Origin of the sequence: Shewanella sp. NKUCC06_TVS, from assembly GCF_019345515.1 — a bacterium.
Lineage (GTDB): Bacteria > Pseudomonadota > Gammaproteobacteria > Enterobacterales > Shewanellaceae > Shewanella > Shewanella oncorhynchi.
In genome coordinates, this window is record NZ_JAHKQX010000005.1 from 56,854 (window position 1) to 114,524 (window position 57,671).

Consider the following 57,671-nt stretch of genomic DNA (forward strand, 5'->3'; position numbering starts at 1 on the left):
TCCATGTGGTGTAATCCAATATTTGCTGTAACTCTTGGGTATTCACATCATTAGTGCGGATCATGGGAAGTGATTTGGCGAAAATTCCCCCCGCGATTTCGGAGTATTGCTGTTCGCCTAGTAAGGTTCTATATCCCTTGAGGGAGGCGATCCGCGCATTAATCGAAGAGGAGTTGAGATCGCTATGACTAGCCTGACTCTCATTACCAAGTGGCTTATAATTGGCACTGTCTATGGTCGATAATGGTGAGAAGTTGACAATAAATAGATTTACATAAGCTTCTATTTTCGCCAAATTATCCACAGTATAAAAGGGCGATCTTATCTGCTTGAGTTCATAGGCTGGCAATACCATATTAAGGTAATACTCATCCTCTGCTTTCGCCGCCGCTGAGGTGGCTTTTTCACCATTTAGCGCAAGTTTGAGCTTTTGAATAAAATAGATAAATTCATCTATTTTAGCTTGGCTATTAATGTCCTTAAGATCCAAATTGAGCGTTACGCCATCTGCCATGGTTCTGCGCTGGCTAGTACCAACACTTATCACTGGCTTGAGCCTATCTATCGCATCCCCTATGATGGGCGTTTTCACCGCGGCTAATATGTTATCGATCAAGGCTTGATTAAATACTGGAGCGATATAGGCAGTATTGCTTGGGTCCTGATGGGATGAAACCACCAAATCCACCTTTACCCTATAGTTATGGGCGTTAATGGCAAATTGTGAAAAAGGTTTTTCACCACGCCAGTTACCGGGCAAACTAATTTGCTGCCCGACAACACTTGCGGAGAAATACCCCATACGAGTCAAATTGTTGTAGTTAATGACTACGTCGGGATCTTGCTGCCAATAGGGATAAAAACCATATTGTGAAGGTGTATTTTTACCTTCAATGGCGCTGTTTTCAGTGCAGCCGCAACCGGGACTTGCCTGCCACAACAAAGGCTTAAGATCTTGCCTGCCTGGTTTACCCATTTTATAGGCGAGTTTGTACACACTGTTAAGTGTGCTGGGCTGCAATAACGTCTCCCCCAAATCCTTAACTGCCACGCCAAATAAGTAACGATCAAAAAATGGCACATCGCTTAACGTCGATAGCGCACTCAGCTGCGGCTTATTTAACGCGATAACGGCTAATTCTGCCAAAAAAGTATCGGCACTGGCTCGGGTAACTGTATAGTTTTGGCTCTGAGTCAGTACCTGAGTCGTTTGCGGCGCTGGAGTTTGTGGCGCACACGCCTCGTGTTCATCTGCGGGATCTCCCGCAGAATTTGCTTTACCAGTCACTGAAGTGCTATCTGCGGCACTGTCTACAGTAACATCCGCAGCACTATCCACAGTAGCATTAGCTGCTGAGGGATTATCCACAGCTGCATCTTTAACACTCGTACTACTCTTTGCGCTAGCATGACTCTCAGCGCTCGCCTCGGTACTCATGGGGGCTGATAATAATTTATACTTGGCGGGCGTCACTGTCACTAATTTGTCTAAAACAGCGGTCAGTTTTTCCCTGTCACTTGTGCCCACGAGTGCTGTGACTACGGGCGTGAGCGCTGTGCCTATTTCAGTATACGTTGCAAAAGGCTTACCTACTAGTTCATTGAATTTAGATAAGTTCTCGCTCCATATAGTTAATTGGCTAATATCGGCAGCACTTAATTGATAATAACTTTGTGGGCGTTTTTCTGGCGTAATAATCGGGTGGTAATAATCAGGCTCATTAAATTGAGGCTCACCCGCCTGAGACGTTTGGGCAAATCTATCAAACAGGCCACGTAATTGCGTCGGCGTACCATAGCAATAGGGAATATCGAGGCAACTTGGTTGGCTCACCAGCCCCAACTTAACCCGCTCTGCAACCCAATGTTGAAATGGTTCACTGATTAAGATTTGCCGCCATGTCGGATAGGTTTGCGCTAACTCTGCCGCAGTCGTCAAGAAACTGAATAATTGAGCCACGAAGCTATTACTGCTCGTGGCAGAGGTAAGCGGATTAAATTCCTGACAAAAATAACTCAGCCATTTATTGGTGACTCGGCCCACTTTACCATCTGACAGCGGATGACTTGGACTAGCAGCATCGGCCAGATAATCTGCATTATCTCCATACACTATGGCCAGATGTTGCTGCGCAATCTCGCCAAAAGAGCGGCTTTGGATCAAAGCGTCTGCACTCATCTTGGCTAACTGTGCATCACAATAAGTCACTCTCACATTTGCGGCAGAGAATGCAGAATAACCCCAGAATAGGCTCGCAAATAAGCCGACGAAAAGGCTTCTCGATAAGATGAATGTCATCCAATGACGTCGCCCTTTCATAGGGTCTTTCCTTCTTTGCGTAGCTCTTTTGCTATACCGCTAATAAGATCTGCAAACGCGATTGTGGTATTGCCTGCTTGCACCGCACAAATCGCTCCATAGCGCACCACGTTGGCAATAGCGCCACCGGATAACTCGTATTTCTCAGCTATGGTTTGCAATTGATTAGGCTTCTCATCTTGATAACGACCATTGAGCATATTGAGCCACAGCTGATGTCGCTGCAGGGGATCTGGCATGGGAAAATAAATCAGCGATTGGAAACGGCGAGAAAAGGCATCGTCGATATTAGCCCTTAAGTTCGTCGCGAGAATCACTATACCGGGGAAATCCTCAATACGTTGTAACAAGTAGGCAATTTCTTGATTTGAATGGCGCTCATTGGCACCACCGCCACCTTGGGAGCGGGTGCCAAATAACGCATCGGCCTCATCGAAAAAGAGGATCCAGCGCTTACTCTGAGCCTGATCGAACAGGTTAGCTAAATTTTTTTCTGTTTCTCCTATGTATTTAGACACCATAGCCGAAAGATCAATACGATAAACATCCAGCCCAAGCTCAGCGCCAATTAAGGTCACCGTCAAGGTCTTGCCAGTTCCTGGTGGACCATAAAACAGACTACGATAACCGGGCTTTAGCGATTTAGCTAAGCCCCAATCCGCTAATAAATGGTCAGCATGTATTATCCATGCTCTGATCTTATCAATCTCATCCATGACCTCGGCAGATAAAACCAGATCTGGCCAAGACAGCGGGCTAGTGATCAATTTGGCGGGGAAATGGCTGCTGTAGTCAGGTTTTTGAGTCACACCTGTAGTGAACATATTCAAGTACTCAGCCTCTAAACAGAAAGTACTGCTAAAGAAGGGTTCATCGACATGAGGCGGTGTCAGCTTAATCACATTCTGCTTAATAAAGGGATGCTGCGCCTCAAAATAGCTTGCTACCCGGAACCTATCCACCAGAGACTCGCTCGCAAGAACGAATGCCACAGTCTCGCCAGTGGGTAAAAAACCCTGATGGGTTGTGCCGTGTTTACCGCCAAATTCGGTATAAGGCCGCTCGAAATGGCTGTTGCGAATAAAGAAGGTATCAAAAACCTGCGGCCGAATATGGGGGATCAGTGCCATCACCAGCAGCAACCTTTCTTCATCCTGATGAAGATACTCCTTGACCCAAAGGGCATAGGCAGACTTATCATCTTCCAAATCTGGCGCGGGGATCTGGGTGATAGACTCAAGCTCAGCGCCTTGTTTAAAATAGAGTTTAATACGTAAATCCAATACCTTAGTAAACCATGCAATTTCTAGTTCTAAGCTTACGGCATTGGCTTTACTGAGCTTCATCAATGCCGTAGTTGGGGCTAAATGAGCCCATTCATCCAGTTCCCTTATTTTGCTTTGAGCCACGAAAGTATCTTCTGCACCTGCGAATATACCGTCCTCATTCAATAGAGGGCTTGTTGGCATGTCATGACTTACCACTTGTAATTTACTCATCCTTGGCGACCTTATATCAAAAAGTAAATTCTTCTCTTCCGCTCGCGTGCCGTAATGAGCGCCGTTCGACATATCAATTAGTGCCACTCAACATACAATACGCGCTCCATCCAAGGCAGTTTAATCACGCCAAAACTCCACGGCAGACTGGAGAGCAAAACATCAAATGCCTTAGGCTGAATACGCAATTTCCATGCTTCTTTTTCTAAGGTGATTATGCCATCTCTTTGCAAGAACGTTTGCCTTAAGCCATCGGCACTGGTATTGCCTAAAGCACGCCAATGCTGAATAACACCAGCCAATAACCCTTCTGCCATGTCTTTGTCCTCCTGTGTGAGAGTAAACTGGTAATTCAGGTGCTTACTGGTGTTCATGCCACAGAGGATCTTATTTAAACTTAATTGGAATTCCGGCGTGTCCTGCTGGCCATTCACAAGATATTGCAACACATGCAACGCCTTCTCTTGGGCATCATCATGGATAAACGCCCCTTGCTGTGTCAGTGACAACATAGTAAATAACCGCGCAATATAAGGGGTTAGTAACACTAGCCCAGCATTGGCAACGTAGATTTTATCTATCACCTCCGCGACTTGATCAATGCTAGGTTGGCTGATTTCACGCCTGCTTATTTCATAGTGCAATGGCTCATTATCAGCGCGGCCGTTATGAGCGCTTTTTGCTGTAGCAGACGGATGATTTATGCCATTGAGCATGGACGCTGTGGTTAACTTTTGCAGCGATCGATTGAGTAATTTAAGCTGCGAGGTGGCAAGCTCCGCCTGAATGCCGCCAAGGCTAATATTGCCTTTCATCTCCACACTGAGTTGAGTTAAAAAATGCTGCCAAGAGGAAAATACGCGCTTAAAATGCCTTTGGTTGAGGTATATGTCCTGTAAAAAATCCATGACTGCCTGCTCTGGCTTCTTACCCTGCACTAATGTCTTAGCGATAAATAACCAAACACGGTTATTCACATCACTCAATAAATGGCTCAGTGTTGGGCAAGATTGCAATAAGCTTCTCAGCCAAGTGTGCTGCTGAATAAAAACTTGGCCATAGAGAAACGTCATAAGCTTAGTAAGCTCATTGTTACTCCTTATCGAAATAAGGCTCTGCATCACCTGCCCCTGCCCTATGTGCTCCAATAGACAAGCTTTTAGCCCAGCGGCATCATGCTTGAACAAATAGGTTAAATAAAAATTGAGCTTATGGTTTTGCTTAACTTTATCCGACGTAACATCCCGCATATCAGCAAGATAAGGCTCGGCCCCTAAATCAGCTTTAACTAAGCCTGTAAATACCGCTTGCAACGCTGCTAACATCTCAGCACTACTGCCCTTATCTTCCTGCGCTAGCCTGTCCCATTGCTCTATTTTCCCAGTTGTTTGGGCATTTATCTCTTTTGCTATTCCCGCTAACTTGGCGTGCTCCCGCGCTTTCTCGGCCATGTTACCCAAATGAGCTTTATTAGCGTGAGCCGAGCCAGTTAAAGCGGGTTTATCGGCAGGGCTTAAATCCCATGTTTTAAGCATGCGTTGCCACTGAGGCACAAGATAAAATAACCTGCGATTAAGTGTTAAATTGAACCCGCTGCTTGCGTCAAACAGCCAAGGGATTAACGCCGTGCTGTTCGAAGATACTAAGGTTAACGAACTAAGCGCAGCAGTTTGATGACGGGAGAAGGTGAGCATAGGTGACAGATCTATCACAGCGACAATGAGCGGCTTCAAAGCTTGGCGCTGTTGCCATGAGCTATTCGCATAAATAAACCGCCAATCAAGGGACTGCATCAAAGCTTGCTGCATTAAAGCTAAGCAACGCACAACATCTTTTTTAGATAACCCAATCAGCACATTCACAAAATCAGTAAGTTGTTTTTGTGGGTAGCCAAACTGAAATGTTCTCCCTAAGTGCGCGGCCATCTGCAACAATCTTTCGGCAACTTTTTGCAACAGCATTAAGTGACCCAAATCAAACATATCCATAGTTTGTGATGCTGCCAATAGCACGGTTGGGTTTTGGTTTGAGCTTTGGTTTTGGCTTGGATTTGGGCTTTGGCTGGCAGAACGCGCGTCCAATAAAGAGGCAGAAACTGTGCCAGAGAGATCCGCCAAGCATTGCCTGAGTATATCCACCAGCCAAGTAGGTGCACTCTTATGCCCTTTCACGTTGCTTGCAGCAGACGTGTGATTGCTACACTGTAACGCCTCCTTAAACATAGCTTGCAGCAAGGTTTCGTAGGATAGGTGTCGATAAGCCGCCATTTGCGCTATCAAATATTGGGTAAGTGCGGTAATCGAGATCCCAGCCTTACCCAGTGCCCCCTCTTGGGATTGAGGCGCCTCGCGGCAGAGAAAACGCCATAGCCACAAGCTGAGCTGTTTTTCTAACAAAGCATTAGCTACCAGCGCCTTGGACAATGTATAGCCTGATATTTTGTGAGCAACAGCAGCCAGCCAGACCTCGTCTGCTTGTCCCAGCTCCTGCCCTAAAAACTGTGCTACAAATGACCTATGTTCATTTGATGTCGCGCCTACAAACAACAAAGATGTTTGAGCCATCAACACTGGCCAAGCCACGAGTAAGCGAGGCGCAAATAACACCATTAATCTCTGTTGAGTCGACTTAGGCAATGCTAATAAATAGCGCCTAATGTGTGTATCACTACGGCCATAGTGCAACACCACCAGCGCAAACTTAGCTAACACAGCCCTATTGGCTGTAGCTATTAACGTATCGAGATTGGCTCCATCACTCAGCTCAAGCGCCAACACTAAGCTGCGCAATAATTGGAACTCATTCTGCTCTAGCTCATATTGAGCAAGCCCATGTTGTTCATGCTCATGCAGCTCAGGGTCATATTGTTTCGGTAAAATCTTCGCGGTATGCTCGGGAGCGATAACGTTATCGCTCACTTGTGCGGCTAAATTAGCGTGTTCTAAAGGCAAAAAGCGCTGCTCTAAATCTATGGGGGTTAGCAGTAATGAAACCAGCAATTCCATCAATTCGCCCTGCATGATGGATGATGTTCCGGCTTGCTGCCCGAGCGAGCTAAACCCTGAAATAAGCCCATGAATAAGTTGCTGATGGTCGACATTATGGTGGGCGGCCATCTGCTCGACCACTGAGCCAAGGTAACTTAATTTATTGAATACTGAGCCACGTTCAGTCACCAGATAACATAAGCTAAATTGCCACAAATACTGCTGTACCTTTGTGGCTTCAAGTGTCGAGTCAATTTCTGCCGTTACGATTCGCGTCGCCAACTGAGCCATCATTGCCACAATAAAACGCTTCTCCGCAGGGGCGAGCACGAGCAACAACGCCTGTAATCTTGATTCACTAAGGCGGGTGACTAACATCTCGATGACAGACTGGCGCCCAAAGAGATACAGCGCTTGGCGTAGTAACTGTTTATGTTCGCCGATATAGCCAGACCAGTGCTGAGTAAGAAGTTCGATACGTCCCTGCTGTAATGCTATGGCAAGATTGACCATCAAGATTTCGGTCTCAGTCAATCCCTTTGTCTTGGCCATTGCGGGCGCAGTATTAGCCTTACTTATGGCAGGCACAGGTTTCACATCAAAGGGAAGTTCACCGAGGACTTGGAGCATATTTCTCGCAAGAAGAGAATCAGCCTGCAAGCTAGATAGTGACAGGCACAGGAATTGGTGCAGCTGTATTTGACTCACATTTTGATGGCTAGCAGCCTGTTTTAGCATGCTGTGTAGATAAGTCTTACGGTTAAACGCACCGCCCCTGTCCACCAAAAGATAACTTAGGGTGAACTCCCAAAATAATCTGTGGCTATTGGCTATCGGAGGCAGAATACTCGTTGGTACGGCTACAGCCGCGGGAGCACGCTTTTGTGCTGCTATCTCTTGTAAGTCAGATGTTGAGGCAACAAATAGTGAAGGAAGCGCTAAGCTTTTAAAACTTAACATAAAAGCATGCTCATTTGGCTCGAGCAATATCAGTAAGTCGATAAGCATAGGTTCTGATAATTCTGTGGCTAAAATATGCCTAACCCCGTATTGCCGACCAAGCAAACGCAGCAAGAGTACAAACTCCTTAGCATACTTATGAATCGCTAAAGGCCAGATAGACAAGAGTCCCGAGCGCTGTCCTTGCAGCAACGTCCAAGTCAATAACGCCATAATGCTTTGACGCGCATATTTATTGCTAGGCATCTGGCGCCACTGCGCTGACGTTATTGCAATCATGTCTGCATGGGATCCGACCATCCCATGGGAAGAGAACATAGCGCTAAATTCAGCCTTCATTCTTTGGGGGGCATGTGGCTGACACAGACTAAACCATTGCGCCAAACCCCCTAAGCCAAATTCAAGCAAAGCGCCAGCCGGCTGCTTGAGTACAAACAAAAACAACACGCGTAAAAAATTCTGTTTCTCAGTTCTGCTGCGGCCACTGAGCCAACCGCCCTCAGTAAAAAACTGTGTCTCGGTCTGGCTAAAACCTTGGCCATCACGGTGGTCGAACATGATCTTAAGCAATAACGCCACTGGCAGTGACTCGCCAGTCAGCGCAAGCAGGCAAATTATCGCCTTGTCTGTGCTGAGATTTTGCAGCAGACGACTAATGAGCGCATCTTTTCTCCCTGTCGTCTTCAGCAAATCCGCCAGTGATGTTAGGTGAGCCAATATTGTGCTTTCAAACCAAACCGCCCAATTTTCAGCCTTGGTATAAAAGCCATTGGCATCAGCATTCCAAGACAAAACACCGTACTCAAGAAAATACTTAAGCTGTAACCAATTGGCCTGCGTCTTAGGCAGTTTATGGTAATCACACTGGCGAATATCTTGGTGAGCTTTAATGGTTTGAAATGCTTCACTGTCAAGCGGCTGACTGATGCTCAAATTCAGCTGAGAGGAAGCTGGACTGGATGGGTTCGACAGCAGTTTAAGTTGCTCAGACAATGCATCTTTAACTTTAACTATCAACTGACTATGATAATCACGGGCAGATATGTTACCTATGTCTATGATCAGTGTATCGATACTCAGCACACAGTCTTTTTTATTGAACTCCTCAAAGACATCTTCTAAGACGGGCAGTAAATCATGCAACATAAAAGCCTGCGCCCGTGATTGAAACTCATCGGCTAAGCTTTGATTTGAAAAGGTAATATCGAACTCAGCAAGATCGATTAAATGTTTATCCTTGTTCAAATCTTGTTGCACGCTAGCCCTTATCATACCGCCCCCACTAGGCTTGCTGGCTGTGCTTGAGCTTGAATTTGCTGAGTTTGTTGATAGCCCTTAAGCAAGTTCACTAGCTGCGAGGCGCTTTGCTGGCATTCATCACTGGGAGTAAAGCCGCTGCGCCTTAATTCCAGCCATTGCATGTAGGACTGTTCAAACTCACACAACTGGGCAAAACCCAACCAATAACACTGAGGATAAATATGCGCTGGACATTGCTCCCTGACAATTTCCTCCGCTCTTTTTCGATAACCCATATCAGCGCATCTGGCAGTAAAACCGGGGAAAATGATCGACACTCTGAAAGAATAAAAATCGTCTGCCAAGGTTTGAGCTTGTGGCGCGGCCAAGCCATTGTTTAATTTATCGTTTGGCCTTAATAACCCATGTTCGACCACGTATATGCCTTCACAACTGCGATTCAGCAACACTAAGTGCTCGCGGATAATATTGGCCAAACGGCTCGCTTTTTGTGTATCGACACTCGAGCCGAGGTAATAACTCGTGCTCTGCGTCAATTTAGCTTCTTTGGCGCTAAGATCTCGCCCTTGTTGCAAAGTAAAGAAGAGATCGTATTGAGAGGCTCTGTCGCGCTTCACCAATTTAAAATGATTAATATCAACGCCTTTTCGGAAAAATGTCTCCCCGATGACATGGTTTTTGAGGGGCTGCAAAGATAAAAGCATTTTTGCGACATCTTTATCGTCTTGCTTAAGCTTGGAGTCAATTAAGGGAATGGGGATGAACTCTTTGGCCATAGCATCATTTAAGATCACTTGGTTATGGTGGCTCGTATTCATCTGCTCGAATTCAGCGTCTGTCACTATATCTAGTGGTTGGCGTTTAATCAGCGTCATATAAGGCCATAGCTTAACTTGTAGGCCGAGTTGACTACTCAGCCTATGCTGGAAACCGCCAATATTGTGGATAAATTCACGGTAACTACGATAGTCAAAACCACCCCCCCGATCGCGCCCTAAACTCACCACTGAGGTTAAATACTGATACTTATTATCCAGTAAGTGCGCCTCGAGGGCGCGCTGACCATAGTAGACATTAAACTGCCTTAAGATTTTTTGATCTAAGGTTTCGCCATACAGGGCGAGTAAATAATCCAGCACTCTGTCTTTTCTGTCGTAGAAATGATCAAAGCTCGCCAAGATTTCATCAAAGGTTTTTTGCGGCGATTTAGGGTAAATCGCCTCCACACCCGGCAGGCTCTTGGAGTCAAAAGTGTAAAATTGGTAGGTTTGAGTATTGTGTTTATCTATTGAAAAGAGATTTTTTAATGTATTGATATTAGATGAAAAATTCGCCATCAACTGGTCAAATATCAGCATATAACCTTTAAGTTGATTGGCTCTGGCCTTATCGGCAGGATCGATTGATGCCTGTATGCCCATCAAGCTCAAGTTATAGTGCACGGGGAAATGTTGCTGCACCGAATGATAATGCTTTATCTGCCGATAATTGCCCTCAACCACTTGATACAAAGTACTTAATTCTTGGCGGGTATGGCGCATAGAATATTGCTTGAACTGCCTGTGTTCTACATGGGATTTAAAGGTTTCAAAATCCACGACCAATGTCTGCCTATGGCGTTGTAGGCTGATCTTGATGTCCTCCGCGAAGGTAGGAATGAGTAGCCAAGCTTTATCTCTGATGGCTTGTGTCTGCTGATTTTTTTGTTCTATGGCATTCAAACCGCTAGTGCTCAAAGCGCTGGGCGACTCATTGCCATCAATCACGGCATAAGCATCAATCAAAGCCAGATGATTGATGTCCTCAACGCCTTCGATGGTGCACAGTGTTGAATACAAGGAAGAAAGCGTACGCCCCGTTTGGTTCGCCTTAATTTGATAACAACCGTGCAGGGTTTTAGGGCCGGTGAGGATCTTGTCTAAGCTCTTGCCCTGCTTTATTTGATCTTCATAGCTTTCAATGACTAACTCACCAATCAGCCATTGCTGACACAGATGATAAAGGTTTGCCAGCACGGCCTCGGCACTGACATTGTCACTAAGCTCAATATCAGCAACCAATTGATAGCCTTTATCTGTGACTATGGTAATTTCGCCAATATCTTCCCCAAGGTTGCGGTGCTTGCCATACACGAGGGAAACTTTATCGATGATTTTATCTTTTCGCGACGGCTGAGTTTGGCAGCGTGAACGCTCGGCTGGCGTAAGCTGTAGCTCGATTTTATACAATCCGCGCTGCGCCGAAGCCAAAACCGATATCCATATTCTGTCGATTTCCTCGACGCCATCGAGTAGCAAATTGCAGTAATCGGCAACAGTGCTCGCGCGGCAAGGCAACACCTCTTCAGGAGGTGCTAACGCCAAAGTGGCAAGATTTAAATAGCCATCAGGTTCTGCAAGGTAATCCTCTACATTAAACTCAGTGCGATAATTTAACTCCGTCAGGCCATAACACAGCTGCTCTAATATAGTCACACCGGGATCGTGGGTATTAAAATCTGTCCAGATCTCGCCAGAGAATGCTTGCGCATAGCCGATAGCTGCTTTTCTGAGGCTATAAAAACTTAAGGGATCGCTTTTAATATCATGCCGAGCTAAGGTGGCGCTAGTTTTCATCTTTGGCCTCCTCTTCAGTCATAATACAATCTTGCATATAATCATCGAACCAGAGCTGAGTAATGTGATAGCGAATATAAATGCCTTCGCCATAATCTGTGTTGCTGCGGATCTGTAAATAATAGGGACGATAGGCTTCGTTGGTTTTGCCTTTTATCCAGCGCAGGCACAGCTTGTCGGCGGCAGAAGTGTAATAAGCATGCTGGCTCTTAATGCTGGTTTTGATATTGAACCAATTAAACACATCGAACCACCAAGAGTCGGGGGCGCAGGTATTCATCGCCACCGCGCGCAATAATCCATAACGCCCCATACGCTTGATCCCAACGCCTGCGACGATTTCTAATGCTTGGCAGCCTTCTAACGTCGGCGAGATGGTATGCCAATTACCATCGGCTTTGATGGGTTTTATCGCGGGATTCAACTGCTCAAAAGCACCGCCTTTCCTGCCATTACTCTTAAGTGTGCCATTCACTTCGAGCGTATGGCTGGGGCGATCGCAATTAATCCCGACGCAGGCATTGGGCGACAACGCCAGTAGGCTCTGAGCGGCCAATGGCTCAGTGTTTTTTTTAGGCTCTCCCACATCATTAGTACTGCTTTGTCTACTCGCGGCTTCTTTGCTGACAGACTGAGCATTGGGAGAATTAAACAGTAATGCATCGATTTCTTTATCAAACTGAATCGACCAGAGTTGCTGTTCAGGGGCATTTTTACGGTAAAAACTCATTAAATTGGCATTGTCTTCCAAAGAAGAAACCTTAAAGCCCTCATTAACCGATTTATCAAATCCTTCTTCCAAGGTATTTAGGCAAGAGTCGATAAGATCTGAGAAATGCTCAGCAGAAGGCAGCGCCCCCTTCCTAAAATAATTTTTCAGTGTGCTCCTGTTACGTTTAGGCATTTTGCTGACTTCCCTTGCTTTTTATTCGCTCGTCACTTTCAGGACTGATATCGCCTTCAGGGGTTATATCGCCGACAATAAAATTACCACCCACTTCCAATTCATCCACCCCAGTCACCTTAGCGCTGCGGTCATATTCATCCTCAACCAACTCGATAACGTGGTGACTAAATGGCATCAACAGACACCAAGGACTGCTCGCCTGGATCACAACCTCGGGATCAACACCACTCGCCTGCGCATTGACACTATCGAGCAGTTGATAATTCGGTAATCCCGTTTGAGTATCGGCGACGATATGCAAGGCTGACACCTCAGTGACAAACTTGACATAGGCGCGATGGCGGATAAATGACTCGATATCTTTCACCTTCAAGCACCAACCAAAACCGACATTTCCCCGCCCTGACCAAGAACACAAAAAATCACAAATATCCTGATTAAGCAGGCTAATGGCTGAGCCAGCATGCACGCCAAAATTGAACTTCACCGCACAACGCACCTGCAAACTCTCATAAACGGGATTACGCACATCGACACTGACAAATGCGCTACACAAACTGGCGATATAGTGCTTAATGTTATTTAACACCTTACTGCTAGCATGCAAGTTATCGCAGGGAGCATGGGTACAGGCCCGTGCCCTCAGCCTGATAATGACTAAAATATGCCCAGGAAATATCCCCGGCACTTGATAGATAAGATTGGCGAAACATTTCACCCTATCGACCTCAGGAAATGCCTCTAAAATCAACCTTTCATAATCCCAAGCTGACACAGCTCGTCCTTTGTGGCGTAAACGCTCACTGACTCGTTGCTTAAATCCCCGCTGATTTTCTGCGGGCTTACCTGCAAAACTGGGCGTCAATTGAGTTATTTTCGCCAGCCCCACTTGAGGCTGCATCGCTTTCCACTGCGCAAGTCCTGTCAAACAGGCACTATTTTCATCGCCGTCAAGTCGCCGAGTCGCCTTAGCACCATGGGCAGAAATAGACAGGCAGCGGCCATAGCTCTGCAAATCTCTATCTGAGGATGCGCGCAGCCAAAACAAACCCGCGGGCATAGCACTGTTATTGGCGATCATATTCGCTGTGATAGTGGCAGGAATGTTAAACGTCACTATGCCAGACGTGATAAAACCCGCAGTGGAATCAGCCAAAATTTGCCTATCACTGAACGCCTGCCAATGGTTATCCACCAAATAAAACCAATGAATATCACTGGCAGCGTCACTCCGATTGATAGAGGCTCTCTCATCCAACTCAAAAAACAGACTGATTTCATCGGCCACACCGTGCGTCTCAATACCGATAAAAAGATTGCCATCATAGGAATAGCGAGGAAATAGCGATTTTAATTCAGGCTGTAATCGCGCAGGATTAGCAGGATAAATCTGTTCAAAACCAAAGGGATGAATATGCGTCACGCTATGGTATGGCAATACAGCCTTCTGATTTTGAGGGTGAAGATAGATCACGCTATGGGCATGGTAATTTAAAGACAACTTGTTGATTTTTGGCGTATAAGGGGCATTAGGTAAAGGTTTGGGTCGTTTTGATTTGGCATTTTCAACTAAGGTTTTGGTCAGCAGACTCGGGTAATCATAATGGCCAAAAGCTTTATCGGGCGCGACTAAGGTGAGCTTAATAAACCCATTACGGCTCTTAAGGTTATAGTTAAATTCTTGCCCGCTTTGCGCACTACCTTGTGCTGTACTTTGCACAGTGATGACAGGTTTAAATTCATTGGCCATGGCACAAGAAAGGCGCTTATGCCTCAAAATCTGTTGCCTGCCGCCCTGAGTATCAAACAGAGTAAATGCCCGCCCTTGTGCTGCAGGAACCCAATTGCCATCCCTCAATACCTGAATATTGACCTTGAAACTTTGATTATCATAATCATGGGGATAGCCGGCATAGTGCGCCTTAAATCCATCGGAATCCATCGGCAACTCGGCCCAGTCAATATTGATATCTATCGCCTGAATATATTTTTTCGACATCTCCTCACTGCCCAAAATAAAATCACTCTGCAGGCTCGGCAAGGCACCGAACGACACAAAGGTTTTAGAAGGGTCTAAACGCCCATAGCTGTTATAGGCCACCAATTCGGTGAGCCCTTCCACTGTGACATCTATCTCCACCGCACTTAAGATAAGGCTTCTAAATATCGAATAAGGGAAGAAAGTAGCCAACGCTTTAATGGCAAACTGGATACTGGGTTCACCATTGACCCACATTGCGCCGTGGATCTTAGGATCGCAGGGGACTATTGGCGGGAGATCTGCTGTGAGGCTAATGTCGAATTGAAAACCATATATACCAAAATCATCACCTTGGACTTTTGCCTTCAGTGGATTGATTTGGTAATTAGCAATTTCCAGCCAACCATCTGCCGTAGAAATACGAATATCAAACATGCCAGCATACAATTCGTAGAAAGTACGCCGCTGATCTTGCCGTAACAAACCGAGTAGTCGCGTCACGCCAGAGCTTGCACTAAATTGCTGGGCTTTTTGTTCAATAAGCGCAATATCACGTTGGCTCAAAATAGCGCTGTGTCCATTTTCAGCCGTAATCTGCTCATCCTGCGCTACATAACTCAAAGTATGACTACTAAAAACACGGCCTAAAGTGCGGTAAAAATACACGTCTTGATCCGCCGACGTTAATAGCGCCAACAGATAATGTTTATAGATAAAGGGTCTTATCTTACTGACTGAACTGGTAAATATTTCCTCCAATTGCCAAGGCAATAGTTGGCTTAACATCTCCTGCGTCAGTGGGTGCAATGTCTCTGTGGCTGTGGCTGGCTCTCGGGACGTTTCCTGTGGCCGCGCCTGAGAAAACCGTGATTCAAATTCTGAACTGAGTAATCCACTGATAATCGAAGCTAAATACTGCTGCTTTTGGCTAGCATCGGCGCTTGTAGTCAACAGATAAAGCAAATGTGTATTTATCTGTTGATATTCGCTTAACGCAATAGTCAGGGAGATATTTCGATGGCCTTCTTTGAGGTTCAGTATTGGCGCCGAAATCCCAAAGCCTAACTGAGCCTGTGTTTGATGTTTCCCCGCCAAGAGCGAGTTAGCCCCAAATGTAGGAAAAACATTATCAGCAGCAGTCTTATCCGTGCTGTCTAATATATTGGCCACCACCTGAGTCACATAGTGCAATTCGCTCTCAGGTGAAATCAGCGGATCTCGGTGCAGAAATAAACTGACCACTGAGCTGACTTTGGCATTGAATAAATAAAAATCATCATCGAGTGTAAAAATAATGTCTTTTAATTGTTCATCTTTACCGCATGTGAACTCACTTCCCTTTAGCAATATGCTGGGCTGACTGAGTCCTTTAACAGGCGTAAACACTAAATAAACCGATTCTGGGGCTGAAGCCTGAGGCTGAAACTTAAGCAGCGTTTGATAATAAAAATCCAAGTGTTTCATGGTGAAGCGATTTAACTGTGATTGACTCAGGCGATAAATATTTAAAAATGCCATCAGCAAACCCATAGCCGGATCGTGATTAGCCTGCCCTTTAAGTTCATCAAGATAAAGGTGTAAATCTGTTTGCAGAAAACGAATCGCATTCATTAAGGTGGTAAAACAATGCTGCAATAGCGTAATACGCTGCTGCTCACTCACAGCTTGCACTTGCGCTGTATTTGCATCTTCCTCAAATGCTGGCGTCAGCTCAGATGCTTGACCAGACGTTTGATCGAATGTTAGCTTTGACGCTGCGTCTATGTCCCACAACTCATCTAAGCTGAGCATAAATTGCCGCATCTGCTGCTGGCTTTGCGCATCGGCGCCATCGACTAGTGACTTAAATGCGTGTAATTGATTGAGGAGCTTTTTATCTACCGCAGCAGAAATCCTCAAACACAACTCAAGAGATGCCTTGCTGTTAGAAGCTTTTAGCTTACTGTAGGCCAGATTAATATCGCTAAAAAGCTGGATGATGATGGGAATAGTCTGCGAGGGTTCACCCTTAAGTCGCTCTTCAAACTCCATAGTGATCCTGCGACTATTTATTGTTTGCAGCATAGCGATAACCACAAGATCATTACCTAAAAACAACGGCTCCCAATTTCCCTCCCTATTATTGTCCAAATTATAAAAATGCAGCTGCCCAGCGATATCCTTGGCGAGCACCAACAAGGTTTCAAAGGACATCTCATCCACATCAAAATGGCCAGGAAGCAGGGCAGCCGCCAAGCGTTCTGACTGTGCTGTCCCCAAGGTGATTAAGCGGGCATCATGGCTTGTCATAGCGGCACTGCTAAGCGAGAAAAATTAACTATGGATATCACAGCATTAGAGTTCAACCAGAGTACCCTCCATAATATAGAAGGGGTAAACCATATTGCGCCGAGCATTCGTCGTGATCACTCGATAATCTAAGCTGATATCCAACCGGCCCTCCATCGCATAATCGGTCACAATTTCAATCAATTCTAAGTCGATACGCGGCTCAAAAAATAGAATCGCTCGCTCGATAACATGGGTGAGCTTAGTAATAGTCGCGAGGTTAATTTCTTCAAATACCATAGCTTTAATACCGCAGCCATAATCTGGCTCCATCACTCTCTCACCTGGATTGGTCGACAGTAAAATAGCGATACTCTCTGTGATATCAGTCTCTTCGCTAACCATAGCGGCTTGCCTTCCAGATCCTGCGAATTCGGGTGGAAAACGCCAACCTGTGCCTAAAAACGACTTATTCACGCCCATGACTCCCTCCATGAAATCTAAGTTCTTCTCTTATACCCTTCTCGCTTGAAGCGGCGGCTTTAAATGGCCATCTTGCTGCAACTTCAATGACTTGGGGTATGTATTTATTAATTCATTAACGCCAATAACACTTCACATCAACTAGCCAGCAATTACTTTACCTAGCCACCTATGATGACGGCCAATGCGCCTAAAACTATGTTGCCGCCATGAACTGTTGTGTCACCTAATCTTGCTGCGGGTTTGCCACCAATCATCACGCTAGACGAGCCTTTAGCGATAGTGTCTGGTGGCCCAACACAAACACAGCTATCACCAATCACACTCGCGGGCAGTTTTTCAATTAATACCGTCGGCACGCCTGGACCAACCACGGGTCCACCGACATGGGGAATGGGCGGCAAACCCGGTGTTACCATAGGACATACATGCATGTCAGTGATCCTTGCTGCGGGTGGCATAAGTCAATCCTTAGTTAATCATCACCATGGCGCCTTTGACTGTGGTCTGCCCCGATGCCGACAGTTCAGCGGTTGCACTGCCCTTGGCGGTAAACCCTATCTGAGCCGTTTGCTCAATATTCATGCCTGCGGCTTTAAAATCGGCTTTAGAACTGATACTGACTTCACCGACAGCATCTAGCGTGAGACTTCCCTTAGCACTGATCGTAATATCTTTAGGGCTATCTAAACTGATGCCACTACTGCTGAGTTCCACCTTATTATTATTTTGATCCTGCAAAATGATGGACTTGTCTTTATCACTAATCACTATCTGATTGTTTTCTGGTGTAATAATCGTAATCACTTTGTCTTGTTCATTAAACTCAATCTTCAACTTGCTCTTAGTCACAATCGCCTTAGTGTCGTTATCCGCGGTGAGCGTATAAGGCGGCGGATTTTGACTGCTATAGAGACTGCCTAAAATCACTGGCTCACTGGGATTGTTATTGAAATAACCCAACACCACCTCATCACCCACCTCAGGAATAAAGAAACTGCCGATGCCCTTAGAAGCATAAAAGTTGGCGAGTCTAGCCCATATACCTGGCGTTGAAGCTTGCATCACAGGAACTTGAACTTGGATTCTGTTCTGCCCGATAGGATCGCCATCGAGCTGCATCACTATGCCAATTTGCAATCCTTCCACCGCAGGCAAAACGCCACTGGCAGGCGGTGCTGTGATGTCCCTGTGCTCGCTCGACCACTGGGACGACATACCAAATTCAATCTCCGTCATCCATTGACCATCGGCGATTTCATGGCGTACCCGACTCACGAATACCGCGCCATTAAAACGACTTCCGACCCCTAGCACTTCTATTTGAGTATTGATTTTAGCCGCCGCACTGCCTTGAAAACTCATTCTGCCCCGTATGCGGGCTAAAGCAGATTTTATCTGCTGGCCTTTAGCCCACGCCTTAAGCGATGCGCTGTCCATGGTATTAGTACTTTGCAGCCGAAACTCACAAAGGGATAAGGTACTGGCAAGATCGGTCGCAGATAGATCGCCTTGTTTATTCAGTGTTTGAGCCATCACCTCTTGCTCTAGGCTATTTTGCCCACTGACATCCCAACCGACACTTTTTACCGAAGACAACTGATATCGCGCGTCGATGTCAGCCTGAAAGTCGATAAGATCTTCCCCGTAGGTGACAGTTAATACGCATTCACCGCTCACATTCGGCTCACCCACAGTCACTTTAGCAGCGTCAACACAGACCAAATAACCATTTACCTCCGCCCTCGCCAGCATAAAATCCCAGTCGGTACAGTTAAATTGCACTAACTCAGCGTATTCAGAATCTGTGGCCGTCACTTGATTACTCAGCCCTGAATACTGGCCTATGATGGTTGCTAAAATCTGACTGTCTTTCTGCTTGATGTAGTTAGCACTCTTTCTGGCTATCGTCATCGCCACACAGATATCTTTGCATTCAATCACTAAACTCGAGTGGTTATTACCTCCTATGGTGATCCCAAGGCCAATAATGATGCCACTGAAAATGGAGCTGACATCGCTACCGTAACCCGCTTTAATCTCAATCTTGGTGCCTGGTTTAAAGCAAGACTCAGCGCTTAAAGGAAAATCCTTATCTGGCATATCGCCATCGCTGACCACAAAGCTGGCTCTGGGGACTTGGTTCACCCCAAAGCTAATATCAATCATGAGTACGTTGATATTCTCGTTCAACGCGTTACCATCTGCGGTAATGTTGTAATTGACCACACCATCGCTATTGGCTAATGGGGATGCCGCCATATCAATTTCAGCCCTATAAAGTGCGCAATATTCCCTAAATGAGGGGAGGAAAAATTAACTGAGTACCAGGTTTAATGTCCCTGAAACTGGCAAGATGATTAGCCTTCGCTACTTGCATATAGTAAGACCCATCTTGGTACACCTTTTGGCACAGCAGCGGTAACGTATCGCCAGCTTTAAATTCAATAACATGGGTTAAGTCAGGCGATGAACGTTTCGACGCCAGCGCTTCTTCTTTATTGGTCATATAGCCTGAAAAAGCGAGGCTCAACTTCGCCCGTAGGGGCGTGCCATCGGGCTTAAAGAGAACATATTCGGCCTTAAAACTGGTTAAACGACAGATAAAATAGAGCGTCCCCCAGATAATGTGCACGATATTGGGCTCATGCTTATTACCCACATAGCTATAAATCACTTTTTTAAAATCACTAATTTGCTTATTTACATCGATTGGTTTGGTGGTTTTCACCACGCCAGTGCCATCCAATATGGTCGTAAAATCAATTGTTTCGGATTCATAACCGGCGAATTTAAGCTCGGCAGAAGCCCTGCCCAATGGTTTTTTTCTCTTATCATCATAATTGATGTTGTAGCCATGATTAAAACTGCTCGGGTTTAGCATCAGCTCAAATGTGCTCGAGCCATCTGCCGCCTCTATGCTCATTTTTTTCGCCATTCCCCCCCCCTTAACGCTCGCGTGTTTCAGTCCGTTTTTGCTGAATAAGCTGCAGGCAAGATTTTAATAATTGTTCCTTCTGCTCAGCCAATTCAGTTTCTGTCACTAAGGATAAATTAGCACTATCCGTGCCTTCGACAACATTCGACTTAATGACTAATTGCTTAATCTCTATAGACATTGATTAAATCACCCTATTTGAATATTGGTAACTCAATTCCACCTCTTCAATTGCCACTTCATTCTTGGTTGAGTTAAAACTATCGACCTTCCAATTAACGGGATAAGCTTGAAAAAAATTCCAACTGCGAATTACAGTGCCTTTCTCCCCGAGTAAGTGCACCGATAAATCTTTAGGTTCGAGGGCAACATTAAAATCGCCGTCGAAAAAACTTTTACACCACTGTACTAGGAATGAATCAAGCTTAGTGATGCCGCGCTTTAGGGTTAAATTGCTGTGACTTATTGACTTAGGCAATTGATAAACAAAACGATTTTCCCCACCTTCTACATAATCTTCAGTCTCTATTTTAGACCCTATACCAGAAATATCTTGAAATGAAGTGTCGGATTTATTCTTAGCGCCATGAAAAGCGACTTTGAAGTAAAACGCAGGAACCGGCCAGATCCCTGCATCTTGGGTTGAACCATCGGGCATAAACGTTATCCTTAATTAACCAAAGGATGGGCCTGCTACCTTAACCAGTATTCAAGCGCTAAATGCTGAACAGATGAAAACCAGGCACACGATTGAAATTACTTATTGACTATAGCTAAACCTTCATGGGCTAACTCTATCGTTTCTACTGCGACTTCATTGCCATCAGACTTTAAATCTGTTCCCGTCACTTTTGTTGGCCAAGCATTGGCTAACGTCCACACCATAGTAGGAGAGCCAGTCTCATCAAGAAGACTAATAGTCACAGCTGTACGGGCAACAGTGTTCAACTTAATTTTGCTGTACCAGTCGAAAAACTTATTATCCTTAGCAAAAATCCCTTTCTTCAATGTGACATTACTGGTCTTCACTATGCCCGGCATTTTTATGGTAGAGAAAATCTTATTATCTCCAGCTCGATATTCGATGATCTGAGCCTCCACATCTAATCCTGATACCTCTTGAAAAGATGACACCATTCCTTCACCGGCCCCGCCAGCCCATTTAACTTCAAAATAAAATTTAGCCATAGGCCACACATTCGCGGATTGTTTTGAACCATCATCTGACATATCGTTCTCCTTAACTTTTTCTAGAATAAATGCATAACGCGGCTAGCTCATTAAGACTTTTGCATCTGTTGCTGGAAGGTGATCTCAATAAATTCAGCCGGACGGGTCACAGCAACAAGGACGGTAATACGCAATATTCCCTCTAATATATCTTCGCTGGTCATCGTATTACCTAGGCCCACGCTGACACTAAAAGCATCGGCGGGGACAGAACCGGCAAGCCCGCCGCGCTTCCAAATACCCGTTAAGAAATTACTGATCATGCTGTTAAGGGTAGCCCAGGTGTTGGCTGTATTTGGCTCAAATACATACGCTTTAGCGGCCAAACGGATGGACTCCTCCAACATGATTAAGGTCCTGCGCACGCTGATATAGCGCCAATCGAGGCTATTACCATCTAAAGTTCTTGCCCCCCACACTAAAGTTCCTTCACCAATGAAAGATCGAATCGCATTGATGGACTTCCCTTGAGTCGTGACATTAAGATCTTCCTGCTCATCATGGGAGATATTTACCGCTGGGGAAACTACGCCATTAAGGCTCACATTCGCTGGCGCTTTCCACACACCACGGGCGTTATCGACCATAGTATAAATACCCGCCATACAAGCAGCTGGCGGCAGGAGGTTCAGTTTTCCCTTAAGATCCAACAAAATACTAGAATAGAGTGGACTCATAGAAGTCAATGTCTTATGCAGCAATAACACCTCAGCATCACCCATCACACTCGCCAGTGTAGTAATTTCGGTTAACATCTGATCCCGTTTTGCCACACGCAGTTTATTCCCAGGGCTGGCAAGCTGCTCGTCATTGAGTCCTTCAAGATCGACAAAATTACTCGCCACCTCGGTATTCAATAACGTAGTAAGCACGTCGATATTGGCAATATTTTGGAAACTAACATCACTGTCTTGCACTATGGTCGTGTGCAGCCAAGGATAATAAGCAGCTGAAAAATCTAAATAATTAATGCCTAGTTTAGAGCGAAAGCTTTCAATGCAATCACCTGTTGGATCTTGCCTGTCTAGAAAGCCATTCCACACATCGAGAATTGCCACTCGGTTACGCATGGTACCGCCACAGTGTGCCAAAGAGGCTTGCTGTACACTGATACAATCATCCTCCGCCAACAGCACCGCCTCAGGGATCACCACCATAGTGGGTTCCTGCTCCTTCAGCAGCGGAGTAATGCCCGCCTGCAACTTAGCCGCTTCCACAGCGCTGCTATAATTCCCCACGGAGACGATATAACAAGGACCACCACCATTTTGGAAAAACAGCATCATGCTGAAGTAGAGTAAATATTTGTTATTAGATTGCGACACTAGATAGAACTTTTCCCCCTGCACAAATGCAGCATCCTCAGTTGCATCGGCAGGCCTTTCAGCTATCTCAAATAAAGGCTCTGGAGCCTCACCATAATAGCGACGAAACTCCGCCATTGAGGTAATTCGCCAAGGTTTATTAACTAAAGATTTATTACCATTCACCGCCTTCTGGGTATAACCAATAAAAGCTGGCACCGCTGTTGCCACTTCAACCACTGAATTGGGAAATGCATTTTTTTCAACTATGTACACACCAGGTGTTTTCATTACGCCCATTATTTATTCCTTTAAAGTTAGCAATTAATAAAAATTTCAGAAACCCTTATTAATTTATTATCAACGACCTCTTGATAGCCTTTCCCAGCTTGAGCCATAGGTAAACGACGGATAACCACTTTATTTCCATTGGCCCGTTTTTCAATAAGTTGAAAATAGTTCTCAGAGTACTCTTTCAACTCAACTTCAGAATCACTCCTAAATACTGCAGTAAATTTTCCATCAACGGCATCTTCAATATGCTTTAAAACAAAAAACACTGACTCTTCCTTGTCCACAATCATAAAATTATCATTTATATTTAGGGTATTTACTCGATACTCCCAAATACTCTTATTATTTTCTATGACGGTAGTAAAATTCACAGTCCGACTTCTTGAACTGTCCCTATCGAAAATAACCGCCAAATCTTGACTCGACAACTGAACTCGAAGAAAAAAAGCAGGACCAGAACCCAATCGAACCGCTTCATTCTGAGAATAAGACACCAATGACTCCTTAGTGCAAAAATCCATAGGCGAAATCACAAGATCAATCGCCAATGGATAATTTGAATCGCCATCAAGTCTTGCCTCTAATGCTGTCGTTAAAGGTTTCTCTAAAATAATGATGTCATCTCTTCTAATGAGCGGAAATAAAGAAATATCGCTTAAGACTGCATCTCTCGATATACCGTAAAACTCTAGTAACAGCCCTTCAGCATCATCTTGGACATACAGCTGCATAACTAGCTTTTTTTCTCTATCAAACAAAACGTTAATACCTGCAACCGTCGGCTTAAAAATAATACCTGTATTGCGGCTTTGCAGCAAAGTAGCGGCAGTGGGATGAAAAGATACTATTTCACACAGCGAAGAGGCAAAATACTGATGACCTAAACTGATTGAGAAAAGTGGTGCATAACCCATCACCATCAACCACCTTCTTGTTTAGTAATTGTATCTATTTCGGATATTTCATTGATTCGAGAGATTTCAGCTTTGGCATCTATAGTGATCATACGAACTTTATAAAGAATTGAAGGTACATACTTTGCTCCTAGCATTCCCCATATACTACTCAAATCTTGGATCGGAACATTTTCTATATCCAAAACGATTTTATCTATCCCTTTGTTCATATCTGGATGATTTTGATGATTAAACACTGAATTTACTTGAAAAAATGCTATTACGCTTGAAATAAACTTAAGGGATTCACCATAATTACTTCCAGTAAAATTCGCAGAAACCATAATATACAGATTGATAAAAATAGGTTTGGCCATAAGATATTTCGAATGTGAAATTTCTCTGCTTGCTTGAACCATCGACGTTTCTTTTTCTATACTAGTGATAAATAACACTATTTTATTATTTACATTCGAACATACACTTCCGTCTTGATTAGCTAGACTAGAAATGACAACTATGTCTTCAGATAATTGAAATCGAATTTTTAGATGTTGATTAAGGCTATATGCTATAGTTTCCATACATGAATCTAGCAAGATTTTTCCCTCTACTAGGTTTAAAAAACAATAATCCCTTAAGCTACTGCTGACTAGCAGTGATACCCAGTTTAATCACTTTTTTTAGCCTTTACTTCAACCAACGCTTTGCCAAATTAACCATTATAATTGCGCAAACTGAGCATTGGGTTATCCAACGGTTTATATCAGCCTATAGCTGTCTAAAGCAAAGCACGCTGCTGATAAGTCGTTATCCATTTATCATAGCTTTACAGTGATTCAACGACAGTACATCTGCATTTACCCTCATACTAGTCGCAATCCTTAGTGTCAAAAGCTCCATCTGCCAATACCTAATTGATCTTAAATCGTAAGAGGTTAAGCAAAATTATAAGCACTTCATTAGCACTTACCGAAACAAGATTAACTTCGGCGACAATTACTTTTATGCGAAACAGTAAACATAAGCGACGTTTTGAGTTTTTCACAGCCAAGCTATTGACCATAGACTCTCCCGCGTATCGACATCAATAGATACTATCAATCAACCCAGGAGGCCCAAAATGACCAAACCACGACTGATTAAAACTTGATTGTATTGCTTCCATTGATGATTTTAGCTTGAAAGTTGGTATCTTAAGATGAGTAAGAACATCAAGATCGCAAAAATACCAATTAATTCATGGATTTGTTAAAAAGTAACCTCAACATATCCTTGGCAGCGGCTAAATACTTCACATTCCCCAAACGCAGCATATAAAATATAACAATAACACTATATTACAGCATCATAATTTTATCCACTAAGTAACGTAAAAGATGCAAAATTTCATCAAAGCAAACGCACAATCCAACACAACATATTGAATTAAAACACTTTATAAAGATTAGAATACATCATGGGTCATCGTCCATTTTGCTCTATACCTTGATCTGAATCTGATTTTTAGAGGAGATGGTACACAGACCAAGAAAACCATGAGCGTAGTTACAATGATGTGGGCATCACAGAGTTAATGTCTACAGCAGGATTTACTTATGGGGGATTTTATCAGCATGTTCATTCTAAAGCGGACTTGATGGCAGAAACGGCGCCCTACAGTTTTACACTATCAAACGCACAACTATCTGATTTTAATATCGTCTCTTTTGTGCAAAAATACCTATCCCGCGAGTATCGTGATACCCAGTTCACGGCTGCACCATGGCTGCTCTTTGTGCTGATGCTGGACATCATTCTGACCCTTAAAAAAACATTTTAAGCAGAATTGAAAACCGCCTAGCCACGCAAGGACCAAATGATACTAACTTGAGTGACTGCGAATATCGCGAATCCAGAACACGTAAAATAGGAGCAATTGCGCAAGCTGTAGGGGCAATAGTGTTGTCTAGAGCTTGCCCAGATGGCTTTGCACTGGCGGATGAAATTTTACAGGTATGTAGTGCACAAACATTGAGGCAATATGATTGAGTCACTCGTGGACACAATCACATTTCATTCTTAATTACCCAGTAAATATAAGGATTTGAAAATACTGAAGAATTCAAGCCATCCAAACTCTGTCGAGTAATAAACAGTTAGCATTCTGTGCTTTCTGAGAGTTGTAGCGCATCTTCCTGTTCTACACCCAAATACATAATTGTGTTATCAACTTTGGAATGACCGAGTAACAGCTGTACCGCTCGAATATTTTTGGTTTTCGCATATACAAACGTTGCTTTGGTTCTCCGCATTGAGTGTGTCCCGTAAAAGTCGGGGCCAAGCCTAATTCCTCAGCCCAAGTTCTTACAATATGCCTATAAATAGGCATAACTGATGGGTTGTGCGCTACGTCAGTGGCTAGGGAAAAAGTCATCATTGGATGATAACGATTCCGCAGAAACCCACTTCATCAGGCTTTGCTGTGTTCTGAGCGTTATCTCAAATTGAACTTCTATACTCGTTTTCTTCTGAACATGCCTTACTCATTTGTCAATACTGTCTTTTGATGAAACATCACAGGCTTTAAGTGGCTGCAAATCACTTGCTCTTAACTTACTATCGATAGCAAGTATCGATAGTAAGGTTAAGTTGTGTCAGTTCCATCAGGTTATGTTGGAGCTTTAAGCGGGTTCTAATACGCCAAATCTCCTCAAGCCTAAAAGGCTTTTTCACACCGATCCGGTTGTGTTTAATTGACTTTCTCATAACGACCTCCTATTTCAAACGGGGCCACTTTTAAGCTTAGTATTAAAGAGGGAATTTAGATTACAGGGGCATGAATAAAACTTGGTCAACAGGCTAATTGTCACGAATGGATAACTAGCCTCGATAATACGTCTTGGGGCATAACTTTGCCAGCATTCTCACTCAGTATGAATAGCCAGATTTAAATTCGACAGATTCCGGTTCCAAGAATATACGACTAAAGCTTGTTATGAGAAACGCGGCTTCGGCTCCACTCGTAGACAGATGAATTCAAATAGCCCTGTTCTCTTCCGCGCATAGCGTATTGACCGCAGGTAGCGCGTAAGAGAGCCACTTAATGTGGCTTTTATCGTTTATAGAAACGCGATATTCGAGGGTGAATGAGCGTGATAGATTCGCCCTTTCAGTACCCACCATAAGAAAATTTGGAACTGTTTCATCTTAAGGAAGATCATCAGTATCTTACTGACTCTATGATTGGGGCTAAAGCGCATTAAGATTGTGAGCAACTACCACGAAGAAATCTAAGATTAACGCAACGCATACTCCAACGAGGGTCTGCCAGACATTTTCATAAAGTTGTATGTTCCGTTAAATCTCATCTGTCTTCACGTGACAACGCAGCTGATGATTTTCATCCTAAAAAATATTCTGTCGCTTTACCTATTTTTTCACGCCTGAGTATTCCAGCAGTAACCATGTCATCAAGTCTTTGCTTAACCGTGTTATAACTAAGCCCCAGTAGTTTTTCGGCCTCCCTGGCTGTAATCGTCGGTTTTTTTAAATAACGAGGCTCACTAGCAACAAAACCAATAATTTTTTTCTCAATATCATCTAAATCAGAATACTGCTCGGCCAATTCAGTCATTCGATATGCGGCACGCTCGTATGCAGAAACGAATTCAGTAATGGCACGATTGATAATACTCAACTGATATCGAATAAAATAGGTTAAATCTAAGTTGTCCTGCTCACAATCCAGATAGCTCTGACCGTATTTGATGGGCGATTTTTGCAACAGTGCTGAAATCGCAATATAGCGGAAACCCGTATAGCCACACTTAAACAGATACCAATAAAACAAAGCTCTTGCTATCCGTCCATTACCATCACGGAACGGATGAACATAGCCAATGACAAAATGAAGAGTAATGGCCTGTATAACCGGATGAATGTGATCGTCAGTCGAGTTTAGCCAATTCACGACGCGGGATAATAGGCACTCAATAGCATCATGCTTTGGTGGCTGATGAACGACCTCACCATCAGCGTTCACAACCGCAATATCATCTGTGGTTCTAAATATCCCAGAGGTGTAGTTTTTTTGCTCTAAGTGCTGCGTACCCATTCTATGTAAGGTTTTTATCAAATCAATACTGAATGCCTCATCCTTGAGGTCCCACGCTGCATTCATTAAGTCAGCATTCCCAACAATCATCCGCTCACCATCAGTACAAGGCCTACGCTTCTTTCGGAGCATTTCTTTCGCAATCAGCGTCGTTGTTGCAGCGCCCTCTAGCTGACTACTTGATATAGCCTCATCATCAATCAAATTATTTTTAAAGTGCTCAAAATGTACGCTTTCTCCGATTTGCTCAAGCACCCCAAGCATCGCACTATGCGTGGTGTAACGGTCAATCTGTGACAAAACCCGACTAAAATCATGCAAGTGATTAAATCGGCAATATGTCATGAAATCAGGAGATTGCGATAGCGATCGGTTTACGGACTCAGGCAGGTTTAGTGGTAACGGTTTATTTTCTAACGGGGTGAGATTGATTAGCGAACTGTCTCTATGTAGCCGAACTAACCACCAACAGAAATTAACATTTAGGCTAGGCTTAACGCTGCGTCTAAACTCATCAAAGGAATGATACTCGATATGAAATGAACTGATGTAATCCATGTATTTATTAGGATCATCACCATGATTACGGATCTCAAATATAACATCACTGATAGTGCTAAACGGACACTCAGGCGGTGATAGATACTGACCTGACATAAATTTTATCTCAAAAAATCCAGTTATTGAGATAAGATTAATCAAATTGATAGAATTGAACGAGCTTTTTGTTACATAGAACTTCATTCATGGCTTTACAGTAATTAACGTACAGAGGCTTCATTGAATGCATTGAGTTAGGGCAAACGTGTAAATCTCTCTAATCACTTTATCTCGGGCAGACAATTCTACCCGGTCGTACAGTGTGGTGTGAGCATGTCTTGGTGCATGTTCCATTTTTGCGCGATACCTTGAGTAGCAATTAAGTGTGTGTCTGCGCCGTAACGCTGATTGTTAGAATCAAGAATTTGTATTAACGCGGGGTTAGCTTTTAGCGCGTAGAACAAATCTAACCGGCGATGTTTATGCTCACTAAATCGATTAACACTACACCGATGTTGTAAGGGTGATGACGGCGCATTTCTCATTCAAGCGGTTTCAAGCCAACTGGGCATCCCTTTTCAACCACAAACAGACTTAGACTGACGCCCTTCCAAATGAGTTATAGCGATATTAATGTTTGATAATAAATTAAGGTAGCAAAACATGTGTTTGGGGTTTTCATCTGGCAAGGTCAAAAAGGTCTTTGATAATCGCTCAGGCAAAAACCTTACGAGAAAGCTCAGACATTTATAGCCCTGTGTTACAGGGCATGCTTAATGGGATGTTGGATCGCAAGTGAGCATGGCCGTTTCAGTGCACTATTGAAGGCTAAGAATACTCCCCTGCTTCTATTTTATTTAGCCATTCATTGACTAATTTACAGCCCTCTGGTGTTTGCATTAATGCGATGGGCTTATTGTTACCTAGTACTGGGATTTCACTATTAAACAGTGTTTCAGCGAGGGTTTTCTCACCATAAATTTCACATGCCCTATTAAATAGGTACTCGGTACTTAGTGATGTTGAGTTCATAAGGTTAGTTCGCTTCTCGTAAAAGGTGTCATTCCAAGTGTAGCAAAATCATCAATGATTAGCCCTGTCATAATCATTTTCTGTTCATCAAGATATTTAGCGGCATTCATAGGTTTGAAAATACTTTTTAGCATAACAATTCACTCTGGACGATTAACTGCTTATATCTTTAGGCTATATATTACGCTGCAATACACATTACTATTGAAATATATATCAAATAAAATTAAGTGTGCGCGGCAAAATAAAAGGAAAGTTAAATTAACCACACTGTCAAAGTATTACTAATATCCGAATTGAATATGAAATTAATAGGCGTGAACTTCATAAGTTTATGATTTTAGTTTTGTTTATTTTTGGCGCCATCATTCGTCACTGATCTCGAATACAGCGTGTGTTTTCGTGAAAAATATAAACAAGTCAATATGAAAACCTGAGGCACCGATGGGTGGTAACATATTTACGATATTCAATAAATATTCAAACCTCTCTTGTGTTCGCCAAAAATATTTATTTACACAATAATTTTGAATCACTAATGTGTATATCTATCCATAAAGCGAGGTTAATATGAAACCCAGAAAAATTCCGCGACACAGTAAAGTGATGGCGCGCATTCATTTCCATTCACAAAAAAATGATTCTACACGTTTCTGTGATAGTGAACTAGAAGTTGCTCGATTATTGCTATTGGAGTTTGAGGATGATGTCATTGCTTATAATACCCAACCGGCGTCATTTACATATCTCGTCAACGGAAAAAATAGACGTTATACGCCTGATCTCATTATTTCACATAAACATAAAGGGGTGTATTTCGAGGAAATTAAACCAAAAGACAAACTCGGTAGTCAAAAAAATATTGAAAAATTCGATATTCTCTCAAAAGCCTTTGCCGCCATCTCTGACAATGGTTTAAAGCTCGTTACTGAAGAACAAATCTATGTCGGCAGTACAATTGCAAATCTAAAAAAACTCTATCATTACCGGTCACTTACGCTGTCAGAACAATGCCAACAGGTAATGCAAGAATTACCCGCGCGTATCACATATTGTGGTCTCATTAGCTGGGCAGAATCTCATCAATGTCATGTTTATGATCCGATGATCCTATTAGCAAATCGATGCTACACATTCGACTTAACTTGTATGTTAAGCCCATTAACTCATCTGGAAAGATCTTATGGCTCAACAAATCTTTAAAGCCAATATGGTTATTTGTCGCAATAATCGTGACTACCGGATAGTCATGCTCGATGACACGTTAGTGACACTAGAGGTTGTGGACAGCAAACATCATCAGGTGTTATCGATTGACCAGCTATTGTCTGAATATCAACTAGGAAGTTTGAGCCTCCCTAAGACAAATCTGAATCTTGACCAATCTTGGCTAAACGAACAACAGAAGGCTGATCTTCGGCGTTATAACACCTACCTAAACTATCTAGACAAACTCGAATACCCAGGTGCAATACGTTCACTCAATATGGCTATTTCGACCTGCGGAGAGATATTAAATGAACCGGTTAATTGCCGTCCATCAACATCAACACTGCGGCGCTGGTATTCAAAATGGCTAAACAATAATAGACAATTCATCTATCTGCTGGCCTCCAGAAAACACGATCCAAACCTGACACTCAGCTGCAGAATCGATGCAGCGATGCGTTCTCTCGTCGACGATGTCATTGATAGTTTTTATCTGACTCTTAATGGCCCCAACGCGGCGGATTGTTACCGAACGCTTATGCAACAACACAGGCGCATGGCACTTGACTGCCTAATGATATCAAAATCGACATTTTACAGAGAAATAAAAAAATTAGATGAAAGCGTTATTATTAGGCGGCGGCAAGGTTCGATCGCTGCAAATAAATATCTGCGCACTGCAAACCATCAATATCAGGTCAATGGGCTATTTGAAAGATGTGAAATGGATGCGGTTCACGTCGGTATTTATCTCGTTGATCAACAGGGCGATATCGTTGGGAAGCCGATCATTTTCTTGATGATTGATGCTTTTAGCCGCTGCATTATGGGAATGCATATCAGTATCCAAGAAGGAGAAACCACTAATGCAGCGGTGAGCGCATTACGCCATGCCATTTTGCCCAAATCCAATCAACAATATTCCTTTATGGAAAATCCATGGACATGCCATGGTACGCCCATGGATCTGTACGTCGATTCTGGCGCAGCATTCATTAATGAATCATTCGACGCATTATTAGCTCAACTCAAGATCAATCGAATCGCTGGGCCGTCACGCCAGCCCTGGAAACACAGTTTTATTGAACGCTTTAATCGTACGTTACGCGACAAACTCAAGGGGATACCTGGATATGTCGGAAAATTAACGGATGGTTTCACCTATGATCACCCAGCAAAGCACTATGCCACCCTGACGGTCGAGGAATTCGAAAAGATTGTCTGTATTCTCATCAATGATATATACCATCAAGAAGCGCATGAAGGAGTAGGAAATCAAACGCCAATAGCGATGTGGAACACACATATTCGCTATTCTCCGGCTATTGTGCCTGCCAATGTTGCGATATTTGATCTTTACCTGCGGCAACAAAAACGAGGAACACTCCAGCAATTAAAGGGATTGCAGTATAAAAATCAGTTTTTTAATTCCATGGAATTACGAAACCTTTTTGAACAATTAAAAAAGAATAGTCGTGATCGCGGCAAAGTCACTTTTTATGTTGATGAGCTAAACGCCAGTAATATCATGGTCATTAACCCGTTAAACCAATCTGTGTTAACTGTGCCTAACACCAACAAATTAGCTTGGGGAAAAACTTTCCTGCAACTGAAAATGACCAAGAAAATTTTCATGCCTAACGCAGGCGAACTGAAGGTCAACGATATCACAAAACAGGCCCTCGAGCGCAAAAAGAAAGCCGCTCGAGACGTAAAAACGAGCCACAATCTTGCCGATGAGACGTTGTCCATGGACACACCGCTGACTCAAGATGTTATTCAAGACATGTTAACTAAACGTGAAAAAATGGCTCATCAAGCGCTGGTATTATCACCAGCAAAACCGACGGGCAGCGATGTCCCAGAATCCGCCGTGATCCCTAAAATAATCAATTACCAAACCAGCTAGGAATAACACATGGATCACTATCAACCTCAACGAAAGCCTATCACCACAGCATTTTTATCTCGTTCAGTTTACCACTTTGAGTGCAATGCAGTGATTGCGGCATTAGAACGCAGCCTGAAAACAACTGGCCTTAATCCGACTGGGCTGATGATTGTTGGCGATTCTGGTCTTGGTAAATCCACAGCGCTGAGACTGTTTGAACAACGATTCAGTCGACCTGCAACAGAAACACATTCCTACAAAACAGTCGCCAATGTCGTGACCCCTGTGGATGCCAGTGTTAAAAGCTTGTGCTCCGCACTACTGAAGGTCTTGGGTTGCCCGACGCCAGACAGAGGAACCGCCAACAGTATGTTCACTCGGATCACCACCTTGATCCATGAGCTCGATACAAAAATCATCATTTTTGATGAAATTCAACATCTAACTGAGCGTAATGCCCAGAAAAAAACGCGGCCAGTTATCAATCTCGTTAAAAACCTGATGACCGAAACAAACTGTCCGGTCGTCCTCGTTGGTATGCCTGACGCGACAGAACTATTGAGCATGGATCCGCAATTAGCACGACGATTTTCGAAATCGGTGACGCTCAAGCCTTTTAGTATGACTGATGAACTCATCACTGAGGAATACACGGCCTATGATCTGTATGTTTCATTTCTCCACTCGATTGCGTCTTTCATGCCAATCAAAACCATTAATCTCATCGATCCGAATGTTGCTCGTCGTCTCCTTGCCGCCAGTCGCGGAAAAATTTCTATCATTATTAAAATTTTGGAGTTTGTGATCGAGAATAGCCTTGACGGTAAGAAGGCGACGTTACTCGATTTTTCCACCGCGTTCCGTGATATTGCTGATCATGACATCTCACATTGTCCGTTTTTAATCACGAGCAACCAATTAGAAAAGTGGTATTTTTCATGAGTGCAATGACATTACCCATCAGATTGCGCCCCTATGAGGCCGAATCCCTGCCGTCCTACTTATGTCGGTTAGCCACCGTCAATGGCTGGTCAACCATGGCCGAATTTTTATTGGTCATGGGGATAAAGAAAACCAAAATCGATCCGGATGTCTCGCTTGACCGCCTAGTGCAATTAACCCACCTTCCCCACTCGGAGTTTTTACCGCGCATGGAGGAGATCCCAAGGTCCATGCCAGCGCGGATGTTCTATCAACACTCCCCCAGATTTTGTCCTATTTGCATCGGCACCACACCGTACGTGCGACATGTCGAGCACTTTAAGACAGCGCTATTTTGTGTAAAACATCGTTGTAAACGCATTGATCAGTGTCCTTGTTGTCAGCATCCCCTCACTTGGCAGCAGCATCTATTTAGTCACTGTTTGCAGTGCAAACAACCCTGGGCCACTTTACCCGCCAACCATGAAATCGATGTTGATTATCAACAATGGATTGAACAAGAAGAAGGCGCAGAGGAGCGGTTGCACTTATTGCATCGGGCAATCACCCGTCTGATTTATCCGACCGATCTCGATCCCCTTCCACCAAACCACAAATTGAGTCTAGACAGTCAGTACATTCTCGATGCATTTCACCTGTTGCAAGGCCGTTTTGACCTGATTTGGGGCAAACAATGTGCCGAAGATCGTCACTATCTCAGCCTCTTTGGTGAACATCATGTGCAGTCCCCCCTCACCAGCTTACGTGAGCTGAGTGGCTTACCGGCTCAGGTGGCTGAAACCCAATCCACATGGCCCAGTTATACCGTGCACGACAGAGTGAATAAACATCCACACATTACAGTGCCTTTAGCGTGTCGAGTGAGCACATTTTACCTGCGTCAGCTGCTCGACTTAACGGCTGTTCAACTGAGTATTCTCGAGGACAGTGGCCATTTTGATAGCCTATACCACCTATCCAATTCACGGCATCGAACTTATGATATGCGCCAAATTTATCGCTGGTTTAAGACACGTATTAGCCCAGATAAATGTGCCTATTACCCTGAACAGAGTTTTAACAAACTGCTCATGATGTATGGCATCGAGTTCAGTCGACTGTTCGAGGGGATCCATCAGGGAAAATTTCGAATAACCTTGGCCAGTTACAATGAACAATTAACACTCCACCTGGCCGCTGAGGATGTGAAACAGTTTGTGGAAGACAATGAAGTATTTGATCCACAAGAAGACAAATCGCAAAAGTGGGTTGCTAGGCGTTTGAGGATCCATTTTGCGGGAATGAAGGAGATGATCCGCCCAGGCCTATTTGCCTGCAGCCGCAATCGTGACATCACACGCGCGTCATTGCAGGCAGTGTTAGTGCAATATTCATCATTACAGCGCTGGTGTTACCTGCGTAGTTACCACCGTTATAGTGTTGAGCGTGTGATGGCCGAGGCACAAATTATCCCCATTTTTAGCTCAACGTATTGCACTCTCTTGACCCATGAACAGTTAGCGCAATTGGCCATGCTCACCGACAGCCGAGCCGAACTTCAATTAGAAAACAATCCAAAATGGGTGGTGTAGTGTCATTTTTGCATGAAGCGACGCTTCGACAATTCCAAGAGCAATGTGAGCCACAAACGGTTATAAACTTTCATGCCGTTGCAACGCTAAATCGCCGATTAAATGCGTATAAATCGACATTTGCGGGCGATTTTGCCTTAAAACGGCTATAAATCAGGGTAAACCTGCCGATTTAACATAAGCACGAATTGCGCGCAGCCTATACAACACTCACTTCAATCCAAGCTTTTTCAACAAAGCCCGCGTCAATGGTAACTTATCAAGGCGCTTACTCAATGGCTTCAACGCTAAGAACAACATGTCTTCAAGGCCCTCTCGGTCATGGTGATAAAAATGAACGAACACTCGGCCGTGATGAGCTTTGATGTCTTTTCTACATCACAAAGGATGACATTGACGTGCATCAAGCTGCTCCACAACGGCATCCAAGTGCTTTCTCTGTGCACTCAATCAATTAGTTATTTTGATCGTGATTTTTTCTCAAAAGATTGTCTTCGTTGAATTCAAATAGTCTTCACTTTAATTCCATGCTTACACTTCTGATAAAAATAGAGTGATAAATTACTTAAAAAACTATATTATTAAATATAAATAAAGTCATATTTCGGCCATCTTCAATCAGATGCTGATTAATTTATTAGCGCTTAAAATCATATTCTTTGACAAAAAAGCGCTTAAAATCATAAATTATGACAATTTAAAGCCTTCCAAAGAAAATCGTATTTTCTAACTCGTTGTTTCTACGCATTTCCCAAACTCATTTTGTATGACAAGCCACATGTGTGTGGCTTGTCATTCCAAATGAGTTTTGTGTCATTTCGTGAGTCTGACTTTTGTTATTATATATCAAGGCTATAATTCACTCCGCCAACAGCTTTGCTCCATTATGGTGCAAAGCTGTTCATCCAGAGCGCATTAAACTTTGTGTTTGCTGCTTTTTGACAAAGCGCATCTCACACGCAGCTATGCGAACACTTTTGAAGTATAGATGACGTGTTAGAAATGAATTTTATGAAACAATGCCCCAATCAAATTATGTCGCTCCATTAGAATGATTACTTACAATAATTCATAGGTTTACCAAGCTTAATTGAAATTGGTTCGTAGCTATATTTCCACTGCTTAATCTTACCTATTAATTTGTTGTAATGTTGATGACGTGATTTATCAACATCGGAGTCGTTCGAACACATCACCAGTTCCACTTGACTGTATCTTAAACAATTTAATCGTCGCTACGTGAATGCTTTGGTATATTGGACTCGCAAACTAGCCAGAAACACCTAGCAACGCGCTTATGCTTGTCCCAAAAGTCACAATAAAATACTAAGATGTTGCCGATTTTGAGCCGCTATGGACATAAATATGTCATTTTCAGGAGTTTTTATAGATATCGAGTGAAGCGCCCTAACCTTCTTTGGGACAAAAATCATTATGTGTACTAGCTCATATATGAACTGACAGCGTTGATTAAATTGCTAGACTTAATCGGACAATCTCAACTCGACCCCACCCAGCTCATTTCTGGACATTTTCAAGTTAGACTTTTAGCTCGAATTAGTGAATTTAGAATTAAAATTTCTATGGATAACGCCTACTTAAGCGGTTTAACCTCCATAACTTCTGAGTAGCTTAATGTTGAACAGTTACGGTTAGTTATTAATACGAATGACTTTTAAATGGGATTGATATCCATAACACTGCCCCTGATAGCGTGTTCTGGTCTAATCCCATCGGACACTTAACTTTGAGACAGTATGGTCAATAAATTAAGAGGTCAATATGAGTCTGAACAAATCACATAAGAGTTATCCGCAGGCATTTAAGGATGAAGCCGTCTTGATGGTGCTGGAGCAAGGTTATAGCGTTGCCGATGCGAAAAAGCCTCTTGGAGTTAGCACTAGTCTGCTTTACAACTGGAAGGAAAAACACGAAGCCTTGCAGCAAGGCCTTACCTTAGAATAGTCTGAACGTAATGAGTTGAAGAAATTTCGTATATAAAAAAATTATTACGCATGGAGAAAGAAATGATAAAAATACCCAAGGGGCACACCGAGGCCAGCGCCTTCTTTGCGAGAGAAATAATGAAGTAAAATTTAGTTTCATCAAACAGCAATCTAACCGGTTTCCCATAACACTGTTATCCATCGTTTCACACTGATTCTACTGACCAGCATACTTGCGAGAGCGGTACGAGAATTACCTTCGCTGAAATGGAGTAAGCCTAAATAGCGCCTACGTTTGCGTGCACTTTTCTCCGATTTACTAAGGCTACGATGTTCGGATTATTCATATTTTTTATAATTAAAAAGCGAATATCAATTAGGCCACATAATTAATGTAAATTGTATTGCTGGCGTTGGCTTTATACTGGGGCTGAAAAACAAAAAATGATTATCGCGCTTAGCGTAATTTTATTGAACATTCATTATATAGGTCATCCTCTGGAGCTGGTTTTGATTAGTATTGGTTCTTGTACAGAACTTGATGATTGTGCTTTTTGGGCTTCTTCGATGCGTAAGTCAATAGTGGCAACTAACTTGGAAAACGCCGCCATCGAAGAAGCTCACGAGTTAGTCACCGTGGCGGACGATGGCGTGACGATGGCGTGACGAGGCGGGTGTGTCACTCCCAAATCGAGGTGTTCTATGTGGAACTTGCGAACGTTCTTTAGCTGCAGCGCTTGGCTCAGCTAAATCCGCAAGGATCGGGCAATCCGGGCGGCCATCGCCATGGCAATTTTCGGCTAGCTGCTCGAGCGTTTGCACCATAGCTTGTAGTTCAACGATCTTCGCCTTCAGTCCGTCGGCATGGGAGAGCGCCAACGCCTTAACGTCGGCGCTCGCGCGATCTCGATTGCACCACAAGAGCAGAAGCTCCGAGATTTGTTCGACAGAAAAGCCAAGGTCGCGTGCGCGATGGATGAAGCGAAAGCTTTGCGCGTCCGCCGAGCTGTAATTTCGGTAGCCAGCATCAGAACGATTAGCTTTGGGTATCAAGCCAATCTGTTCGTAGTAGCGAATCATCTTCGCCGAGATGCCGGACAACTTGGCTGCTTGACCAATATTCATCATTCTCTCCTTCTAGTAAATTAATCAAATACGCCCAAAAACTGAGGTTTACCTACGCACAGATATTTCTCTGGGCGTAAAGAACACGTCGGCATACAGGTATTAAGATTGCATTCATGTTGTCTATATTCCATCTGAAGATTGCTCAGAGCTAATGTGGTGGTCAAATGGATATCATGGTCGTAGTCCCGCAACACCTCAGGTGTGACGACTCTTGCAATGGCAAAGAGATGTTCTCGGGCGTCGCTATAATCGTCCTTGAGGTGATCCAAGGGCATATTTGGTGAAAACATGTTGTGTTACTCCTTCAACAATATTCGTCTACCAAGCGTGACTTTTGTGCTACCACCCCAAAAGCCAATGACTTGGTGTGGGTTTAAACCATCATCGGAGCCCTGAAGCGCTTGAGTCGGAGCGCGTTGCCGAGCACAAATATACTGGAAAGTGCCATTGCGGCCGCTGCGAAAATTGGCGAAAGCAAGGTGCCATTCAACGGGTAGAGCGCACCCGCCGCAACCGGGATCAACACGGCGTTGTAGGCGAAGGCCCAGAAAAGGTTCTGCTTAATGTTACGGATCGTGGCCTGACTAAGCGCGATCGCATTCGTCACGCCACGCAAGTCGCCCGACATTAGCACCACGTCAGCAGCTTCTATCGCTACATCGGTTCCCGTGCCGATAGCGAGCCCAACATCAGCTTCGGCGAGTGCTGGTGCGTCGTTGATACCGTCTCCCACGAAGGCGACTCGCGCGCCATTGTTCCGGAACTTCTTCAGCGCCTCGACTTTACCATCGGGGAGAACCTCGGCTAAGACTTCATCGATGCCAAGCTGCTCGGCAATCGCCGCAGCGGTCGCCGCATTGTCGCCAGTGATCATCGCGACTTTCAGTCCGAGCGCGTGCAGCGCCTTGATTGCTTCGGGCGTTGTTTCTTTGATTGGATCTGCGACTGCAATCACCGCTGCCAAGCGGCCGTCGATCGCGGCATAAAGTGGGCTCTTGCCTTGCTCGCCAAGACGCAGGGCGGTGGACTGCAAGCTCGACACATCCAGACCGAGCTGCGTCATAAACCGATCCGCACCGACGGCGACGGTACGACCTGCGACCTTGGCCGACACGCCGAAGCCCGGTGTTGCGTCGAAGCTCTCGATAGGTGCAAGGGTGAGGTTCAACTGCTTTGCGGCTGTGACGATCGATTCGGCAATCGGGTGCTCGGAGCGGGTCTCGACGGCCGCAACAAGAGCAAGAACTTCGTTGTATTCAAATCCCTCGGCAGGCACGAGATCGGTCAGCTCGGGGCGTCCTTTGGTCAGCGTGCCGGTTTTGTCGAGCGCGATAACGCTCACATCGCGCAACGCCTGCAAGGCTTCGCCCTTACGAAAGAGTACGCCGAGCTCGGCCGCACGGCCGGTGCCAACCATGATTGAGGTCGGCGTTGCCAGTCCCATAGCGCACGGACAAGCGATAATAAGAACCGCGACCGCATTAACGAGCGCAAAGGTCAGCGCTGGGGACGGGCCGAAGATTAGCCAGACTAGGAAGGTCATCGTGGCAGCTGCCATCACCGCTGGGACGAACCACATGGTCACTTTGTCGACCAGCGCCTGGATCGGCAGCTTTGACCCCTGCGCTTGCTCGACCAGACGAATGATCTGCGCGAGCACCGTATTCGCGCCGACCTTGGTGACGCAAAAACTGAAAGCGCCCGTCTTGTTGATAGTGCCGCCGACAACTTCGGCTCCCACCCCTTTAGATACGGGCACCGGCTCGCCGGTGATCATGCTCTCGTCAACATAAGAGGCACCTTCGACGACTTCGCCGTCGACCGGAATCTTCTCGCCCGGACGAACGAGCACTATGTCACTAGTCATCACCTGATCGAGCGGTATTTCAAACGTTTCGCCGTTGCGCTGGACGCGCGCGGTCTTAGCCTGAAGTCCGACGAGCCGCTTGATCGCTTGTGAGGTTCGCCCCTTGGCGCGCGCCTCCAGCATGCGTCCGAGTAGGATCAAGGTAACGATGACCGCAGCAGCTTCAAAATAGACGTTGGCAGTGCCTTGCGGCAGCGCTTCAGGGGCAAAGGTTGCGACGATCGAATAGCCATAAGCCGCCGCGGTGCCGACCGAGACCAGTGAGTTCATGTCAGGAGCACCGCGCAGCAACGCCGGTACCCCTTTTAGGAAGAAGCGCTGACCCGGACCGAACAGGACCAGGGTGGCGAGCACGAACTGCACATACCAGTTGGTCTGTTGCCCCAGAGCCCCCATCACCCAATGATGCATGGCGGGAATAAGGTGAGAGCCCATCTCAAGGATGAATACGGGCAAGGTGAGGATGGCTGCAGTGATGAAAGAACGTCGCAGTGCCCGCGCCTCGCTCTCACGACGCTCAGAGTCCTGATCGCCAGCATTCGCCGTTTCGGCGGACAAGCGACGGGGCTTGTAACCCGCCTGTTCGACAGCGGCTTCAAGATCTGCCGTGGAGACGCACCCTGCAAAATGGCGCACCCTCGCGCGCTCGGTCGCCAGATTTACAGTGGCTTCGAGCACGCCCGGAATTTTTACGAGCGCTTTCTCTACCCGGCCCACACACGATGCGCAGGTCATGTCCTCGATCGCCAACTCGATGGTCTCTTCGCGAATGGTGTAGCCAGCGCTCTGAATGGCGTGGACAGCCGCCTGCGGATTGGCTACGCCGGTGAAAGTCATGTCGGCGCGTTCAGTGGCGAGATTGACCACGGTTGTCTGCACTCCGGGGACCGCTTTCAACGCTCGCTCGACACGGCCGACACATGATGCACACGTCATGCCTTCGACAGGCAGGCTCAGACGAGTGCCTGCGGACACGGATTGATTGGCGTTTTGTGGCAAGGAAACAGAAGCCATTGAACTACTCCTTAAATGTTGAGTTAAAAAAAGCTTAATGCTTCCAACCATGGGAAGGTCAAGTCCTATGTGTGATTTATTTCACGACGCGTCCGTTCGAAATGCCGTCGGCGCCACTGCAGTCCTGCTCCGCCTGCGCGCAGATCTCCCAGCCGCCACCCAGCGCCTTGTAGATGCTGACAACGGCAAGCTGTTGGTGGGTGCGAGCGATTGCCAGCGCACGCCGGCTTGCAAAGTCGGACCGTTCGGCTTCGAGCACATCAAGGTAGATGCCTTCACCTGCTGAGAACCGCACACGGGCAAGACGAGCCGCCTCGCGATTTGCAGCTGACTCAAGCAGACGCAGCTCAAGCGTGCTACCCGCGGCGCCATAGGCTTTGAAGGCATCATCGGTTTCCTGCAGTGCGCGCAACACGGTCTGGTCGTAGACGATCAACGCCTCTTGGGTACGTGCCTCGCTGGCGGCGATGCGGGCACGCACGCGCCCAGTATCGAAAAGAGACCAGCGAATGACCGGGCCGAGGAAGCTGGACAACACTCCGGAGCCATTTACTTCATCGAGACTTCCAGCAACAAGCCCGATTGAACCATGCACTTGGATCTCGGGGTAGAAACCAGCCGTCTCGACCCCAATCCGAGCGGTCGCCGCAGCGAGAGTCCGTTCAGCCGCCGCAATATCAGCACGCCGAGAAAGGAGTGCTGCGGGATCGCCCACGGCGATTGTTCGAACTGCAAGCGCTTCACGCGCAGGCGTTACAGCGGGTGGTCTAAACGTCAGGGGCGTTTCGCCAAGAAGGATGGCCAGTGCATTGCTGGAGGCCGCACGGTGGCGCTCCAGTTCGGGCACGGCCACCTCGACATGGTGCAACAAGGCCTCGGCACGGAGCTGGTCGAATTCGCTGGCAGAACCGGCGTGCACGAGACGTTCGACCAGGCTCAGGCTTTCGCGCTGGCTTTGGCTGATGTCGGCGGCTACAGCTAGTTCGGCCTCGATACCGCGTAGCTCGAACCAAGTGGCAGCCACCGCCTGCACACCACGCAGCAGAGCCTCGCGGGAGCCTGCTTGCGCCTGAGCGGCCTCCACCGATCGCCGCACACGGCCAAAAAGATCGATTTCCCAGGAAGCGTCTACCGCGCCGCGATAGGTTTCTATCTGACGCGACTGACTATGGGGCGTCTCGACCTCACTCCGGCGACGGTTCTCATAACCAAGCTCAGCGCCACCGCTCGGCAGGAAGCCCTGACGGCTCTCACCCAACATGGCCTTTGCCTCTTCGAGCCGAACGACAGCGATACCTATGTCATGGTTCGCCGCGAGCGCCAGCTGGATCATGATGTTCAGAGCTGGATCGTCGAAGGTGCCCCACCACTTCACCTCAACGGCCCCTGTTCCAAGACCGGCGGGAGGCTCACTGAAACTGGCCGGAAACTGCGATGAAGGTAGTGAGTAGTTTGGGCCCACCGCCGCGCATCCAGTCAAGATTAGCGCACTCAGGGGTAACAGAACTGCTTGGTATGGACTTCTCATGACATGCTCTCCTCAATGTGCGGCTTAGCACTTGAACTGTGCCGCTCGAAGTGAGCCTCCAAGCCACGTATCACTACATAAAAAACCGGCGTCAAGAATAATCCGAACAATGTCACGCCGAGCATACCTGCGAAGACCGCAATCCCCATAGCCTGACGCATTTCGGCCCCAGCACCGCTTGCCAATATCAACGGTACGACGCCAGCAATAAATGCCAATGAGGTCATCACAATAGGCCGCAACCGCAATCGACAAGCCTCAACGACCGCCTCCAGCGCACTTGTTCCTGCAGCTTCGAGGCTGCGTGCAAACTCGACGATCAATATTGCGTTTTTGGCCGCCAAACCGACGAGCACGATAAGCCCAATCTGCACAAAGACGTTGTTGTCGCCCCCAGCCAGCCAGACACCGGTAATCGCGCTCAAAAGACACATCGGCACGATCAGCAGAACCGCCAGAGGCAGCAGCCAGCTGTTGTATTGCGCGGCGAGGATGAGATAAGCGAGCAGCACGCACAATGGGAAAATGAACAGCGCAGAATCGCCAGCCAGTTTTTGCTGGTAGGTAAGATCAGTCCATTCGAAGCTCATGCCTTCAGGCAAAACCTCCTTGGCTAATCGTTCCATGACCGCAACAGCCTGCCCCGAGCTGACGCCAGCCATCGCACCGCCCGAGATGTCGGCCGTAGGGTAACCATTGTAGTGCATTACGCGTTCTGGGCCGGCACTTGGCGTCACAGTGACAAAGGAGGACAACGGCAGCATATCTCCGGCCGCGTTGCGCACCTGCAGGCGGCCGATAGATTCGGCTTGCATGCGGTGGTCTGCATCGGCTTGGGCCGTCACCTTATAGGTTCGACCGAAGCGGTTGAAGTCGTTGATATATAGAGATCCGAGATAGACCTGAAGCGACTCGAACACATCCGCCAGACGAACCCCCTGGCTCATAACCTGAGTGCGATCGATGGTGACATCTAACTGCGGCGCATTGATGTCAAGACTGGTCATAAGTCCAGCCACCTCACCTGACTCGGTAGCTTTTGTCATCAGGATCTGGGTCTGCTGCACCAGAGCTGCGAGCCCGGCACCGCTGCGGTCCTCGACCTGCATCTTAAATCCACCCGTCGCGCCAAGGCCAGGCACCGGTGGTGGCGGGAACACGCCGAGGAAACCATCGGGGATGCTGGCAAATTGGGCTTGCAAGCGCCCCGCAATCGCCATCGCGCTGAGATCGGGTGTCGTGCGATCTTTAAACGGGTCGAGCATGATGAATATTACCGCGGCATTTGGCACGTTGACGAAACCATTGATAGAAAGGCCGGGAAACGCAACGACACTTTCGACACCTGATTCGGTCAGCGCGATCTTCGACATCTGTTTGACGACTGCGTCGGTGCGGTCCAGTGACGAGGCGTTTGGCAGCTGGGCGATTGCGACAAGATAATATTTGTCCTGCATGGGCACGAAGCCGGGCGGGACGGCCTTGAATCCGAAGAAGGTTAATGCAAGGAGTCCGGCGTAAACCAGAAGCGCCACGCCGCTAATCCGCACGACCTTGCGCACCGTGTTGCCATAAGCGTCAGGTGCATGCTGGAACGGCTGGCCTAGTGTCCGAAACAACTGTTCGGCGCGGCCACGCAGACTGCGCGGAACTCGCACTATTGCCGCTTGGCGCGGGCGCAACAAGAGTCCTGCGAGCGCAGGGCTGAGCGTGAGTGAATTAACTGCCGACAGAATGGTTGAAATCGCAATCGTGAGCGCAAACTGTCGATAGAACTCACCCTGTAAGCCGCTTAGAAAAGCGGTCGGAATGAAAACGGCGGCAAGTACCGAGGTGATCGCGATAATAGGACCGGTGACTTCGTCCATGGCAAGCCGCGCGGCCTGCATGGGTTCCTCACCATTTTCGATGTGACGTTCGACATTCTCAACCACTACGATCGCGTCATCGACGACGATCCCGATTGAAAGCACCAGGCCAAACAACGACAACGTGTTCAGTGAGAAGCCCATCAGATGCATGACGGCAAAGGTGCCGATCAGCGACACTGGCACCGCTATAAGGGGTATGAGCGAAGCACGCCAGTTGCGCAGGAACAGCACCACCACGATAACGACAAGAAGAATCGCCTCCAACAAGGTGGTTACCACCGACTCCAGCGAGGCACGGACAAACACCGTCGGGTCATACGCGATGCGCGAGCTGAGTCCTTCCGGAAAGTTGCCTTCAAGCCGCTGCATGGTTGTACGCACCGCCTGCGCAACGTCGAGTGCGTTAGCGCCCGGACTCTGGATGATTTGCAGCGCGACGGCAGGTTCACCGTCAAGCAGACTGCGCAATGCGTAGGTATCGGCCCCCATCTCAATGCGGGCGACATCGCGCAAGCGCGTCACCTGGCCGTCGCCGCCTGTACGAATGATGATGTCGCCGAACTGCTCTTCATCAGTTAACCGCCCGAGCGTGTTCACTGTCACTTGGAACGCGGCACTGGAATTGGGAGCCTGACCGACGGAGCCAGCTGCTACCTGTACGTTCTGCTCGCGCACAGCGGCAATCACATCGCCCGCTGTCAGCCCTCGTGCGGCGATCAGGCTCGGATCGAGCCAGAGCCGCATACTATATTCACCAGCTCCCCAAACCAGAACGTCGCTGATTCCCGGGATACGGGACAGATCATCGCGCACCTGGAGGTAAGCGTAGTTCGAAATATAGAGAGGGTCGTAGCGTTTGTCTGGCGATAACAGGTGAACCACCATCAGGATGTCCGGCGAAGTCTTCTGCGTGACGACGCCTTGGCGCTGCACCTCCTCCGGCAAACGCGGCAGCGCTCGGGAGACTCGGTTTTGCACCTGGATCTGTGCCATATCGGCATTCGTCCCTTGCGCAAACGTGACGGTCAGGATCATTCGGCCGTCAGTGGCTGATTGTGACGACATGTATAGCATGCCCTCGACCCCGGTGATCGCCTGCTCGAGTGGCGCGGCTACCGTTTCAGCAATCACCTTGGGATTGGCGCCCGGGTAGGAAGCGGTCACCTGAACCGTCGGCGGCGTCACGGTCGGATACTCGCTGAGCGGCAATTGGAAGAAAGCAACGATGCCAGCGAGCACCATCAAAACTGAAAGGACGATGGCAAAAATCGGGCGATCGATGAAGAAACGTGGGAATGTCATTGTACGGCTCCCGAGGTTTGTGACACCGCAATAGGTGTACCGTCAATCGCAGCGGACTGTGGCGTGACCTGCATGCCAGGGCCTACCTGCCCCTTGACAACGATGTGCTCGCCGGGCTGTAGACCTTGTTCGATCACGCGCAAACCCTCGACCACCGGACCCAGCTCGACGGGCCGGTATTCCGTCTTGTCGTCTTTGCCGACAACGAGCACATAGTGGCTACCTTGATCGGTACCAATCGAATGATCGGAAACCAGAACCCTAGCTTGCGGCGCTCCGGTCTCTAGTTTGACCTTGGCAAAAAGACCGGGCGTCAAATGCCCATCGGGGTTGTTGACAACGGCGCGGATACGCACTGTTCCCGTCCCACGATCGCTGGTGTTGGAGAGGAAGTCGACACGGCCTGGCCTCGAATACGTCTTGTCGGTGAGCAGTGCCACCATGACCTTTTCCGCCTGTGCACCATGCGTGGTAGTGTGGTCTCGGCCTGCGGCGAGCGATCGCAAATAAGTGCGTTCGTCTACATCGAAATAGACGTGGATGGGATCGATAGAAACAATAGTCGTGAGTGGCGTCTCGCCGCTGAAGACGTAGTTGCCTTCTGTAACGAGGGCTTGGCCGACACGTCCACTGATCGGCGCCGTGACACGTGCGAAACTCAGATCCAATTGTGCGGCATCCACCGCTGCCTTTGCGGCGTCGACCTGTGCTTTGCTTGCATTCATAGAGGCGGTTGCGATGTCGAAGCGATCACGAGCAACGATCTTTTGGGCAAATAGCTGTTCGGCTCGTGCATATTCCGTTTGGGCAAGTATCGATGCCGCTTCAGCCTGGCGCAGGTGCGCCGTCGCGGCGTTCAGCGCGGCTTGGAACACCCGAGGATCAATGAGAAAGAGCTCGCTGCCCTTTTCGACGAAGCGTCCCTCGGGTAGGCTTACGTTCTGAATGTAGCCAGCAACCCTCGGGCGCAGCTCAACCCGCTTGACCGCGGTCAGCGAACCTGTGAGTTCGACAAATGGCGTCACCGGACGAACTATCACTTCGGCCACCGGAACGCTTGGTGGCTTTGCGGGACCGACAGAGGGCATCGCCTCCTTGCATCCTGCGATAGCGAGTGCAACGCTTAGCGCCACAGTGGTTATGGTTATGCGTTTGACCTTCATCATTTTTTCCTTTCTCGATAGCAGTCGACAGTTAGTTTTGCTGAGCCGAGGTAGCTCCTACTGTATTTATCCGGCTTACTACGCTTAGAAGGTCAAGTGTTTTTTTGATTAGTAAGGAGGCCTTGCGAGACGCAGCGAAGTCTAACTCTGATGACGAAAAATCATGCTCAAAGTCATTATCAGCAACGAAAATCGCCAAGTGTTAAGGCATGCACATGCAGATAGAAGAAAACTTCCTCGACAAAAAAGCCAGACATACGGCCTTGGCTGCTACGACCACTGCACTTACAAATGAGAGCGATTGGAAGTGTTATTACTGCTGGCAGCTTTAGCCTACTGGTTGCATTCATGTTAGGGCTGACAGCAGAAATGGCCTGATTGCAGTTCCAAGCAAACAGCATTAAACACTGGCGAGTTTTACCGTTCGACTACTTGGGTATGAGGAATGTAAGCTCGCAAACTTAGAGCTTAGAACTAAGCAGATACAGGCTGAAATAAGGAAATGATGTTCTGGCCTTAAGTGTCAGACTGAGCAGTAATCAAAATAAAGAAGAGTTGATACTATGATTAAATTCGTGGTGATTACTCAGGTGTTTGATCAGGGCTAGCGCATGAGTGCCATTGCCTTAATTGCATTAGATTTACTTCTGTCTGTGAGCGTTCAGTGTACTGTTCAATCCATATTAGACAATTTTCATTGAGAATTTTTGAACTCTACAGTTAACAGTTCACCATTAGCAAAATGACGTCGCTCCAAGTTCTAATATTTCATTTAAGCAGTCACATCTAGCTTCAAAAACTCTCTTGTTGATTGAGCAATATTAAAAATCCAATCGTGTTTTAAGCTACCAAAGAAACGCTCAACGAAGGCATTATCCCAACACGCACCTACATCCCCCATACTGACTCGGATATCATAGCTCGATAGCAACCTACCGAATTACTTGCTGGTATACAGTTAGCATCGGTCACCCAGCCCTCACCTGTCTTTAAATAGGCCATGTCACCTGCCCAAATCTAATTAGCGAATTTTGGGTTAAAGTTAATATTTAACAAGTTATTAGCCACAGCATCAGCGTGTTTTCGCTATGTCGTCACCTTGTAATCTCGTCGCTAGGTTGCTTTGAGTCGAAGGTGGTACATAATTTTACGAACGAGATAGTGACCAACCTAGTAGCCTTCTTTACGCAATTTCTTCACCATTTCACGATTTCCTATGCCGCCACGACTTTGCTTTAATAGTTGTCGAACAAGGCGATATTGCTTCAGTGTTTCAAGACTTATCACGCTTGCTGGGCATTTATGCCCATAGTAATAGCCTGACTTACTCACACTCATTACTCGGCATAACACTGCTATAGGTAATAGGTTAGATTGCTGTTTGATGATGCGTAATTCTTTGTTTTACACACACAATAACTTCAACTCATCACGCTCAGACTCTGCTAAGGTGATACCTTGTTGCAAGGCTTAATATGTTTCCTTCCAGTTGTAAAGCAGACTAGTGCTAACCCTTAGAGACATTGCCGCATCAATAACGTTATAACCTTGCTCTAGCACCATCTAAATGGCCTCACCTGCGGATAACTCTTATGTGATTTATTCAGACTCATATAGACCTATTAATTTATTGACCATACTGTCTCAAAATTAAGTGCTGAAATAAAATTAGGCCGGAGCAGGTGCAGTGGTATACAGAGTCTGAGCATTATATTGGCGGTGATATACATTTTTGGAAACAAATTCAATTACTCTGTCCTTAAATTATATCCATTTATAACTCGTTATGGGCGGATAAGCAGCACCTCTGTTACTAGGTGCTGCTCTCCTAAGAACCGTACATGCAACTTTCACTGCACACAGCTCAAGCCTCCACTAAGGTGCACTGTCAATTGGCGGTATTTTGCGACTTGCTGCTTCTATCTACACTGCAACAGGTTGACTCAGGTTTGGCCGGATATCCAATTTCCTCTAGGGCGTCGAGTATTTCGTCTTGCGATTGGCTGCTTTGTACATTGATACTACGGCTGGAAAGATCTGCTGTTACGACTGCATCGGCGTCAAGTTCCTTTATTGCACGATTGATCAAGCCAAAACAGTGGTTGCAGGTCATATCGGTAATTTTTAACGTTAACATCGTAAATCTCCTTTGCTAAAGTGGGCAGCTAAAATTCTGCACCTTGCTACAGGGAGAAGGTCAAGGCTTATTTTCTGTGATGTTACCCAGTACCAGTTGTGCCCAAATGGCACAATGTGAGCAGGGTCGCCAGTGCTGCAATCTGATAGCTACTCAGTACTTGCTGGAGAAAGGCGTCACACTGGTGACAAACGTGCGTAAGAATATGAAAGAAAAAGCGATGTCGTTGTGGGATAGAGCGATGCTGTCGAGACGTTTCATCATAGAAACCATCAAAAAATATATCCTAAGTAGAGCACTCCAGACACCGCAGCGTGCATGGATTTATGCTCAATATGATAGCGGGACTCATCGCCTATCAATTAAAAGACAATAAGCCACAACTGAACCTCACTAACGGGGAGTTTAATGCTATTGCAGTTATGGCTAGTTAAACCGATCTCAGGTTAAATAAGGTCGAGCCAACCCCCTGCCCCGAGCTGTAAAATCAGCAATAACGTTTTTTACTACAACATAACATCAGATCGGTATATGGAACATCACCCACTTCAAGCAAGGTCAGTAGGCTGATTGACTCAATAACTAGACCATCCATAGTGCACCTCAATTCGTTATTTTTTAATATTATACGCATAGATGCGACAGCTTGTGTCGCAACTAAAAGGTATTTGTACAACGGACTCTTATATCATCGCTAGGCACTGAATTTGCGATAGCTTGTGGTACAGAAAGTGGTTTAAGTGGCTTGTTGGATGACGTAATTAATTTATCGCTCATCTACTACTAACATGTGAAGTGGTTCAATGCCACCGTTAAATACGACAAGCTGGTGATTGACATAGGGCGGAGGAATGAGAATAATACGCGGCAGGTTGCAGAGAAGCCTGTCCGCAAAAGATGATATCACTCTGATAAATTAACAGCGTTGCGAATCGATTTCATATCAAACCCACAGCAATCAAATAAGTTTGGCTTAGCGGAATGCCAATAAACTTAGGAGAATTGTTTGTGAAACATGCAACCGCTAACACTTTCAAACCCGCCGGTATCAATGTTGAACCTTCTGACATTGTACCCTTGGCAGCCACCGAAACACCCTCCCACGGGAAATATCACTCAGGATCTCAGTCAACTGAGTCCTTAGGTACGTTAGCTATCCCTACTTTGTATTTGCGCTTTGCGTTACCAATGGCATTGGCCATGATGCTCAGCGGCAGCTACAACTTAGTCGACTCTTATTTTATTTTGAAATACATCGGTGCCGATGCATTGGCTGGGGTGACGATTGCCTTCCCGTTACAAATGATGATTTTTGCTTTGGCCTGCATGATAGGAAATGGTACTGCGACCTTAGTAAGCCGATTTTTAGGGGCAAACGAGTTTGATAAGGCGAGTCAAATCGCGAACACTGGTTTTGCGTTAGCCCTAGCTTGCGGCCTGATAGTGACTATCGTGTCACTCGCCCAGCTTGATCATTTATTGGCGTTTATTGGGGTAAGCTCAACACTTGCCTTAGCTGCTACAGAGTATCTACAACCCATTCTCTGTTTTAGTCTATTCACTTTTTTGTTATCTCTTAGCGGCGATTTACTCAGAGCTCAAGGAAAAGTCGTGGTGATGCTGCTGGTTATCTTGTTGTCGGCGGTCATGAACATCTTGTTCGATACACTCTTTATTGCTGTTTTGGAGATGGGCGTGAGTGGTGCGGCGTGGGCAACGGTGGCGGGTCAATGTGTGAGTCTATTTATTGCAGCCGTCTATTTTGTCCCCAATAACCGTTTTGGCAGTAAACAGGCGCTTCATAAGCAAGCTGCCCAGCCTATTTGTTTTAGAATGGAGCAGATAAAGCTCAATCTCACTGAGATAAAAGCGATTCTTGGCCTGGGTAGCCCAATACTATTATCATATCTTGGGATTGCCTGCGTGATCTCATCGGTAAATCATATTTTAGTCAGTCATTTAGCCAATGTAGTGCCCAATACGTCAGCGGCGAATGAGGTTGCGTACATGATTAGCGCTTATGGTTTGATCGGACGCTTTAATATCTTTATCGCCCTGCCGCTCATGGCACTTACCAGCGCAGCGCAAACGATCAGTGCGTATAACTATGGGGCGATGGCATCTTCTCGGGTGTTAGCTTGTGCTAAATGGGGAATCGTCTTGACCTGCTGTTATCTGAGTATAGTGACAATCGTATTTATGGGTTTTCCTAACTCGGTATTTCGCGCGTTCACCGATGCCCCCGCACTCATTGCAGCCTGTATTAAAATCTCGAGTGTGACGTTTATCACCCTACCTTTGGCGGGGATCACAGCTATTGCGATTGCTGTGTATCAAGGCACAAATCGCCCTAAGCTTGCATTGCTATTATCTGGGATAAAAATCTATGGTTTGTTACTGCCCCTGCTGGTCCTGTTACCTCAACTATCCTTTACAGATATTTCATTTATCACAGGCGCATTAAACATTAATATCATGCCAAACGCTTTGACTGAGTTATGGATGGCCTTTCCAATTGCGGACATCTTAGCTTGTCTCTTGAGTTTATTGATCATCAGTATTTGGCCTTTCATTCACGTACCACGAGCAAATCGAGTCTGTCATGGAGGTAATGCAAAATGAAGTTAGCCAAGATGAAAGACTCAAGCGCAATCGCATTAAATGAAACCAAAGTTCGCGCTAAAAAACTGCTCAAAGCTTGTCAGCAGGATGAGCCGTTAGCCAAGCAAAGAGTCGCGACCTTAATGGCGAAATTGGGCATATCACACTCAGATCTACAGCTTAAGCATTGCCAACAAGTGATTACACGTGAGCTAGGGTTTATCGATTTTCATCATTGCCAGCGAGTCCTATCGGGTCAAGCCATACTCGGGGATGATTGGGGAGGCTTATTCCACACTAAGCAATGCGACACATTACTCAATCATTGGTTTACTGGCTATTTAGCCGCGCGTGATTTTAATGCGCAAGTTGAGGACACATTGCTACTCCCCTACAAGAAGCAGTTTTTCGTGGTGGAGCGGCGAGATTACTTCAATACGCTGAATTTGCGGATAATTTTGCAACCGGTGGATAACGCTGGCGAACCGAAAACACTCCGAGATCTGGTGAGCTGCTATGCTAATGCAGATTGGCATTCCTTTGCTCTTGCCATGATCCAACACAAACTCCCCAAAGTGTAATGATGGCTGAGATTGTTAGTGCATCATGTTGAATGAGGAAATCTAGAGTTTAATAATACAAGCAAAGTCATCATTGCTGATGGCTTTGCTTGTGAAATATGGCTGAAACACTGCGTTTCGGATCAGAAACGCAAGGCTAAAATAGCTAAAATGCAAAAAGCCGCTAATTGCTTAGCGGCTTTTTGACTAAATATGGCGGAGGAGCAGGGATTTGAACCCTGGGTGGGCTATAAACCCACGCCGGTTTTCAAGACCGGTGCATTAAACCACTCTGCCACCCCTCCGAACGAGGCGCATAATATAAGTAAGTCTGTTGACTGTAAAGCACTAACTCTCAATTATGCGCCAATTGTTGCTATTACACTCAATCCGCTGGATTTTGCTTCACATCGGACATTATGCCTACCCGTGCGGGATCTGGCTTAGTGAAATGTTTGGCAAAGTCGCCCCACTCTTGTTGACTCTTAAGTATATAGCCGACCACAACTAAAATAGCGCAACATAGGATACCCCAACCAATCGCCACTTCACCAAGACTTGCCCACATAGCGACTAAGCTTGATGCACCAAAGGCAATGCTGATCTGTAAGAAGTTCTGTAATCCTGCGGCCTTAGCGGCATTCTGACTAAACTGCTGTAGCGCGCTGTTCACGACTATTGGGTAAATTGCACCATTGGCCGCCGCTAAAATCGAGAACGAAATAAGCAGTGGGAAAATCGTGCTCGCGGGATAAATCAGCGTGAACATGATGATCGAAATAACGCAGGCTGCGAAAACCGACAACAAGATATTGAGTGTTTGATGCCCGCCAATGCGTTTTATCAGTAACTTACTCGCATAACCACCGACAATAAACATGATGGTTTGCGGGATAAAACTTAACCCAATTTCAGTCGCTTGATAACCGTGCATTTCCATCACAATCGGCCACACAGTTAAGTAGGCAAAGAAAGCACCGGAACAGGCACCGAAGATCACGACGTTGCCTAAATAGCGGGTGTTTTTCAAAATTTGCCCATAAGATACAGCGACATGTTCACTGTGTTTATGTTGACTCTTGCCTGGAACAAAGTACAAGGTCATCAATACCAGCAGAAAAGCGATAACACACAAGGAGATAAAGATTGCACGCCAGCCTAATTCGTTCAGAATATAAGCGCCAAGGATCGGTGCTAATGCAGGCGATAATGCAACCAATGGCATAATGTTGCTGAAAATACCTTGGGCTTTATCGGCATCATATTGTTCTACCACAATAGCTTGCCAAATAACCCCAGCGCTACAGGCGCCAATGGCTTGGAAGAAGCGCGCGGTATTGAGCATTAATATAGAATCACTGTTGGCAATAAACACGCTAGCAATGGCAAATAAAACAAGGCCAAAGATCAGTGCCCAACGTTTGCCGATTTTATTGACTAACGGGCCGTAAAGCAGCTGACCTAAGGCAAGACCCGCAAGGAAACAGGTCAGTGACATCGCCACCTGTGATGGTGTGCTGTCAAATGAGCCTTCAATTGCTTTGAAAGCAGGCAAATACATGTCAGTGGCAATAAAGCCAAGCATGCTCAACATGGCTAAATAGAATAGAAACATAAAGAACTTTATGTTTACAAAGGTGTTACTAGACGTTTTCATAAAATAATCGGGTCAGATTGACTAAAGTGTGCAGTCTAAAGACTTGTTAAATTTATTGGAAACGTTTATTTTTGACTTGTGCTATCAATTATTTTCATTGGAATGGACGTCAGTTATGCTCTCAGAACAAGCGCTAGAACTCATTGATATTGTGGCTCGTGTAGGTAGTTTCACCGCGGCGGCGAATCGGCTACATAAAGTGCCCTCTGCCGTGAGCTACGCGGTCAAGCAAATAGAAGAAGAACTCGGCGTCATTCTTTTTGAACGGCATCATCGCAGCGTAACGTTAACCCCTGCGGGTGAACATTTTGTGAAGCAAGCCAGAACTTTGCTCACGCAGATGGACGAGATGAAACGTGGCACTCAGCGCGTGGCAAATGGTTGGCAACCTACCTTATCCATAGCTCTTGATAATATCGTCCGTGCCGACAGGATCAGCGTATTAATTGCTGACTTTTATCGACACTTCCATGATATTGAATTAATTATTCGAATTGAAGTCTTTAACGGAGTTTGGGAAGCGCTCGCCACGGGTCGCAGTGATATTGCTATTGGTGCGACAACCGCAATTCCAGTCGGTGGCGTTTACCAATATAAAGACATGGGGGATATTGAGTGGGCGTTTCTTGTTAGTAAAAATCATCCCTTGGCCAGTATTGACCGCCCATTAAGTGACGATGAGCTGCGCCCTTTTCCTTCAATTTGTTTAGAAGATACCTCTCGGGAAATTCCAAAACGTATGACTTGGTTGCTAGAGAATCAACGCAGGTTAGTCGTACCTGATTGGATCCGTGCCATTAACTGTTTCCGCGAAGGTTTAGGCGTCGGTTATATGCCAGTGCATTTAGCGAGCGTGTTTATTAAGGCGGGTGCGCTTGTTGAAAAACAACTGGAAAATCCAAAGCAGACAAGCCCTTGTTGCTTGGCGTGGAATGCTGACAAGATGTCGCCTGCACTCGCTTGGGTGCTGGAATATCTTGGCGATACTGAAAAATTGCACAAAGAGTGGCTGGCTTAAGCTTGGTTTAAACTCAATATGCTGATCTAGTCATTGAAATCCGCATTGAATGTGATTGTGTACCGTCTGCTTATGTACAGACTAAATTTTTACCTTCATAGTGGATGAAGACGCAGATACAAGAATCTTATTTTTTTGCTTTGCAGTTAAAGTTGAAATAAATAATTGAGTAAAATTTTGAAGATTAACAATTTGTTATTCATGGTTCTATGACTTTCACCCGTATCTCATGTACGGTATCATTGCACCAGTTAAGTTCATTTTAGGATTTTACGGGAACTTAGTGTGCTGTAAAAAATCAAAATGATCAGTTTGGAAATGTGTCAACGGAGATCAACATGACCCAAGAAACCTTATATTCGACGAGTGCGTCAACACTGGAAGTGAACAAACTTCTTAAAAACACTTATATGCTGTTATCGATGACATTGGCCTTCTCTGCCCTGTGTGCGGGTTTAGCAATGGCATTAAATATCAGTCCGTTAGTCTCCATTGGTTTATCGATTGGTGGCCTAGTATTGTTGTTTGTTACTTTACGTAAAGCCGAGTCTGCAGCGGGTATCTTCTGGGTGTTTGCCTTTACGGGTATGGAAGGTGCTTCACTGGGCTACATGCTCAATCACTACGCGGGTATGGCAAACGGTCCACAGCTGATCATGCAAGCACTGGGGTTAACGTCAGTGATTTTCGTTGCGTTATCAGCCTATGCCGTGACCACGAAGAAAGATTTCTCTTTCCTACGTGGATTCTTGTTCGCCGGCTTGATTGTGGTGATCGCCGCCGCTGTGATTAATATTTTTATGGGTAACAGTGTTGCCTTTATGGCAATTAACGCAGGCTTGGCGTTACTGATGACAGGTTTTATCCTGTTTGATACTAGCCGTATCGTCAATGGCGGCGAAACTAACTACATTCGCGCGACTATCTCGTTATACTTAGACTTCTTAAACCTCTTCATCGCACTGTTGCACCTGATGGGCATAGGCAACGATGACTAATCCTAGTTAGCGATTTTTAGCTTAACTTGCGTTAGAATGGCCCTACTTTTAGGGCCATTTTTATTTTAAATGAGCAAATTTATTATCCAAGTGAACGGGCCCGCTTATGGCACGTCGGCGAGTGTTAATGCCTTACGCTTCTCCCAAGCTGCACTTTTAGCTGGGCATCAGATTATCTGTGTGTTTTTTTATCAAGATGGCGTGTATAACTCCACAGATTTAAGCTTACCCGCCTCCGATGAAAATGATGTGATCAGTGACTGGAAACAGCTGGCGCAATCCCATCAGGTCCCGTTAGTCAATTGCGTTTCTGCAGCGCTACGTCGTGGCATTGTGAGTCAGCAAGATGCCAGCGAGAATGGCCTAAGCCACTGGAATGTGGGCGAGTCATTTATCATGGGCGGTTTAGGTGAGCTAATCACAGGTATTGAATCGGCCGATCGTTTGATCAGTTTTTAACTCTCAGGGCTACTATGAAAAAATTGTGTATTCTATTTCGCTGCTCGCCACATGGTACTGTTCGTGGCCGCGAAGGTTTAGATCTTGCCCTGCTTAGCGCTAGCTTCGAACAAGAAGTGAGTTTAGTGTTTGTGGATGAAGGTGTGTTGCATTTGATTAAAGAGCAACAGCCTGAGCTTATCGGTGCTAAAGATTACATATCCACCTTTAAAGCACTGCCGCTGTATGATATTGGCTTTGTGTTAGTCTGTAAGCAATCCTTAGCCGATTACGGCTTAAGCCATGGCTTACTGTCGATCCCAGTCACAGTGGTCAACGATGAAGCCATCACAGCCCATTTAAACCAAGTGGATGAGGTCTTAGTATTCTAATGATTTTACACCATATTCAAACATCTCCCAGTCGAGATAACGCGCTAAAACTTTGTTTACGTTACGCCTGTAAGGAAGATGCGATTTTATTATCGAGTGATGGTGTTAACGCGTTACTGCTGCGTCAATGGGCAATGGCATTATCACCCTTCAAGCTGATGGTTTTAAAAGACGATGTTATCGCACGTGGTCTATCCGAACGTTTAAAGAACGTGATGTTTATCGATTACAATGAGTTTGTGGCTCAATCATTACTCCATGACAAGGTGATAACGTGGTAAATCCATTGCAATTTAATGGCGCAGAAATCGCCCGTGACCATCAAGGTTATTTAAAAAATCTTAACGATTGGCAACCCGATATGGCCCTGTTGTTAGCGGCAGAAGAGCAAATTGCACTTACGCCTGCACATTGGGAAGTGATTAACTTTGTTCGAGATTTCTATCTCGAATATAAAACGAGCCCTGCTATCCGAGTATTAGTTAAAGCCATTGGCCAAGCCTTAGGACCAGACAAAGGCAATTCTAAATACTTATATACCCTATTCCCGATTGGACCTGCGAAACAAGCAACGAAAATCGCGGGCCTGCCCAAACCAGCTAAGTGTATTTAATGGCAAAGGGTTAAGTCATCACGTAAACATGACACAAACAAAAAGGCATGTTCCTTTGGGAAACATGCCTTTCTTTTTACTTGAACAAAGTTGATAGGGTTATTTGACGTTTTCTAACACAACCCAGATGGCTTTGCCTACGGTGGCGAGCATTACAGCAAAAAATACTGCAATCACAGCGGTATAGGAAAGCCAACGGAGATAGCGCTGGCCTT

41 protein-coding genes, 1 tRNA gene and 5 pseudogenes (2 of these 47 only partly in view) are annotated in these 57,671 nt (G+C 45.8%); 15 read left to right on the top strand and 32 right to left on the bottom strand.

The features are described 5' to 3' along the window. The 16 genes from KO531_RS07210 to KO531_RS07285 form a co-directional block, all read right to left on the bottom strand. A protein-coding gene (locus KO531_RS07210; protein ID WP_219250762.1) for a hypothetical protein crosses the window boundary here: on the bottom strand, positions 1-2,320 show its 5' portion. The gene continues 431 nt to the left of window position 1, outside the view; the window shows 2,320 of its 2,751 coding nt (coding positions 1-2,320); it begins with the start codon at positions 2,318-2,320; its stop codon lies beyond the left edge, outside the window. Continuing rightward, entirely contained in the window at positions 2,317-3,819 is a 1,503-nt protein-coding gene (locus KO531_RS07215) for an ATP-binding protein (RefSeq protein WP_251068870.1), read from the bottom strand. The genes KO531_RS07210 and KO531_RS07215 overlap by 4 nt, the downstream gene beginning before the upstream one ends. A gap of 77 nt (positions 3,820-3,896) precedes the next feature. After that, positions 3,897-9,023, bottom strand: coding sequence for a contractile injection system tape measure protein (locus KO531_RS07220; protein ID WP_219250763.1), 5,127 nt, complete (start codon positions 9,021-9,023; stop codon positions 3,897-3,899). Between the two features lie 11 nt (positions 9,024-9,034). After that, positions 9,035-11,641, bottom strand: coding sequence for a hypothetical protein (locus KO531_RS07225; RefSeq protein WP_219250764.1), 2,607 nt, complete (start codon positions 11,639-11,641; stop codon positions 9,035-9,037). After that, complete coding sequence (locus KO531_RS07230) at positions 11,631-12,545, bottom strand: hypothetical protein (protein ID WP_219250765.1); 915 nt, start codon at positions 12,543-12,545, stop codon at positions 11,631-11,633. The genes KO531_RS07225 and KO531_RS07230 overlap by 11 nt, the downstream gene beginning before the upstream one ends. Then, the gene (locus KO531_RS07235) at positions 12,538-16,818 is read right to left on the bottom strand and encodes a hypothetical protein (RefSeq protein WP_219250766.1); all 4,281 of its coding nucleotides are present in this window, start codon (positions 16,816-16,818) and stop codon (positions 12,538-12,540) included. Before KO531_RS07235 ends, KO531_RS07230 begins: the two co-directional genes overlap by 8 nt. A 45-nt stretch (positions 16,819-16,863) precedes the next feature. Beyond that, positions 16,864-17,280, bottom strand: coding sequence for a GPW/gp25 family protein (locus KO531_RS07240; protein WP_251068872.1), 417 nt, complete (start codon positions 17,278-17,280; stop codon positions 16,864-16,866). Positions 17,281-17,441: 161 nt separating this feature from the next. Next, on the bottom strand, positions 17,442-17,741 hold the full coding sequence (locus tag KO531_RS07245; protein ID WP_219250768.1) for a PAAR domain-containing protein: 300 nt from the start codon (positions 17,739-17,741) through the stop codon (positions 17,442-17,444). A 10-nt stretch (positions 17,742-17,751) separates the two neighbouring features. Beyond that, complete coding sequence (vgrG, locus tag KO531_RS07250) at positions 17,752-19,542, bottom strand: type VI secretion system tip protein VgrG (RefSeq protein ID WP_251068873.1); 1,791 nt, start codon at positions 19,540-19,542, stop codon at positions 17,752-17,754. A gap of 34 nt (positions 19,543-19,576) precedes the next feature. Then, a complete protein-coding gene (locus tag KO531_RS07255) occupies positions 19,577-20,218 on the bottom strand; it encodes a peptidoglycan-binding protein (RefSeq protein ID WP_219250769.1) in 642 nt (213 codons plus the stop codon). Positions 20,219-20,228: 10 nt separating this feature from the next. Continuing rightward, positions 20,229-20,399: a DUF5908 family protein gene (locus tag KO531_RS07260; protein WP_219250770.1), complete on the bottom strand. Its 171-nt coding sequence runs from the start codon at positions 20,397-20,399 to the stop codon at positions 20,229-20,231. A gap of 3 nt (positions 20,400-20,402) precedes the next feature. Further along, positions 20,403-20,876, bottom strand: a complete 474-nt coding sequence (locus tag KO531_RS07265) for a phage tail protein (protein WP_219250771.1) — start codon at positions 20,874-20,876, stop codon at positions 20,403-20,405. A gap of 98 nt (positions 20,877-20,974) precedes the next feature. After that, entirely contained in the window at positions 20,975-21,448 is a 474-nt protein-coding gene (locus KO531_RS07270; RefSeq protein ID WP_219250772.1) for a phage tail protein, read from the bottom strand. A 50-nt stretch (positions 21,449-21,498) separates the two neighbouring features. Next, entirely contained in the window at positions 21,499-23,052 is a 1,554-nt protein-coding gene (locus KO531_RS07275; RefSeq protein WP_219250773.1) for a phage tail sheath C-terminal domain-containing protein, read from the bottom strand. A 17-nt stretch (positions 23,053-23,069) separates the two neighbouring features. Beyond that, positions 23,070-23,960 carry a hypothetical protein gene (locus tag KO531_RS07280; RefSeq protein WP_219250774.1) on the bottom strand — a complete coding sequence of 297 codons (891 nt, stop codon included), beginning with the start codon at positions 23,958-23,960 and terminating at the stop codon, positions 23,070-23,072. 5 nt (positions 23,961-23,965) lie between these two features. Further along, positions 23,966-24,526, bottom strand: coding sequence for a DUF4255 domain-containing protein (locus tag KO531_RS07285; protein ID WP_251068874.1), 561 nt, complete (start codon positions 24,524-24,526; stop codon positions 23,966-23,968). Positions 24,527-25,518: 992 nt separating this feature from the next. On the opposite strand from KO531_RS07285, the gene KO531_RS07290 reads away from it, so the two are divergent. Then, the gene (locus KO531_RS07290) at positions 25,519-25,764 is read left to right on the top strand and encodes a hypothetical protein (RefSeq protein WP_219250776.1); all 246 of its coding nucleotides are present in this window, start codon (positions 25,519-25,521) and stop codon (positions 25,762-25,764) included. A gap of 316 nt (positions 25,765-26,080) precedes the next feature. Here KO531_RS07290 and KO531_RS22375 read toward each other — a convergent pair. The 4 genes and pseudogenes from KO531_RS22375 to KO531_RS07315 all read right to left on the bottom strand — a co-directional run bounded on the left by KO531_RS22375 (position 26,081) and on the right by KO531_RS07315 (position 29,610). Next, a pseudogene (locus KO531_RS22375) lies at positions 26,081-26,690 on the bottom strand (tyrosine-type recombinase/integrase). Between the two features lie 634 nt (positions 26,691-27,324). Continuing rightward, positions 27,325-28,695: a Fic family protein gene (locus tag KO531_RS07305; protein ID WP_219250778.1), complete on the bottom strand. Its 1,371-nt coding sequence runs from the start codon at positions 28,693-28,695 to the stop codon at positions 27,325-27,327. Positions 28,696-28,883: 188 nt separating this feature from the next. Next, positions 28,884-29,123: a DUF4113 domain-containing protein gene (locus KO531_RS07310; protein WP_251068875.1), complete on the bottom strand. Its 240-nt coding sequence runs from the start codon at positions 29,121-29,123 to the stop codon at positions 28,884-28,886. 283 nt (positions 29,124-29,406) lie between these two features. Then, positions 29,407-29,610 (bottom strand): MbcA/ParS/Xre antitoxin family protein, encoded by a 204-nt coding sequence (locus KO531_RS07315; protein WP_063884429.1) that lies wholly within the window; start codon positions 29,608-29,610, stop codon positions 29,407-29,409. Positions 29,611-30,180: 570 nt separating this feature from the next. On the opposite strand from KO531_RS07315, the gene KO531_RS07320 reads away from it, so the two are divergent. From KO531_RS07320 to KO531_RS07340, 5 genes and pseudogenes are all read left to right on the top strand, one after another. Next, positions 30,181-30,813 carry a TnsA endonuclease N-terminal domain-containing protein gene (locus tag KO531_RS07320; protein WP_006087147.1) on the top strand — a complete coding sequence of 211 codons (633 nt, stop codon included), beginning with the start codon at positions 30,181-30,183 and terminating at the stop codon, positions 30,811-30,813. Then, the gene (locus KO531_RS07325) at positions 30,794-32,728 is read left to right on the top strand and encodes a DDE-type integrase/transposase/recombinase (RefSeq protein ID WP_219250779.1); all 1,935 of its coding nucleotides are present in this window, start codon (positions 30,794-30,796) and stop codon (positions 32,726-32,728) included. The genes KO531_RS07320 and KO531_RS07325 overlap by 20 nt, the downstream gene beginning before the upstream one ends. A 9-nt stretch (positions 32,729-32,737) precedes the next feature. Next, the gene (locus KO531_RS07330; RefSeq protein ID WP_006087149.1) at positions 32,738-33,652 is read left to right on the top strand and encodes a TniB family NTP-binding protein; all 915 of its coding nucleotides are present in this window, start codon (positions 32,738-32,740) and stop codon (positions 33,650-33,652) included. Beyond that, positions 33,649-35,223: a TniQ family protein gene (locus KO531_RS07335; RefSeq protein WP_219250780.1), complete on the top strand. Its 1,575-nt coding sequence runs from the start codon at positions 33,649-33,651 to the stop codon at positions 35,221-35,223. The genes KO531_RS07330 and KO531_RS07335 overlap by 4 nt, the downstream gene beginning before the upstream one ends. Positions 35,224-37,005: 1,782 nt before the next feature. Beyond that, positions 37,006-37,366 (top strand): annotated as a pseudogene (locus KO531_RS07340) (transposase); the annotation flags it as partial. Here the strand turns inward: KO531_RS07340 and KO531_RS07345 are convergent. The 9 genes and pseudogenes from KO531_RS07345 to KO531_RS07385 form a co-directional block, all read right to left on the bottom strand. Beyond that, positions 37,362-37,516: pseudogene (locus tag KO531_RS07345) on the bottom strand (IS630 family transposase); the annotation flags it as partial. The pseudogenes KO531_RS07340 and KO531_RS07345 overlap by 5 nt on opposite strands. A gap of 280 nt (positions 37,517-37,796) precedes the next feature. Next, positions 37,797-38,294: a Cu(I)-responsive transcriptional regulator gene (cueR, locus tag KO531_RS07350; RefSeq protein WP_219250781.1), complete on the bottom strand. Its 498-nt coding sequence runs from the start codon at positions 38,292-38,294 to the stop codon at positions 37,797-37,799. Positions 38,295-38,314: 20 nt separating this feature from the next. Next, entirely contained in the window at positions 38,315-38,587 is a 273-nt protein-coding gene (locus KO531_RS07355) for a hypothetical protein (protein WP_219250782.1), read from the bottom strand. 83 nt (positions 38,588-38,670) lie between these two features. After that, positions 38,671-41,178, bottom strand: a complete 2,508-nt coding sequence (locus tag KO531_RS07360; protein WP_219250783.1) for a heavy metal translocating P-type ATPase — start codon at positions 41,176-41,178, stop codon at positions 38,671-38,673. A 76-nt stretch (positions 41,179-41,254) separates the two neighbouring features. After that, positions 41,255-42,706: a TolC family protein gene (locus KO531_RS07365; RefSeq protein WP_219250784.1), complete on the bottom strand. Its 1,452-nt coding sequence runs from the start codon at positions 42,704-42,706 to the stop codon at positions 41,255-41,257. Then, positions 42,703-45,879 carry an efflux RND transporter permease subunit gene (locus tag KO531_RS07370; protein ID WP_219250785.1) on the bottom strand — a complete coding sequence of 1,059 codons (3,177 nt, stop codon included), beginning with the start codon at positions 45,877-45,879 and terminating at the stop codon, positions 42,703-42,705. Before KO531_RS07370 ends, KO531_RS07365 begins: the two co-directional genes overlap by 4 nt. After that, complete coding sequence (locus KO531_RS07375; RefSeq protein WP_275956688.1) at positions 45,876-47,045, bottom strand: efflux RND transporter periplasmic adaptor subunit; 1,170 nt, start codon at positions 47,043-47,045, stop codon at positions 45,876-45,878. The genes KO531_RS07370 and KO531_RS07375 overlap by 4 nt, the downstream gene beginning before the upstream one ends. A 691-nt stretch (positions 47,046-47,736) precedes the next feature. Beyond that, a pseudogene (locus KO531_RS07380) lies at positions 47,737-48,655 on the bottom strand (integrase core domain-containing protein). A 275-nt stretch (positions 48,656-48,930) separates the two neighbouring features. Further along, positions 48,931-49,179, bottom strand: coding sequence for a heavy-metal-associated domain-containing protein (locus KO531_RS07385; RefSeq protein ID WP_173247046.1), 249 nt, complete (start codon positions 49,177-49,179; stop codon positions 48,931-48,933). Positions 49,180-49,339: 160 nt separating this feature from the next. Here KO531_RS07385 and KO531_RS07390 point away from each other — a divergent pair. From KO531_RS07390 to KO531_RS07400, 3 genes and pseudogenes are all read left to right on the top strand, one after another. Further along, a pseudogene (locus KO531_RS07390) lies at positions 49,340-49,613 on the top strand (transposase); the annotation flags it as partial. Positions 49,614-50,187: 574 nt separating this feature from the next. Beyond that, positions 50,188-51,801 carry an MATE family efflux transporter gene (locus KO531_RS07395; protein ID WP_219250786.1) on the top strand — a complete coding sequence of 538 codons (1,614 nt, stop codon included), beginning with the start codon at positions 50,188-50,190 and terminating at the stop codon, positions 51,799-51,801. Further along, a complete protein-coding gene (locus KO531_RS07400) occupies positions 51,798-52,361 on the top strand; it encodes a hypothetical protein (protein ID WP_219250787.1) in 564 nt (187 codons plus the stop codon). Before KO531_RS07395 ends, KO531_RS07400 begins: the two co-directional genes overlap by 4 nt. Before the next feature lie 193 nt (positions 52,362-52,554). Here KO531_RS07400 and KO531_RS07405 read toward each other — a convergent pair. Together KO531_RS07405 and punC are read right to left on the bottom strand one after the other, a co-directional pair. Further along, positions 52,555-52,645 (bottom strand) — tRNA-Ser (locus KO531_RS07405). An 80-nt stretch (positions 52,646-52,725) separates the two neighbouring features. After that, on the bottom strand, positions 52,726-53,997 hold the full coding sequence (punC, locus tag KO531_RS07410; protein ID WP_219250788.1) for a purine nucleoside transporter PunC: 1,272 nt from the start codon (positions 53,995-53,997) through the stop codon (positions 52,726-52,728). A 115-nt stretch (positions 53,998-54,112) separates the two neighbouring features. Between punC and punR the strand changes: the two genes are divergently transcribed. The 6 genes from punR to KO531_RS07440 all read left to right on the top strand — a co-directional run bounded on the left by punR (position 54,113) and on the right by KO531_RS07440 (position 57,456). Continuing rightward, positions 54,113-55,015 (top strand): DNA-binding transcriptional activator PunR, encoded by a 903-nt coding sequence (punR, locus tag KO531_RS07415; RefSeq protein ID WP_028759950.1) that lies wholly within the window; start codon positions 54,113-54,115, stop codon positions 55,013-55,015. Between the two features lie 338 nt (positions 55,016-55,353). Beyond that, entirely contained in the window at positions 55,354-56,013 is a 660-nt protein-coding gene (locus KO531_RS07420; RefSeq protein WP_028759949.1) for a Bax inhibitor-1/YccA family protein, read from the top strand. Between the two features lie 69 nt (positions 56,014-56,082). Further along, a complete protein-coding gene (gene tusD / locus KO531_RS07425; RefSeq protein ID WP_028759948.1) occupies positions 56,083-56,472 on the top strand; it encodes a sulfurtransferase complex subunit TusD in 390 nt (129 codons plus the stop codon). Positions 56,473-56,486: 14 nt separating this feature from the next. Beyond that, a complete protein-coding gene (gene tusC / locus KO531_RS07430; RefSeq protein WP_173496919.1) occupies positions 56,487-56,843 on the top strand; it encodes a sulfurtransferase complex subunit TusC in 357 nt (118 codons plus the stop codon). Continuing rightward, the gene (gene tusB, locus KO531_RS07435; protein ID WP_173244863.1) at positions 56,843-57,124 is read left to right on the top strand and encodes a sulfurtransferase complex subunit TusB; all 282 of its coding nucleotides are present in this window, start codon (positions 56,843-56,845) and stop codon (positions 57,122-57,124) included. Before tusC ends, tusB begins: the two co-directional genes overlap by 1 nt. After that, complete coding sequence (locus KO531_RS07440; RefSeq protein WP_219250789.1) at positions 57,118-57,456, top strand: TusE/DsrC/DsvC family sulfur relay protein; 339 nt, start codon at positions 57,118-57,120, stop codon at positions 57,454-57,456. The genes tusB and KO531_RS07440 overlap by 7 nt, the downstream gene beginning before the upstream one ends. A gap of 99 nt (positions 57,457-57,555) precedes the next feature. On the opposite strand, the gene KO531_RS22540 is transcribed toward KO531_RS07440, so the two are convergent. Beyond that, a protein-coding gene (locus KO531_RS22540; protein WP_028759944.1) for a hypothetical protein crosses the window boundary here: on the bottom strand, positions 57,556-57,671 show its 3' portion. It continues 7 nt past the right edge of the window; only the last 116 of its 123 coding nucleotides appear in the window; the start codon falls outside the window, past its right edge — the gene reads right to left on this strand; it ends in the stop codon at positions 57,556-57,558.

Coding starts and splice junctions, on each gene's coding strand:
- KO531_RS07215 (WP_251068870.1), bottom strand. CDS start 3,819: ATGAGTAAATTACAAGTGGTAAGTCATGACATGCCAACAAGCCCTCTA.
- KO531_RS07225 (WP_219250764.1), bottom strand. CDS start 11,641: ATGAAAACTAGCGCCACCTTAGCTCGGCATGATATTAAAAGCGATCCC.
- KO531_RS07230 (WP_219250765.1), bottom strand. CDS start 12,545: ATGCCTAAACGTAACAGGAGCACACTGAAAAATTATTTTAGGAAGGGG.
- KO531_RS07235 (WP_219250766.1), bottom strand. CDS start 16,818: ATGACAAGCCATGATGCCCGCTTAATCACCTTGGGGACAGCACAGTCA.
- KO531_RS07240 (WP_251068872.1), bottom strand. CDS start 17,280: ATGGGCGTGAATAAGTCGTTTTTAGGCACAGGTTGGCGTTTTCCACCC.
- KO531_RS07245 (WP_219250768.1), bottom strand. CDS start 17,741: ATGCCACCCGCAGCAAGGATCACTGACATGCATGTATGTCCTATGGTA.
- vgrG (WP_251068873.1), bottom strand. CDS start 19,542: ATGGCGGCATCCCCATTAGCCAATAGCGATGGTGTGGTCAATTACAAC.
- KO531_RS07255 (WP_219250769.1), bottom strand. CDS start 20,218: ATGGCGAAAAAAATGAGCATAGAGGCGGCAGATGGCTCGAGCACATTT.
- KO531_RS07260 (WP_219250770.1), bottom strand. CDS start 20,399: ATGTCTATAGAGATTAAGCAATTAGTCATTAAGTCGAATGTTGTCGAA.
- KO531_RS07265 (WP_219250771.1), bottom strand. CDS start 20,876: ATGCCCGATGGTTCAACCCAAGATGCAGGGATCTGGCCGGTTCCTGCG.
- KO531_RS07270 (WP_219250772.1), bottom strand. CDS start 21,448: ATGTCAGATGATGGTTCAAAACAATCCGCGAATGTGTGGCCTATGGCT.
- KO531_RS07275 (WP_219250773.1), bottom strand. CDS start 23,052: ATGGGCGTAATGAAAACACCTGGTGTGTACATAGTTGAAAAAAATGCA.
- KO531_RS07280 (WP_219250774.1), bottom strand. CDS start 23,960: ATGGGTTATGCACCACTTTTCTCAATCAGTTTAGGTCATCAGTATTTT.
- KO531_RS07285 (WP_251068874.1), bottom strand. CDS start 24,526: ATGGAAACTATAGCATATAGCCTTAATCAACATCTAAAAATTCGATTT.
- KO531_RS07290 (WP_219250776.1), top strand. CDS start 25,519: ATGTCTACAGCAGGATTTACTTATGGGGGATTTTATCAGCATGTTCAT.
- KO531_RS07305 (WP_219250778.1), bottom strand. CDS start 28,695: ATGTCAGGTCAGTATCTATCACCGCCTGAGTGTCCGTTTAGCACTATC.
- KO531_RS07310 (WP_251068875.1), bottom strand. CDS start 29,123: ATGAGAAATGCGCCGTCATCACCCTTACAACATCGGTGTAGTGTTAAT.
- KO531_RS07315 (WP_063884429.1), bottom strand. CDS start 29,610: ATGAACTCAACATCACTAAGTACCGAGTACCTATTTAATAGGGCATGT.
- KO531_RS07320 (WP_006087147.1), top strand. CDS start 30,181: ATGAAACCCAGAAAAATTCCGCGACACAGTAAAGTGATGGCGCGCATT.
- KO531_RS07325 (WP_219250779.1), top strand. CDS start 30,794: ATGGCTCAACAAATCTTTAAAGCCAATATGGTTATTTGTCGCAATAAT.
- KO531_RS07330 (WP_006087149.1), top strand. CDS start 32,738: ATGGATCACTATCAACCTCAACGAAAGCCTATCACCACAGCATTTTTA.
- KO531_RS07335 (WP_219250780.1), top strand. CDS start 33,649: ATGAGTGCAATGACATTACCCATCAGATTGCGCCCCTATGAGGCCGAA.
- cueR (WP_219250781.1), bottom strand. CDS start 38,294: ATGAATATTGGTCAAGCAGCCAAGTTGTCCGGCATCTCGGCGAAGATG.
- KO531_RS07355 (WP_219250782.1), bottom strand. CDS start 38,587: ATGTTTTCACCAAATATGCCCTTGGATCACCTCAAGGACGATTATAGC.
- KO531_RS07360 (WP_219250783.1), bottom strand. CDS start 41,178: ATGGCTTCTGTTTCCTTGCCACAAAACGCCAATCAATCCGTGTCCGCA.
- KO531_RS07365 (WP_219250784.1), bottom strand. CDS start 42,706: ATGAGAAGTCCATACCAAGCAGTTCTGTTACCCCTGAGTGCGCTAATC.
- KO531_RS07370 (WP_219250785.1), bottom strand. CDS start 45,879: ATGACATTCCCACGTTTCTTCATCGATCGCCCGATTTTTGCCATCGTC.
- KO531_RS07375 (WP_275956688.1), bottom strand. CDS start 47,045: ATGATGAAGGTCAAACGCATAACCATAACCACTGTGGCGCTAAGCGTT.
- KO531_RS07385 (WP_173247046.1), bottom strand. CDS start 49,179: ATGTTAACGTTAAAAATTACCGATATGACCTGCAACCACTGTTTTGGC.
- KO531_RS07400 (WP_219250787.1), top strand. CDS start 51,798: ATGAAGTTAGCCAAGATGAAAGACTCAAGCGCAATCGCATTAAATGAA.
- punC (WP_219250788.1), bottom strand. CDS start 53,997: ATGAAAACGTCTAGTAACACCTTTGTAAACATAAAGTTCTTTATGTTT.
- punR (WP_028759950.1), top strand. CDS start 54,113: ATGCTCTCAGAACAAGCGCTAGAACTCATTGATATTGTGGCTCGTGTA.
- KO531_RS07420 (WP_028759949.1), top strand. CDS start 55,354: ATGACCCAAGAAACCTTATATTCGACGAGTGCGTCAACACTGGAAGTG.
- tusD (WP_028759948.1), top strand. CDS start 56,083: ATGAGCAAATTTATTATCCAAGTGAACGGGCCCGCTTATGGCACGTCG.
- tusC (WP_173496919.1), top strand. CDS start 56,487: ATGAAAAAATTGTGTATTCTATTTCGCTGCTCGCCACATGGTACTGTT.
- tusB (WP_173244863.1), top strand. CDS start 56,843: ATGATTTTACACCATATTCAAACATCTCCCAGTCGAGATAACGCGCTA.